The 57,671-nt window shown below is 42.3% G+C and carries 40 protein-coding genes, 1 tRNA gene and 1 pseudogene (2 of these 42 cut by a window edge); 26 read left to right on the forward strand and 16 right to left on the reverse strand.

Annotated features, from left to right (window positions below):
- Window positions 1-106 carry the start of a fatty acid cis/trans isomerase gene (locus MCT08_RS16200; RefSeq protein ID WP_274678875.1) on the reverse strand. It extends 2,249 nt beyond the left edge of the window, so only the first 106 of its 2,355 coding nucleotides appear in the window; the start codon lies at window positions 104-106; its stop codon lies beyond the left edge, outside the window.
- A gap of 219 nt (window positions 107-325) precedes the next feature.
- Between MCT08_RS16200 and MCT08_RS16205 the strand changes: the two genes are divergently transcribed.
- Window positions 326-400: transfer RNA gene (locus MCT08_RS16205), tRNA-Gly, on the forward strand.
- 207 nt (window positions 401-607) lie between these two features.
- Here the strand turns inward: MCT08_RS16205 and MCT08_RS16210 are convergent.
- Window positions 608-820: a helix-turn-helix domain-containing protein gene (locus MCT08_RS16210; RefSeq protein ID WP_274672713.1), complete on the reverse strand. Its 213-nt coding sequence runs from the start codon at window positions 818-820 to the stop codon at window positions 608-610.
- 133 nt (window positions 821-953) lie between these two features.
- Between MCT08_RS16210 and MCT08_RS16215 the strand changes: the two genes are divergently transcribed.
- Together MCT08_RS16215 and MCT08_RS16220 are read left to right on the forward strand one after the other, a co-directional pair.
- Complete coding sequence (locus MCT08_RS16215) at window positions 954-1,166, forward strand: hypothetical protein (RefSeq protein WP_274672712.1); 213 nt, start codon at window positions 954-956, stop codon at window positions 1,164-1,166.
- A gap of 12 nt (window positions 1,167-1,178) precedes the next feature.
- Entirely contained in the window at window positions 1,179-1,397 is a 219-nt protein-coding gene (locus tag MCT08_RS16220) for an Arm DNA-binding domain-containing protein (protein WP_274672711.1), read from the forward strand.
- Window positions 1,398-1,467: 70 nt separating this feature from the next.
- Here MCT08_RS16220 and MCT08_RS16225 read toward each other — a convergent pair whose 3' ends face one another.
- Both MCT08_RS16225 and MCT08_RS16230 read right to left on the reverse strand, forming a co-directional pair.
- A complete protein-coding gene (locus tag MCT08_RS16225) occupies window positions 1,468-8,964 on the reverse strand; it encodes an ankyrin repeat domain-containing protein (protein WP_274678876.1) in 7,497 nt (2,498 codons plus the stop codon).
- Window positions 8,965-9,093: 129 nt separating this feature from the next.
- Complete coding sequence (locus tag MCT08_RS16230) at window positions 9,094-10,455, reverse strand: alpha/beta hydrolase (RefSeq protein ID WP_274672709.1); 1,362 nt, start codon at window positions 10,453-10,455, stop codon at window positions 9,094-9,096.
- Window positions 10,456-10,889: 434 nt separating this feature from the next.
- Between MCT08_RS16230 and MCT08_RS16235 the strand changes: the two genes are divergently transcribed.
- The 5 genes from MCT08_RS16235 (at window position 10,890) to MCT08_RS16255 (ending at window position 23,677) form a co-directional block, all read left to right on the forward strand.
- Entirely contained in the window at window positions 10,890-19,046 is an 8,157-nt protein-coding gene (locus MCT08_RS16235; protein WP_274672708.1) for an ankyrin repeat domain-containing protein, read from the forward strand.
- A gap of 138 nt (window positions 19,047-19,184) precedes the next feature.
- Window positions 19,185-19,853, forward strand: a complete 669-nt coding sequence (locus MCT08_RS16240; protein WP_274672707.1) for a hypothetical protein — start codon at window positions 19,185-19,187, stop codon at window positions 19,851-19,853.
- 42 nt (window positions 19,854-19,895) lie between these two features.
- The gene (locus tag MCT08_RS16245; protein ID WP_274672706.1) at window positions 19,896-21,941 is read left to right on the forward strand and encodes a caspase family protein; all 2,046 of its coding nucleotides are present in this window, start codon (window positions 19,896-19,898) and stop codon (window positions 21,939-21,941) included.
- A gap of 80 nt (window positions 21,942-22,021) precedes the next feature.
- Window positions 22,022-23,290: a CHASE2 domain-containing protein gene (locus MCT08_RS16250; RefSeq protein WP_274672705.1), complete on the forward strand. Its 1,269-nt coding sequence runs from the start codon at window positions 22,022-22,024 to the stop codon at window positions 23,288-23,290.
- A gap of 3 nt (window positions 23,291-23,293) precedes the next feature.
- Window positions 23,294-23,677 carry a hypothetical protein gene (locus MCT08_RS16255; RefSeq protein ID WP_274672704.1) on the forward strand — a complete coding sequence of 128 codons (384 nt, stop codon included), beginning with the start codon at window positions 23,294-23,296 and terminating at the stop codon, window positions 23,675-23,677.
- A gap of 107 nt (window positions 23,678-23,784) precedes the next feature.
- Here the strand turns inward: MCT08_RS16255 and tnpC are convergent.
- Together tnpC and MCT08_RS18715 are read right to left on the reverse strand one after the other, a co-directional pair.
- Window positions 23,785-24,336: pseudogene (gene tnpC, locus MCT08_RS16260) on the reverse strand (IS66 family transposase); the annotation flags it as partial.
- Between the two features lie 7 nt (window positions 24,337-24,343).
- Window positions 24,344-24,457, reverse strand: coding sequence for a helix-turn-helix domain-containing protein (locus MCT08_RS18715; protein ID WP_420895664.1), 114 nt, complete (start codon window positions 24,455-24,457; stop codon window positions 24,344-24,346).
- Window positions 24,458-24,747: 290 nt separating this feature from the next.
- Here MCT08_RS18715 and MCT08_RS16265 point away from each other — a divergent pair, with 290 nt between their 5' ends.
- Complete coding sequence (locus MCT08_RS16265) at window positions 24,748-25,776, forward strand: LacI family DNA-binding transcriptional regulator (protein ID WP_274672703.1); 1,029 nt, start codon at window positions 24,748-24,750, stop codon at window positions 25,774-25,776.
- A gap of 50 nt (window positions 25,777-25,826) precedes the next feature.
- Here the strand turns inward: MCT08_RS16265 and MCT08_RS16270 are convergent, their stop codons facing one another.
- Window positions 25,827-28,151 (reverse strand): glycoside hydrolase family 9 protein, encoded by a 2,325-nt coding sequence (locus MCT08_RS16270; protein WP_274678877.1) that lies wholly within the window; start codon window positions 28,149-28,151, stop codon window positions 25,827-25,829.
- Between the two features lie 539 nt (window positions 28,152-28,690).
- Here MCT08_RS16270 and MCT08_RS16275 point away from each other — a divergent pair.
- From MCT08_RS16275 to MCT08_RS16285, 3 genes are all read left to right on the forward strand, one after another.
- The gene (locus MCT08_RS16275; protein WP_274678878.1) at window positions 28,691-29,302 is read left to right on the forward strand and encodes a family 16 glycosylhydrolase; all 612 of its coding nucleotides are present in this window, start codon (window positions 28,691-28,693) and stop codon (window positions 29,300-29,302) included.
- Window positions 29,303-29,349: 47 nt separating this feature from the next.
- Complete coding sequence (locus tag MCT08_RS16280; protein ID WP_274678879.1) at window positions 29,350-30,591, forward strand: putative glycoside hydrolase; 1,242 nt, start codon at window positions 29,350-29,352, stop codon at window positions 30,589-30,591.
- Window positions 30,592-30,805: 214 nt separating this feature from the next.
- On the forward strand, window positions 30,806-31,972 hold the full coding sequence (locus MCT08_RS16285; RefSeq protein ID WP_274672699.1) for a glycoside hydrolase family 5 protein: 1,167 nt from the start codon (window positions 30,806-30,808) through the stop codon (window positions 31,970-31,972).
- A gap of 280 nt (window positions 31,973-32,252) precedes the next feature.
- On the opposite strand, the gene pncB is transcribed toward MCT08_RS16285, so the two are convergent.
- The gene (gene pncB, locus MCT08_RS16290) at window positions 32,253-33,506 is read right to left on the reverse strand and encodes a nicotinate phosphoribosyltransferase (RefSeq protein WP_274678880.1); all 1,254 of its coding nucleotides are present in this window, start codon (window positions 33,504-33,506) and stop codon (window positions 32,253-32,255) included.
- A 278-nt stretch (window positions 33,507-33,784) separates the two neighbouring features.
- Here pncB and MCT08_RS16295 point away from each other — a divergent pair, with 278 nt between their 5' ends.
- From MCT08_RS16295 to MCT08_RS16305, 3 genes are all read left to right on the forward strand, one after another.
- Window positions 33,785-34,498 (forward strand): NUDIX domain-containing protein, encoded by a 714-nt coding sequence (locus MCT08_RS16295; RefSeq protein WP_274678881.1) that lies wholly within the window; start codon window positions 33,785-33,787, stop codon window positions 34,496-34,498.
- A gap of 19 nt (window positions 34,499-34,517) precedes the next feature.
- Window positions 34,518-35,165, forward strand: coding sequence for an isochorismatase family protein (locus MCT08_RS16300; RefSeq protein WP_053312080.1), 648 nt, complete (start codon window positions 34,518-34,520; stop codon window positions 35,163-35,165).
- Window positions 35,166-35,291: 126 nt separating this feature from the next.
- Entirely contained in the window at window positions 35,292-35,738 is a 447-nt protein-coding gene (locus tag MCT08_RS16305; protein WP_274678882.1) for a substrate binding domain-containing protein, read from the forward strand.
- 49 nt (window positions 35,739-35,787) lie between these two features.
- On the opposite strand, the gene MCT08_RS16310 is transcribed toward MCT08_RS16305, so the two are convergent.
- From MCT08_RS16310 to MCT08_RS16320, 3 genes are all read right to left on the reverse strand, one after another.
- Window positions 35,788-36,624 (reverse strand): beta-1,6-N-acetylglucosaminyltransferase, encoded by an 837-nt coding sequence (locus tag MCT08_RS16310; RefSeq protein WP_168524680.1) that lies wholly within the window; start codon window positions 36,622-36,624, stop codon window positions 35,788-35,790.
- Between the two features lie 242 nt (window positions 36,625-36,866).
- Complete coding sequence (locus MCT08_RS16315; protein ID WP_274678883.1) at window positions 36,867-38,870, reverse strand: peptidase U32 family protein; 2,004 nt, start codon at window positions 38,868-38,870, stop codon at window positions 36,867-36,869.
- 159 nt (window positions 38,871-39,029) lie between these two features.
- Window positions 39,030-40,298: an O-acetylhomoserine aminocarboxypropyltransferase/cysteine synthase family protein gene (locus tag MCT08_RS16320; protein WP_053312133.1), complete on the reverse strand. Its 1,269-nt coding sequence runs from the start codon at window positions 40,296-40,298 to the stop codon at window positions 39,030-39,032.
- A gap of 24 nt (window positions 40,299-40,322) precedes the next feature.
- Here MCT08_RS16320 and MCT08_RS16325 point away from each other — a divergent pair, with 24 nt between their 5' ends.
- Both MCT08_RS16325 and MCT08_RS16330 read left to right on the forward strand, forming a co-directional pair.
- Window positions 40,323-40,481, forward strand: a complete 159-nt coding sequence (locus MCT08_RS16325) for a hypothetical protein (RefSeq protein ID WP_168524677.1) — start codon at window positions 40,323-40,325, stop codon at window positions 40,479-40,481.
- A 184-nt stretch (window positions 40,482-40,665) separates the two neighbouring features.
- The gene (locus tag MCT08_RS16330; RefSeq protein ID WP_274678884.1) at window positions 40,666-41,592 is read left to right on the forward strand and encodes a GGDEF domain-containing protein; all 927 of its coding nucleotides are present in this window, start codon (window positions 40,666-40,668) and stop codon (window positions 41,590-41,592) included.
- Window positions 41,593-41,791: 199 nt separating this feature from the next.
- Here MCT08_RS16330 and cspE read toward each other — a convergent pair whose 3' ends face one another.
- Window positions 41,792-42,004, reverse strand: a complete 213-nt coding sequence (cspE, locus tag MCT08_RS16335) for a transcription antiterminator/RNA stability regulator CspE (RefSeq protein WP_053312090.1) — start codon at window positions 42,002-42,004, stop codon at window positions 41,792-41,794.
- Window positions 42,005-42,189: 185 nt separating this feature from the next.
- On the reverse strand, window positions 42,190-43,425 hold the full coding sequence (locus MCT08_RS16340; RefSeq protein WP_053312091.1) for a GGDEF domain-containing protein: 1,236 nt from the start codon (window positions 43,423-43,425) through the stop codon (window positions 42,190-42,192).
- A gap of 243 nt (window positions 43,426-43,668) precedes the next feature.
- On the opposite strand from MCT08_RS16340, the gene MCT08_RS16345 reads away from it, so the two are divergent.
- The 9 genes from MCT08_RS16345 (at window position 43,669) to MCT08_RS16385 (ending at window position 52,216) form a co-directional block, all read left to right on the forward strand.
- Window positions 43,669-44,037: a late competence development ComFB family protein gene (locus tag MCT08_RS16345; RefSeq protein ID WP_053312092.1), complete on the forward strand. Its 369-nt coding sequence runs from the start codon at window positions 43,669-43,671 to the stop codon at window positions 44,035-44,037.
- Between the two features lie 10 nt (window positions 44,038-44,047).
- Window positions 44,048-44,329, forward strand: coding sequence for an HlyU family transcriptional regulator (locus MCT08_RS16350; protein WP_053312093.1), 282 nt, complete (start codon window positions 44,048-44,050; stop codon window positions 44,327-44,329).
- Between the two features lie 407 nt (window positions 44,330-44,736).
- Window positions 44,737-46,290, forward strand: a complete 1,554-nt coding sequence (locus MCT08_RS16355; RefSeq protein ID WP_274678886.1) for a Re/Si-specific NAD(P)(+) transhydrogenase subunit alpha — start codon at window positions 44,737-44,739, stop codon at window positions 46,288-46,290.
- Between the two features lie 11 nt (window positions 46,291-46,301).
- Window positions 46,302-47,678 carry a Re/Si-specific NAD(P)(+) transhydrogenase subunit beta gene (gene pntB, locus MCT08_RS16360; RefSeq protein ID WP_053312095.1) on the forward strand — a complete coding sequence of 459 codons (1,377 nt, stop codon included), beginning with the start codon at window positions 46,302-46,304 and terminating at the stop codon, window positions 47,676-47,678.
- 147 nt (window positions 47,679-47,825) lie between these two features.
- On the forward strand, window positions 47,826-49,280 hold the full coding sequence (gene vxrA / locus MCT08_RS16365; protein ID WP_301067939.1) for a sensor histidine kinase VxrA: 1,455 nt from the start codon (window positions 47,826-47,828) through the stop codon (window positions 49,278-49,280).
- Complete coding sequence (gene vxrB, locus MCT08_RS16370; protein ID WP_274678887.1) at window positions 49,255-49,914, forward strand: response regulator transcription factor VxrB; 660 nt, start codon at window positions 49,255-49,257, stop codon at window positions 49,912-49,914. Before vxrA ends, vxrB begins: the two co-directional genes overlap by 26 nt.
- Window positions 49,914-50,795: a DUF2861 family protein gene (locus tag MCT08_RS16375; RefSeq protein WP_274678888.1), complete on the forward strand. Its 882-nt coding sequence runs from the start codon at window positions 49,914-49,916 to the stop codon at window positions 50,793-50,795. Before vxrB ends, MCT08_RS16375 begins: the two co-directional genes overlap by 1 nt.
- A gap of 60 nt (window positions 50,796-50,855) precedes the next feature.
- Window positions 50,856-52,016 carry a conjugal transfer protein TraF gene (locus tag MCT08_RS16380; RefSeq protein ID WP_274678889.1) on the forward strand — a complete coding sequence of 387 codons (1,161 nt, stop codon included), beginning with the start codon at window positions 50,856-50,858 and terminating at the stop codon, window positions 52,014-52,016.
- 44 nt (window positions 52,017-52,060) lie between these two features.
- Complete coding sequence (locus MCT08_RS16385; RefSeq protein WP_168524669.1) at window positions 52,061-52,216, forward strand: YoaH family protein; 156 nt, start codon at window positions 52,061-52,063, stop codon at window positions 52,214-52,216.
- A gap of 692 nt (window positions 52,217-52,908) precedes the next feature.
- Here the strand turns inward: MCT08_RS16385 and MCT08_RS16390 are convergent.
- From MCT08_RS16390 to yciH, 3 genes are all read right to left on the reverse strand, one after another.
- Window positions 52,909-56,064, reverse strand: coding sequence for an efflux RND transporter permease subunit (locus MCT08_RS16390; RefSeq protein WP_168787052.1), 3,156 nt, complete (start codon window positions 56,062-56,064; stop codon window positions 52,909-52,911).
- 9 nt (window positions 56,065-56,073) lie between these two features.
- On the reverse strand, window positions 56,074-57,201 hold the full coding sequence (locus tag MCT08_RS16395; RefSeq protein WP_176246643.1) for an efflux RND transporter periplasmic adaptor subunit: 1,128 nt from the start codon (window positions 57,199-57,201) through the stop codon (window positions 56,074-56,076).
- A gap of 347 nt (window positions 57,202-57,548) precedes the next feature.
- Window positions 57,549-57,671 carry the end of a stress response translation initiation inhibitor YciH gene (gene yciH, locus MCT08_RS16400; RefSeq protein ID WP_053312100.1) on the reverse strand. It continues 189 nt past the right edge of the window, so 123 of the gene's 312 nt are visible here — the last part of the coding sequence; its start codon lies beyond the right edge, outside the window — the gene reads right to left on this strand; its stop codon occupies window positions 57,549-57,551.

Below are 57,671 nucleotides of genomic sequence, written 5' to 3' on the forward strand. Positions count from 1 at the left end.
GAACTTTTGGCTCACCAAATAATTGGTCGTAATTAAGACCAGCGTACATTGCACAGCCTGAAAACAGCGCAACAAGAGTAACAATAAGAAGTCGACGAAATGGCATAGGATTAAATATCTAAAGAATGTGTGGTTATTAAAGCAAATAATCACAGAACATGCCACTGACGGTGTTTAATATAACCGCAGTTCAAAACAAGTTAAGCGCAATTTTTAATCGATCAAATGAAATTTGCCTGTTTAATGTTCACTTAGATGTTTTTCGTTAAAAAAAGGGTTTTCTTTTCAGTTAGATGTGGCATATTAGCTAGGTCTTCACGACATAGCGTACTTCGTATAATGGCTATTACCTCAGCCTTCCAAGCTGATGATGCGGGTTCGATTCCCGCAGTACGCTCCAATCTCTTATCTGATTACCCTAAAATTTAACTGATTGAAATGACACGCTTTATTGCGTGGTTTTTTGTGTCTGAAATTCAAGCTCAAAACGTTTCCTTTTATGCCGGTGGCCAAATGGTGGCCAATTCGGTGTCCACCATTGGTGAAGGGTACTAGGTGACGTTAAATGCGCTTAAGCGTAATAGTCGTCAGCTCATCACTACTTTTTCTAATTACTGTTTTGAGAGACCCTTTCGAATAACTCTGCAACAGTTATATCAAAGTAGCCACATAGTGTATCAATCACTTCCAATTCTACGCGGGTAGCAGTTTCATTGTACAAACGCGTAATAGTGCCTCTATTAATGCCCGTATCGCGTGATACATCAGAAATTTTTAGCTTTCTCTCGCCCATGATTTTTGATAAGTGGCACTTCAACATGGTCTTCTCCTGTATAAAATGACCTGCTGTAGATTAAAAATGCTTGCAAAAGAGAATTCTTATGACACATTTTGTTCTGCAGGAGAGTATTAAGCTCTTTTGAAAGATATTTAGTTCAGTAGGAGATTGTACGGTGGATAATACCTATTTGACAACGTCAGAGCTCTCAAAGCTAATCAAGTATGACGAAAGAGTGATCAGAGAGCAGCTAAAGGACAGTGTACTGTTTGAGGGAGTACATTACATCCGTCCATTCGGTGGTAGAAAAATACTCTTCATTTGGGAAAGAATAGAAGAAGAAATGCTTAGCGGTGTTTCGATGCAATCATTAATCACTGGTTTGTAAGGGGGAGGGAATATGGGGGTTTTGAACGTTCGAAATGGCAAGTTTGTTCTTCAGTTTCGCTATCGAGGTCAGCGTTGTCGAGAACAAACACAACTACATGATAATAAAGCCAATCGAAACCGATTGGAGCGGCTACTAAAAAGGATAGAGGCAGAGATTTTTCTGGATACCTTTGACTATACCTCCTACTTTCCGAAAAGCCCTTGTAGTGTAGTGGCAAAGTTGTCCTAGATTAAAAAGCAACAAAATAGGGTATTGCGCGAGGCACAACACCCGATCCGGTTTGAACTGTCACAGTAGCTTAATTGGTAGTACTTAAAATTAACTCAGTTTGCGAACGAGAAAAATCAAATAAGTGAGGCTTTTGTACGTAGATGAGTTCTTTTCGACTCTCTTTTCTGACTGTTAGGTTGAAACCACGGCTGTCAGTAAAGGCGTTTTTCCCACTGTATATTGCGGTATGCAATTCGGGAACTCGTGTTTGACCATAGTTTAATAGCTCTTTACTGTTTATTTTGCGGTTTCTGGGTGAGCTATCTGCTAGTGACATTCCAATGCCTTCTTCGATTAACGCGTAGGTTAACAGGCCATGTTTGAGCTCTGCGCTCTCCAACGCGACGGCTTCAGCTTCACTCGCTGCAAGAACTTTCATTCCTTTGTTGTAGGCAAGTTGGCCTAAGCCTCTACTGCCCATTGGCCCTGGCTTAAAGCCTTCTCCTTGTACACTTGCTGCAGAGTTACAAGCATCAATGACGAGTATAAAGTTCCCCGCGTCTATGTCTCTCATCCAATGGTCCAACTCAAGGCTACTGATTGCTTTAGACAATAAAGTGTTATCTATCTCTCTACTATTAGAGGTATCTCCTATGTCGTAAGGAAATAGATAGAACTGACCACTATCAGATAGGCCGTGCCCGGCAAAGAACAGAAACAACATGTCGTTTGGTGTAAGCTTGGATATTTGCTGCCAATTGGGGATCTGCTTTTTTAGTTTTGTTTCGACCGCTTTACCTGATAGTAAATCCAGCACAGTTTGTATATGTCGTTTGGTTGGCTGCAACCCATCTTGGCCCGAGATGAGCGGAATAGAGACAACTTCTTCATAGTTTCCTTGGTTTTCTAATCCACTAGAGATTGTATTTGCTATCGCTTTCGCATCTTCTGCCGCATAAGTTAAGTTCCACTGCGGGCTTTGGTATTCGTTTACACCAATAGTGAATACATAAGCTTTTGCTTGTTGATTAGGTGGAGGCCCTTGGCTCTTAAAAGTGGCCTCTGCGGTGAGACTTTTGACCCCGTCACTATTGAACGCGTAGGCACTAAATTTAACCTCGCCTTGGTAGGAATCCGTCGATATTGGTATGTTTGCGAAAGTATGAGTGAAACTTTGATTCGCGTCGACCGCATCAAGTTGTGTCTCATCGATGTAACCAATTTGTTGCCCATTTCTAAATAGTTTAATGCCAGAGAGCCCAGAAGCTTGTTCAAACTCATTGCCGGCTTGTCTTAATGTTCTAACTTGATTCGTGACCTTCAACGAGACATCGATCTGGCTAGGTTGAGATGGGTTGTTCCTGATGTCTGTTATTTCAACCAATGGTTGAACTCGATTTAGCTCAGCGATGGCGCTAATTTCGGGAAACGCTTCTCGCTTCAGGATTCTGGTCAAAAGCCTTGGTTCGAAATACTGATTTAAGAAAAGCTCAATAGGCATGGCTTGTAAAGAGTTGTCACTTGCAACCCATGATGCATAGGGAATACTACCTGGAGAGTTACTGTCATAGCGGCCCTCGCTATCAAACAATATCCAGCGATTATCAGGGTATACCATCATGTTGGCGACCTCTGTGCTGTTGGTAAGATCAACCAACACCGCTCTAAGAGCGTAGTCGACGATCAATGCGAACTCGCCTTCCTCGAGGATGACCACTTGCTTTACTTCATGCTCATACGCGTTTGATCTGACATGGTGTTGATATGTTGCTCCCGTTTGAGTGTTGATTATGGACAGCTCATGGGAGTTGAGCCCTTCAACTACCCATGTATCATCCAATTGAAACTTACTGTTATCTGTGTACCTAGTATAGGAGTCAAAGTGCATAGGTTTTATATAGCGATCATCAGAGATATGATGCTTCTCGATGGAGAAAGGAGAGTCGTTCCCAATATGCTCTGAAATCACTGCAAACGTGTTTATGTCGTACTCTTGTATACTTCGATTAACACGAATCACTTCATCGGTACAAATTCTATCGCAGTGAGTGACGACTTCAGCCTCCTGAGTGCTGATCACCACTAATCGCTGATTATCGCTCGTAAAGGCCATGTCTTCAGGCTGCATGTAACTTGCTTCAAACTGTCCTAGTTTGGTTTGCAAGTTGATATCAAACAGGGTGACAAGTGAGTCAAAACCAAAGGCCGCCACATATCGCCCGTCATTAGATAGTGAAATTGCCGATATACCCGAGTGTGTTGATATGGGCTCGAATAGTTTCCCTGTCGTTAAATCTAAGCTCCGAATTTTGTTATCTTTGACAAACACCATGGTCTGCTTGTTATCGCTTACGGCAGTGAAGGTCGCTAATGGCGTTTGATAGCGCTGTATAGGTTGAGTGTCAGATTGATAGAGTGGCGTGTAGTCCGGGTTCGATAAATTGCTACTCAGAGGAAGACATTCACTACTAGATAAGGTGGCTATTGATTCACCTAAGATGGCGTCCTTGATAAAAAGTGTTTGCGTAGTTTCGTCAAAGCCAAACTGCAGTAGGTTGTTTATCTGGCCCGAGGTACATCCGATCAGACTCCCAGAGCCTGTGTGGTAAAAATGAAATTCTGATTTATCGCGAAGCAGTACCCACTCTCTATCTTCACTGTAGTAGGCATCATACAGCGGGCTATCTTCATACTTGTTGGTTGGGATAAGCACATCAAAATAACGGCTGATACCACTACTGATATCGAGTCTACGCAAGTGATCATCTTCGGACAAAAACAGGTGATTGCCTGTCAGCTGATATCCCGTTCGCTGATAGTTATGCTGACGCGCATCAGAGCGACCGATTAAGAGCGGTTCAGAGTTGATCTGCTTAACATAGAGCTGGTTACTACTATCTTTGATGATTAACTTATCGGAAGTGGTATCTTTGGTAGCGAGTTGGACGTTGTCCAGCTGTTCAGTCACTTGAGTACTCGCAATGTCCCAATATTGAATGTAGTGGTGGGGGACAAGCTGCTCTCCTATCTCTATTCGGTAGCCCACGATGAGTTGATCGGCTTTTTCGTTAAAGTAGACTTTTTCAGCGTGACCACGAGGTGTTTTAAGAGTGGCTAAGTGCTCGCCAGTATGGGCTGACCAAAGTGTTGTATGTGAGGAGGCAAGGGCAATAGTTGTACCATCGTCGGAAAAAGTGATGTCGAATATTGCGTTTTTACGCTTTGGTAGCCTGCGGATAAGTGCTTTATTCTCTGTATTCCAAACTTCTGAGACGCCATTGGATAACCCAATAACCACAAGGTGACCAGTAGGCGATATTGCCGCGCTTATAATATCAACCGAGCTGGTGTCCGGCTGAAATGCAGCCTGAAATTGCCCGGTAGACAAGTCCCATAGCTGTACTTCGTTCAAACGATCCCATGTGATGCCTACGTCGGCACTTTTTGCCAATGCGATACCTTCAAATTGCTGCTGATGCTTGTCATTAACCATCTGCTTTAAGTATTGTTGATTGTCTGCACTCCAAACTCTTAGCTCTCGGCGATCGTGAGATACTGAGTAAAGTTTATCTCCCTTTGTGGCGAGTGCGGTGACTTCTAGCCGAGTGTCATAGTCGTAATATATTGATTGACTATCGCTTAGTGTCGGTAGCGTCCAGATTTTTATAGAGTGATCGTCATATGCGCCGATTAACTGCTGATGATTGGTGTTAATTGTAACAGCCGAAAGTGATGCATCCGTTATTGAACGCTCTTTTTCATCTATGACAATGGCAAGGTTTTCATCTATGTTCCAATGGTAGATACCCTCATTCCAACAACTGGTCATAATCGAATTTTGCGAGGTAAATTGCAGCGAGTGACGGCAATCAGCGTCGATCCAGTTACTTGTTGCTTTGGTGTTAGTGAGAGGTTGATGTGTGGACACCACAGAAAGATCGTCTGAATTAAGTAACACGATTTCGTTGGTGTTGCTGATAGCAGCGATGCGATCGACCTTGTTAAAATCTATAGAGGTTAACCAAGAGTCTGGTGCTAATTGAAAATCGGATACCGATTTGTTGGCGACTAGAGATGAGGAGGATGTATCCCATACTTCAATAGAAACGCCATCGCTAATCATTAGATAATTTCCATTAAGAGACTTAACAAATCGCATATTATCCATGGATTGGAGGCGCAATTTATTGACGATCTCACCAGTTAGTGCATCAAACTTCCAAATGTCGTGGTTTCCAACTGGAACAAGTAGTTGATTATCTTGATTAATCGTAACTGCTCGAATGAAGTTAAGCTCTAGAAACGTCTCCCATACGAGCTCTTGCGTATTAACCGACCAGACGGTTACAGCATCTTGGTTTTCGGCATTGCTGTCTTTGTGAAGCGCAACAAAATACTCCCCGTCGGGTAGAAAAGTTAGTGCGACGACTTCCCCTCTTTCTGTGTTTAATGTATTGCTAAGCGCTCCTTTCGTTGTGTCCCAAATGTGAATAACTTCGCTATCAACATCGTCATTGTCCCCTTGTGCTGATATTGCGATACCGAATTGGTTGGCAGCCAGATACTTAATATTACTGACTTTTCTTTTTGAAAATTGATCGAAAATTTCTATTGAGCTGTCATAGACTGTTTCACTAGAAGGGACATTGAGCGTGACGAGATCTTTATTTTGGAATCCAGTTATAGTGTTAGAGTGACGGGAAAATGCCACCTCTCGTAAACTCATGCTCCATTGGTGAAGAAGCCGCCATTGGTGAGTATCGATAAGGGTCACATTATATTGGGTGGAGAGAATCAATTGCTTTGAACTATCCTCATAGACTGCCGATTGAATTCTGTCACTACCTAATCCGTAATCAGGTCGTTTATCGATAAATGGGTAAAGCTTTTTGACAGTTTTACCACTGTACGCATCAATGATGGTGGCATATTCGTCTCTTTCATAGATGTAGAGGATTTGATCTTCTCGAATGAACTCGGTTAGAAGTAGGTCGGAAATCTGGTCTTGTGATTGCGCCAATTTCCTCAGTGCTCGATTGCTGGTTTCATCCCACAGCTCCATGACATTATTTTGTACTCTAATGGCGAGCTTTCCACTCGGTGACGTTGTAATTGGTGGGGTATTGATATTACTAAGTTGGCTCACATAAAGCGAAATGGAAGGCGCGGGTCGCAGTTGTTTTTCTAGCTCCTGCAATTGAGCCACTAGGGATTGATCGGCGGTGGGGCTTAAATGGCTGAGAGCGGTGTTTCCTTGATTATCAAATTGATAGAGATCGGCACCGGAGTCTAAAAACAGATCGATAATGACCTTGTCTCCACGTTCCATCGCAATCATCAGTGGCGTTTTACCTTCGGTGTTCAAGCTTCGTTGATCAATATTGTTGCTGTTTTTGAGAAGAAGTTTGACTACAGTATCGGGTGCAACTTGCGCCGCATAGTGGAGGGTCGATAAACCAGATTTAGGGTCCACCATGTCTGACGACGCGCCATATGTCAGCATAGGTTTTATCAGTGCAAACTGCTTAGTTTGGATAGCTTTAAAAATTAGCAGCCCGCCATTTGTGTTACTCTCACCTAACCTTACCCCTGCGCTGAACAAAGCAACTACTGCCGCCTCATCTTTTAATTCAAGTAAATGAGTAAGCAAGGTTGAATAGTCTAATGCTTTGTCCTTCGGGATTTGCCCACCTTGATTAATGAGAGCCATCGCAGCTGGAGTGATTTCTGATATTGGCTCGCTTAACCATAACGAAAGTGCGTTGTCTCCAGAAACATTAACCAAACTCGTATCTATGCCTAAATTGATAAGCTGTTGTTGATAATCCGCTAAGTCTTCATTGCTGAGGGAAAAGTGAAGTCCTTGGGTCAGGCGATGGAGTGCTGAATTTGCTTGCTCATCAATTTGATTAATGTCAGCACCTTGCTTGACGAGTTGATGGATGATTTCGATATTTCCCCAGTACGCCGCCTCTGGGATTAGATCAATGGGTGGCGTATATCCGTGTTCTGTGAGTTGAGTGATAAAGTGAGTGTGCTGCCGAACGGCGCTTCGATAAACTTCTTCGATCAGTGCTTCTGGGTAATCATAAGGAAGTAACATGCTGAACGCTTCCTGATTTCCTTTCTGAGCAGAGATGGATAGTGCGGTTTGTTGGTATTCACCCTGAAAGTCAGCATTTACGCCTGAGTCAAGAAGCATTTGAATCGTATCAGTGTCACCAGATTCCGCCGCCGTTAACAAGGCCCCACCTAAATAGGCGTTGAGGTCGTCGAGATATCCATGCCGAGCACAACCCGTTAATAGTCTAAGATCACCGCCATCTCTTGCCAGGTCACATTTCTCTGCATAAGTCATAACTGGCGTTAGCCCGGAGCCGAGTAGATAGGCATATAACTCAGCCATACCATAGTCGATAGCCAAATCTATAGGCTGAGTAGGGTTGTAATCCCCGGTTTTGATGGTTGGTGCACCGGACCTAGCTAACAGCACTGCAAGGGCTTCGCTTTCTCCTCTGATCGCTTGCGATATAAGTGGGTCGTTATACTCGAGGGTGCGAGTGTCTGCCCCTTTATTTAGTAAGTACTCTACTTGCCACAGATCCCCTAAAGCAACGGCTTGATGAAGCGCGGGGGCTGAATAGTTGATTGGGCTGTTGATATCAAAGCCAACTGAAAAGTAGCTGTCTGCGAGCTCCTGATTGTGGTGTTTTAGCATGGGCAACGCTGTGGCGGAGTATAAAGAGGCTCTCTCCGATTCAACAAGACACTCTGTACCCAATAACATCACGAATTCGGAGTTTTGTTGCGTAATTGCTTCAGCAAAAGCATTTTTTATCTCTGTATATCCAGCTGAACAGAACTCAACGATAAGTTGACTGTTTTTTTGATCGACAGCTTTATTAAAAGCGGGCTCAGCTCCGTAGGCGCCCTCCAAAGAGAGGTTATGCTCCAAAAGCTGCCCAATAATCTCCAAGTTTGTGGAGTCTAACGCTGCACTGACGGTTAGTGAAAAGTTGAAATCTGAAGTGTTTGAAAGGTCGATTTGATAGGTAGATAGGATTTCGACGACAAGCTGCACATCATTCATCTTGGTGGCTTCGAGAAGAAGTGCACTAGCATTTTCGGCATCTACAGCCGCATCTACTAGTAAGCGAGCTATCTCTGATTGACCATCTCTTAAAGGCTGTTGGGCGATGTGCTCAAAGCGAAACTGCGCCAGTTCGGTTGCGCCTTGTTTTACAACAAACTGGACTGCGTCGAAATCACTTTGCTCGACTGCCCAACTAAGGAGGAACTCGCCAAAACCGAAAGGCTTATTTACGTCAGCACCATTATCAATGAGAAATCGAGCAAATTGTTGGTTTGATACTTCCAGTGCTTGTTTAACAAACAAGCTGCCTTTTTCGGCCATAAATTGATCGTTAGAACACGACTCTACGATACTTTTAGCGGTAGCTATCTGATTGCTGCTTATCAGCTCGGTTAAAGCATATTCGAGCTCATAGGGTTGCGGGCACTCTATCGATTGCTTAGATGCACTAATTTGTTCTGATGCATTTGTATACGCTGAGGTCAGAGTCATCAGAACGGGTAGGATGAGGCTCCTGAAAAAATTATTGCGTGAGTAGCCCATGCCGTTCACTTCCTTTTCGAATAGAGTACAACCAGCGATGTAACGGTTTTGATAGTGTTAGCTTTGTATATTTGTGCTTTAAGGCTCTTCGTCATCAATGATCCTCCAATAGGACCCATCGGCAGTCTCAATTTTATTTAACTGCCTGTCGTTTGGGGTGACGCCTTCTAAGTGCTTCACTAAATCTTCAATGACTGGGAGTTTATTTGCGTAGTAAGAGTGTGATTCTGGTATGCTCCAAGGTGCTGCATTTAGGGTGCTTGTATCAATTACATCGAAGTTTTCTGCTAAACTAACAGGCATGCCCAATCGCTTTGCTTCATTCACTTTTTCTGATGCCATCAAAGCACCATCATTAGCTGAGGTATAAATAGCCCAGTTTACCGCTAGCTTGCTGATTCGTGGTGCGAGCTGATGGGTAAACCATTCATTGTCTACATCGGGAGCAGCAAGAACCACGCTGCCGAACTTAATGTCTGAATGTTTTTGTTGTAGCGACAGCTCGTTCATAGCATTGAGTAGCACTTGATTTCCCATGCTGTGGGCTACGATGTGGATATTAGCGGTTGAAAAACGGCTGCGTAGGTCGAGCAAAAATTTCGCAAGATAGGTGGCACTCCAAATCGCATCTTCTCGATCTGAAGCGTAGTCGAGCAGGGAGGCATTGGATGGCCATGAAAAAAGTAAGGGCACACCTGAGTAGTCGAAATCATAGGCCATTTGAGCTGTGCGCTTAATCGCGGACGAGAAAGCAACATTATAACCGTGGATATAGACAATTACGCTGTTCTCCCAAATGCCATTACCGGCTTCAATTGGCAGCTTTGACCAAAACTCACTGGCTGGAAGCTCTGTCACCGATTGAATTAGGACATGTTTGTCTGCCTGCTTAAGCCATTTGATAGACAGTAGTGGCTGCTCTACATTCCCTTTCTGATGTGTTTTGGGAATGGAGATATCTGCTTGACCAAAATGTATTGGTGTCTTTGTATCTCTCTTTCCACCATAAAACTTGTCTTTTTCCTCAGGAGAGCGGGTTGTAGCGTAATACACCGTTTGAACGTGGAACTCTTTATCAGTGGCAGCGCGTGATGTTGAAACTGGAGGTGCTAGTGCAATGTTTTCGGCAAGCTCTGAGAGGGTTTCATAGAGTTCATCGGGTTGTGTTCTCATTGCTAAAATAAAAGCGGTTCGTTGAATTTCTGCAATTTGATCAAACGACAGGCCTAGATCGTGAACAAAATGCGAGTTGGGCGCAATCGGAATTGGGCTTGTAATAACATGCCTTGTTGCTTGTAAGCTGATTTCGAGCTCAGGTGTTAAAGCTGCGCAAGATGTGGCAATTATGCTAATGGGCTCGGCTTGAGAAGGTGCATTAATGGTGTAATGCCCATGAGTATTAGGGTCACTGGTTAGCCAAACAATAGTACTGATATCCAACTTTTCTGCTTGTATAGCTATCACAGCTAGCGGGTTTTGATTTGTGATAAAAGGTTGAGTCTTAGCCCCATAAAATAATGAATAGGTAAAATTGAAATTGGAGCAATTCGGGCTTGTTGAGGCAATTGCTGGCAAAGAAAGTTTGAGTAGCGTTGCTATAATTATGGCAATCAGTGTCGGGCTCTTTAATTGTATACCTTTTAATTGCATACCTTCTTCCTTGGTTAGCGAGCAGAGCACATTAGGCAGGGGGAAAATACTGCCAAAATTATTAATATGATTAGTTTACATGATATTAAGCCTCTGTAATGTATATGTGATAAATTTATTGCATGAGCTCTCCTAGCAGCCTGTCAAAAACTTTACGTCCTTATAAAGCAGATTGTAATAAAACGAGAGTGCGGTCATTTTCCATACATACAAAAGGGAGTTAAATGGTGCTAATTGTTCGAGCTTTATTGATAGCCTTGCTCACTACGGATGGGCTATTTTACACGTCGCTCGTTTACGGTGAGCAAGATAGTCACTCTCAGGTTCAAGAGTTAGACATCGTGACTACTCGACTCAACCAAGCTATTAGCAGTCATGACCTAACCGCGCTAGAGACTTTACTTACTGTAGAAGAAGTCGATGTTAACAGGTGCCTTTTATCGGAAACGGAATGTTTACATCCCCTCCTTATCGCTTTGGAGCAAAGCAATTTACCAGCGTTTAAGTTGCTGTTAGAAAATGGTGCAGATGCAAACGGAGCAACAGCAGAACCAAACGACAACGCATCTCCCTTAATGATGGCCACATATGTTAATAATCGCGAGGCAGCGACTTTGCTGATAAAACATGGTGCAGATGTTAATCATGTCGCTACAGACATGTCGCCATTGGCAGCAGCGGCCTTTCTTGGGCGACCTTGGTTTGTCGCCACCCTATTGAGAAATGGCGCTGACGTTAGCCAGACTTCTAGAGGAGAAACAATTGAAGATCTGGCAAGAAAAGCTGGTCATCACTATTTGGCTCAGCAGTTATCCCAACCAGAATCTTGGCTCCAAGAGCTTGAAAAACAACTTGTTAGTGGCGTAAAAAACCACCAGTTGTGGGAAGTGCAATCTGCTTTGGCGCTTGGTGCCGATCCTTCAATGATGGTCGATGGTCTAGCTTTGATCAGTATGGTACTGGACTCGGGTCGGATAGATATTGCAGACGCATTAAAAGAGGCCGGTGTTAATTTGGAGTCTGTAGATACTGACAATAACACACCACTTATGCGCACTATCAATAGTGAAAATACGGTAGGTACTCAATGGTTAATCGAGAACGGCGCGAATCTCAATCCAGAATCAGAGTATCCACTTCTCGTACTTGCTATGTATGGGGAGCAAGATTCAGTCATTCAACTGTTATTGCAACACGGTGTAGATACAGTAGATAGAGGAACAAGTGGCATACTCCCTTTAGAAATGGCTCTTGCTACACTCAATCACGACTTGTCATTGCAATTAATTGCCTACAGTAAAGATACCGACTTTAGTTCTGACAGGGTGATAGCGCTGGCGAATGCTTTAGGCAGTGATATCGAACATGTGTTGGAACTGTTAAGGCAAGTTAGGGATAGGCTATCAGTTAATACTGACCAGTTGCTGTTAGCCGCGAAACAGGGCGATGAAAATGCTTGGCGGTCCGCATTGGCGCATGGCGTAATTATTGATGCGAGAGATGATGAAAATTTTACCGCGCTGCACCGTGCCGCTTATCAAGGTGATCATGAGCTTGTCTCGGCACTGCTAAAATACTCTCCAACGCTAACCCTCGAAGTTGAGGGCTACACGGCATTAATGCTGAGCGTGCTGTCTGCAGACTCAAAGACCATTTATTACCTTTTGAATGCGGGTGCCGACCGTCATTTAGTTGGGGGAATGGGTAAAAGTGCGTTTCAGCTTGCCAAGGATAACAACACTCGCGTAGCCGAAATACTTTTTGCTGATACTTCTCGTTATGAAGAGTTAGCTCAAAACCAAGCCTTTCTTCATTCTGTTATCAATAATGAGCAGGCGAGCTTTCAACAGTACCTTCAACAAGATATCGATATTAATTGGCATCAAGGGGATGGGTTTACCGCTCTTGCTTTTGCGGCACGTGATGGCCGTACAGATATCGCGAAAGCATTGATTTCTAATGGGGCTAACCTTGAATCTCCCATTGGGCGAGGCTGGTCACCATTATTGCTCGCCGCAAAAAACAACAATACCTCGGTATTGGTAGCACTGATTGCAGAAGAGGTCGATGTGCACGACAAGTCACCCGAAGGAAAAACTGCACTAGATTATGCTAAGGAAAACAGAGCAACATTTGCACACAAGCTATTAATCACAGAGCCCGAAGATAGGCAGTCGCTGCTTGATGGATATGCTTTAGCACAAGCCTTGATTAACAATGACGCCCCCACGGCTTATCAGCTCATTAAACAGGGGGCGAACCTTAATCTCTCAGATGATTTAAATTGGCAGCCTATTCACTTCGCAGTAAGAGAGCGTCAAAACAATCTGTTAGGCCTGATACTCAGACATGACGTTGAATTAGACCAATTGGCATCGACGACCGAGGGTATGTTTACTCCGCTTATGGTCGCGGTGTTCAACGATAACCTGCTAGCGGCATACAAACTATTAGAAGCAGGGGCTTCCACTGAGATAGAAAATGAGCGAGGGGAGACAGCGCTAGCGTTAGCGAAAAGGCTGAATATCGTCGATCTCGTTGAGCTTCTAAGAGCACAGGAGCAAGACAGAGCCGCGACTTTTGACAGGTTAAGGCTACATCGACATTACTTCTCCGTTATTGGTCAAATACTTGATAGTAACGATCCCGATATTCAAACTAACTTGATTGGGCAAGTTGAAGATTTGATGGTTCAAGAGAGCTTAGTGCATGTAGAGAATGTATACGGTTGGACCTTGTTGCAGTTAGCTGCACGAGATGGAAACGATCCATTAGTTAAACTCGCCCTTGAACATGGGGCGGATGCCGACAAAGTGGTCAATACGACGGACTCCCCTCCCAAAAGTGCGCTTGAACTGGCAATTTGGAACGATGAGCTTGAAATAACCCATCGATTATTGAAAGCAACACAAAAGCCAATACTCCGTGAGCGAGCACTGGAAATAGCTAGGGAAAAGCAGTTCGACGACATTATCTTGCTGCTGAATAATCCCGAAAATTATCAGAGGCTTCAAGTAAATCGTCGAGTCTTTGAAATTGTATGGAAGCTAAGATCCTCAAAACGTCGTCTACAGCCCTTAGTCGAGGAGCTAGACGGTTTGTTATCGACAGGCCTCGTTAACCGCTCAAATATTGACTCACACGGTATGTTGGCCGGCTTTTATCTGCTGCTGTCGAAGTATAACTATGAGGATACCTTAGTAAAACTTCTACCGGAGCAGCCGGTAACATTGGAGATAAAAGATGCAGATACTGGTCACTACTTTAATCCTTTAATGATGGCTGTATCAAATGGGCACTTATCCGAAGTGAGAGCGTTGCTAAACATTGGATATCAGGCTAATGCTAGTACGGCCTCGGGCCATAGTGCACTTGGGCTCGCAATTGAGGAGGCGAAGTACGATATGGTTTCGCTCCTGCAGTCCCAGCCTAGTGAGCGTGCATCTTTGATTAATACTCTTGAACTGTTCAAGGCGATAGAGAAAGGCCGTGGTGAGAGGGTTCAGTCTCTACTGACTGAGGGGGGGCTGTTACCTGATCTGTTGAGTGCAAAAGGTTGGAGCGCAATCCACTATTTTGCAGCCAACGGTGATCTTCGAAACGTTCAGCGTATGTACGCATTGGGTGCAGAAATTGGCGCTAAGAGCCGCGGTGGTGAGACACCATTGATGTTGGCGGCCAACGCCTCCCATCATAGGGTCATGGAGTGGTTGCTTTATCAAGGCGCGAGCGCAACATATGCAAATGAGCAAGGCGAGACAGCTCAAGACTACGCGGTGGCGAATGACGATCTTTACGCCTATTTACTATTGAGCCAAACCACCAATGAGAGTGGTACGCCTCTAAGCGAAAACGCATTTAGGCTAATATCGTCGGTTAAATCTCAAGATTATCTTAGCGCGCAGAAGCAGTTGGAGCTATTGTCTTCCACCAATAATCAATTACTTATGCAGTTAAGTCACTGGCCGTACCCAACGCGCAGTCCACTTCATTATGCCGCATTAGTGGGTGATTCATTAATGATCGAGCTGCTTGTTAAACACGGGTTTAGCCCAAATCTTCGAGACTCTCAGGGCGTCACAGCATTGATGTTAGCAGCGCAAGTATCTTTAGAGGTGGTGGATGTATTACAGAAACATGGTGCAATATCAAAACTTGGCGACAATCAAGGTCTAACTGCGGTCGATTTTTTATGGGATTCCTCGCTTTCAAGTGAGGACAAAGAGCTTATCGACGATAAGCTGTGGCTACCCATTACCTTGAAAGAAACGTCCCTCAACGCAGCCATTAGAAATCTAATAGAGCGCGGATATGAATTGGAGGGTTTTGAAGCCGATAGCGCTAGCTTAGATATAGTTGAACTGTCTAAGGTATCTATCGAATATGCTCACTTAACCGCATTTCAGTGGCTACATAGTCATGGCAATGAACCTTTGTTGCCTGAACAAACGTTAGAGTTGATAGTTTATGCAGTTAAAATTTTGCAAAACCCTGAAGAGTTTGTTGAGCTTCTGCTGGAGCAACAGCCTTTAGCTCTATCAGCGGATATGGGAGAAAAACTGCAGTCGAGTTTGGCCCAAGTGTGTCTGCGTAACCCTATGTTTTGTCTACAGACCCTTCCTAGTGAGATGTTGACAGCTATAGCAACGCAACTTGAAGGAGAATTAGATGAAGCTAACGTGCCTAACTTAGCTACTTGCGAAACGCTGAGTACTCGAGTCCCTTCTGCAATTGAAAAAGTAACAACTGAAAATGCAAGTCGCCTTGGTCTAGAGGTCACATCGAGGTGTCAGAAAACGTATCCAACTTCGGTGCTAAATGAGGTAAATCTGGTGGTTGGTATTGGTCATCAAAGTTCAATATCTGCACTGGATGTTCAGGAGGTGTCCAATGGTTGGGTGGCAAGTGGAGATGTCTCTGGAAAAGTTATTGTTTGGGAAAAGCAGACACAAAAGCTGGTTAATGAATGGATCTGGAGTGGTGGTAGAGTCAACTACCTCAAGTTTCACAATACCCAACCTTGGCTTATTGTCGCCAGCAATAAAGAGGTTCTTGTGTGGGACTTACTCACTCAGCAAGTGCGTTGGCAAGTAGAAATCATTAACCAAAGTGTTCTACTAAGCAACAACCGTATATGGGTTGCTGATGGCTCAGATATCGTTGAGTTGTCTGCAGATTCTGGCCAAGTGCATAATCGTTGGAAAAGTGGTGGCAATATTCGTCAACTGTTGACGGTAGATAATCAACTCCTTTCGATACATAACCATTTGATCGCTCTTTGGTCTCGTGATGGTGAACTGCTACAGACTTATCTGAGCGAGCAACCACTTGTGAAAGTGGTGAGTTCTTCTGATGGTTCAACTCAGATTATGCTTACCGATTCAACGATTGGGGAAGGATTTCAACTTCATCGCTTGGTTATCGATCCAAATCTGTCAATGGTAGCGATCAAAGCCGTCGAGTCCTTAAATGATGAAGTATCTAATCTGTCCTTTGCCACGAGCAAAGGTGGTGACATGGTGGTTAATTGCAGGGGCGAGCTCAAATGGATCGCGATTGAGGAAAACCCATTAATTGCTCCATCTGACTGCAGTTCAGTCACAGGGCATGTAGATACGGGGCCTTTGGTGGCGTTAGAGTCAGAACACGGGCAGCAGGAGTTTTGGGTTGCAAATCAAAAGCGTATTCAGTTGATTCATGATATTGACAGTGAACCCCATGCAACTTTTGTTGGTAACTCTCAGCGCAAGATTAAGCTGTGCTCCTTAAAGGAGAATACTCTTTACATCGATTCTCCACTGGGCAGGCGTGGAATCGATTTACGCGATCGGGGGTTGCCCGCTGTATTGCCTGAACTTAAGAAAGGTGAGAGTTGGCTATGTGCAAATTCGCAGACGCAGCAGTTTTCTCAAAGTGAGAATGGCGAAATACAGCGTTATGAAAGAAGCGGTCAATCCCTTGTCACTCGCTATTATGGATTGAGCTCCTTGTCGACAAAGCACGTGTTTGACAGTGAGAATCACAATAAAGTTGTGGTAATAGGAACTAAGATTGGAGAGGGTTATGATGGGGTAGATAACCACATCGCAGTTTTTGATCGCCAAAACCACTATCTAATCGATGCGTTTACCGCCTTTCCAGAAAGCTCAAATCGAGCATCTCGTTTCCTATCAATGGGAACCTTACTCGGTGTTCAAAAAAGTATGCTGAGTCCCAATGGTCGTTGGCTGGCACTATTTAATGAACAGGAATTGGTTGTTTACGATTTGGAAGAAAACATCATTACGTCTCGCACCACTATCGAAGGGAGTGATATCCAAGTAGACAATGAATATGTGTATGTACTAAATAGCGATTTGTACCTCCTCCCGTTAAATACTTTGTGGCACCAACCGCAAAAAATCGCCCTTACGCTGACCTCTACAATCGGAGATGAAGTCGCTTACGCTCCTTTGAGTTCTCAAAGAGAAAAGTTTGTACTGTTTGACAACCGTCAGATCATAGTGAGTTTGGATAACCAGTTGTATCGATTTGATGTTGATACGGGCAAAGGTGTGCGTTTAAAAGGGCACCACGAAGATGACATTTGGGAGTTGGCTGCAACATCTAGCAGCAAGTTAGTGACACTCAGCGCTGATGCGACGTTTGGTGTTTGGGATATCTATCAGGGTATGCAAGCACGCATAGTGGGTTTTGCGGACGGTAGTTGGGCTGCTGTTAATGATACGGGTTTGTTTGATGCCTCTGTAGGAGGAATGGAGAAACTCTATTTCCGCGTAGGCAGCACCCTGTTAGATATAGAGCAACTAAAAGATCGTTACTTCGAGCCTTACTTGTTGCAAAAAGTCCTAGGGATTCATCAGGAGCGAATACGAGATGCGGGGCAGTTAAAACATGTTGCCTTATACCCCAAAGCGCAGATTGAAGAGGTTGAAGTAGGCGTGTTCGAAGTCACTTTGGTTGATCAAGGAGGTGGAATCGGCGAGTTAACAGTTTACTTGAATAACAAGTATGTCAGTTTAAATGAGGGGAACAGCCGTAACGAACGGCTAAGCAACGGGCAAAAGTGGACCATAGATTTAGCAGATCACGCTTATCTTAAACCGGGGGACAATCAGTTATCGGTCGTAGCAACCAACAAAGAAGGTTATCTCTCTAGTCGAGGAATCAATGTACAGTTTGTTTCTAACAACAAAAAACCGCAAGCACAGCCGAGACTGTTTATAGTCTCTATCGGGGTTTCTGACTATCAGGGAACGCAGTTGGACCTGCGATTTTCTGCCAAAGATGCTAAGGATATGGAACAAGCGCTAGTTCGTGGCGCGCAAACTTTATTTGGCACGCCACATACAAAGAGTTGGCTACTGACAACGGATGCTACTTCAGAAGAATTACTGCCGACTAAACGCAATGTTCAACGCATTTTCGAGCAGTTGAGCCGTGAGTCAACAAGCAGTGACATATTAGTGCTTTATCTATCGGGGCACGGTATCACTATGCAAGCGAACGAGTCTGAATACTATTTTCTGACGCAAGACGCTTACAGTACAGACATCAATACTTATAAAGACCCTGCACTATTGTATACCACTACATTGTCCAGCAGCGAGATTATTCAGCTCGCTAACCAGACCTCGATACTAAAGCAAGTTCTAATTCTAGACACTTGTGCTTCGGGGCAGGTCGTGGAGAACCTCGCACAAACACGCGATTTAAGCTCCGATGCGCTAAGAGCCTTAGAGAAGGTACAAAATAGAACAGGAATGCATGTGATAACGGGCAGTACAGCCGATGCCGTCAGCTACGAGGCCAGCCAGTTCGGTCAGGGAATATTAACCTATAGTTTGCTAGAAGGCATGAAAGGGGCAGCTTTAGAACAAGGCAGTTTTGTCGATGTAGTTACTCTGTTTAGCCGAGCTCGTGATCGCGTACCTGAGCTTGCTAAGAACATTGGTGGTATCCAGCAACCTGTTGTATTTAGTAAGGCAGACAGCTTTTACATTGGCCAGCTTGATGAAGACGCTCGACGGGACATTAACTTGTTGCAACCTAAACCTGTCTTTATGCGTACGACTTTGATGAATAAAGAAACACTCCGTGATGATCTATTGTTTGGGCGGCAACTGGAGGCTCATTTGAGAGAGGAGTCCTTAAGAGGGCGGGGCTCCGAATTAGTGTTTGTTGAATCATACCAATATGCCAGTGGGATAAAAGTCAGTGGTTTATATAACCTTACAGCTGAGGGAATTAGACTTGAGATCGCGGTCTTTAAAGAGGAAGTAAACATCGGGCGAATTGAGCTAGATATTAGTGACAATGAACTAAACAACTGGCCAAATACATTGACTAGATTGATACTCACTGAGATCGAGGGGAGGTAGCTTAGTGTCCTAGTTATTGAGATAAATCATATTTTAACAATTTATACTGGTATTTCTCATGTAAATAAAAGTTGAGTATCTATACTGTTGGCTAGTTATATACGTAAATTCATTTGAGTAGAATTCAAGGAAGTTAGAATGAAAAAAACAACGTTAATGTTAGTACTATCCACAGCAGTGGCTATGAATGCCAATGCGGGCCAAGAGAACATAGATAGAGCAGCCAAAGGGACAACCGAGTCGCCAATTTCTATTCTTGTTATGGCTAATGCCCTCGCAACGCAAGGCATTGAACAAAAGGATCCCTTATTGCTAGTGACGTCGGCAAAGTTACTTAAATTAAATGCCATAGAAACTAAGGCTAGGCAAAAAATGACAGAGGGCGGATCCAAGTCTTCGAAAGAAGGAAGGGAGCGCTATACACCAGATCGATTGCTTGAATATGCGCAGGAATGGTCTGGTGACAATGAAGCATATAAGAGTTTAATCGCTCAAGTAGAGAGCCTGCAAACTCGTGGACGAGTAGGTGGCGCGGCTCAGCATGTTGATGCTATCGATGCAGGAGCTATAGATAATTATGAGTTGATGTTTTATGGCAGAGAGTGGGCAGAAGTTGCAGTTATCGGTGATGGGGATACAGACTTGGATCTTTATGTTCGAGACGAAAATGGAAATGTGGTGTGTGAAGATACCGATTCTACGGACACTATGTACTGTGCATGGAAACCAAAATTTGATGGTAACTTTACGATCTCCATTAAAAACTACGGTGAAGTCTATAATGAGTATCTAATTATGACTAACTAAAACAAGCCCCTTTAGTATCTCTGTAATTTCAAGGAAGAATAGATGCGCAAAGTATTATTGTTGATTAGCTTATTGATCTCACCAATTACGTGGGCGATCGAATATTATGCACTTGTTGTCGGAGTGTCAGATTACCCAAATTTAGATGATGGCCTGTCATTACAAGGACCAAAATTTGATGCTGTACGGGTGAAAAACATGCTTTTACAACAGGGCTTTAGTGAAGAAAATATACATCTATTGGCCGATGGAGTGATGGGGGCTCAGCTTCCTAATAAGGAAGCAATAGTTAATGGTATCTACGACATAGAACAACAGGTAGAGCCCGGAGATTTTGTCTATTTACATTTTTCAGGTCATGGTAGCCAGCAGCCAATAAAAGGCAAAGGAGACGGCAGCGATGCTGTCGATGGATTAGATGAGATTTTTCTGCCTAGAGATGTACAGCAATGGTCTCGTTCACGTGGAGAAGTGCCGAATAGCTTGACTGATGATGAAGTTAAAATTCTCACTACTAGATTGCGCAATAAAGGGGCCAACGTTTGGTCTATTTTCGATTCATGCCATTCAGGAACTATGACTCGAAGTATTACTGGTCAGCAAGTTCGAACAAGAAATATTGACTTGGGCATACTTGCTAACTCGGAGGTGTCGGAAGTATCACTTGTTGACTCCTCTAGCGCAGAGCCTTTGAAACCGGTTGAACTGATTGAAGGTGCTGGAACATTGATCAGCTTTGGAGCGGCACAGAGCAATGAAGAAGCGCCTGAGATGGAGTTACCTAGTGGTGACACTACTGAACCACAGGGGTTATTCACATACACAATGACTTCCATGATTAGCCAAAATCCTAACATTAGTTACAGGCAGCTAGCTCAAGGGATTTTAACTGCATACAATAGTATACCTTGGTATCGAACTACCCCATTATTTGAAGGTCAAGCACTAGATGAGCCAATCTTCCATAGAGACGGGGAGGTAGATGTTCGTTACCCAATTAGCAAAAAGAAGAATAGATATCTTATCCAAGCTGGTCAATTGAATGGATTTGAAGCAGGAGCGGTAGTAGCCGCATATGATAATGTTTCTTCAGAAACCGCTGTAGCAGTGCTTGAGATCACCGCAAGTCAACTTGCAACTAGTGAGGCTGTGGTTCGTAGTGGTGAGATGAGCGGCAAAAAGGGTTTTGTTAAATTACAGAGTCCAGCCTACCCACCAGCTCTTAAAGTCAAGTGGCAAAGTGTTCCAGGTTCAAAGTGGCAGGAGGCTGTCAGAAGCCTATTGGCTGATAATGAATTTCTTGAACGAACCATTGAGTGGGTCGATGTTGGCCAGCCAGCCGATCTTTCATTGTATGTTTCTGATAACGACCTTTACTTCTTTACGCTGAGCAATGCTCAACTTCCTTGTCAGTTATCTGCACCCAAGGCAGAGAATTGTGACGACTCGGGTGAACGTTACTTGAGTTTAGAATTGGCACAGTTAACACGAAAGGAAGCCTTGAATAATAGCCTTACACGCTTGGTTAGAGCTAATAATTTAAAGCGCTTAGCAACCCAAATGGTGGGCAACTCATCTCTTGTATCGGAAGTGTTTGTGAATGATAGCCAGAGCGCTTTAGATAAAGTAATTAAGACTCGAGATGGTGATGAACTTTATATGAGCTTTGCTAATCAGAGTCGAAAGCCAATTGATCTAACCGTGATGTTTATCGATAGTGGTCAAGGAATTACTCAAATTTACCCAGAGCTTGGTCATAGTGGGCGCTTGTTCGCTGGAGAATTTGCTGAATTTGGAGGCGAGGTTAGTAATGAAAATACGACGGGGGAAGAGCAGTTTGTTGTTATCGCGGTTCCTGTGAGTAGAGATTCGCCACAAGTTTCACTAGCACATCTACAGCAAGCTCCTTTAGAGAGCACGGTATTTACAAAGTCTTCTGGCGTTTCTACAAGGGCGGTCGCTGAGCAAGGCTACGAATTAATGTTTGCTCAGGCCTTAGGAGATATGCCTCAACAAAGAGCATTTAAAAAAGCGCAGAAACCAGCAGGAAAAGCGACTATTAGCGTAATTCGCCTAAAAACTGAATGATGAAAAGTTTTCGCTTACAGTGCAAAAGCGTATTTGGGAGCATATATAAAAGGTTCACCTTTTTTACACAGTGGATCGTAATGTGTTTTCTTGGAGCATGGTTAATTTATGGCGACCCTTATGGATTAGGGAGCGCGAGTGAACGTGCTGCTGAGAGAGCAGTTTATCGGCTCCTTTCAGGTTTTTATGACGCATCTAAAAGTGAACAAAGCATTCTGGTTGTGTTGTTTAATGACCAATCAATTGCAAACCTTTACCCTTATTTGTGGGAGTCAAATGATTGGCCTCTTTCATACAGTGATCAAGCGAGTATCTTAACTACGTTAATGTCTTTAGAGCCACGTGGTGTGTTTTATGACGTGATGTGGATGAAACAACGATCACTTGACGGAAGTTACAAGAGGGCTATCCAGCACTTGACAGCAATGGAGCAAGCTACACAAATTCCGCTGTGGTTTGCAAGAGGCACAGTAAACTCAAACATGACTGAGGGGGTTGAGCAGGATCTCAAGTCATTTTCAAGCTTAGCTATAAATGGGTGGGAAGGACAAGGTGATTTGTATCCCTTGCACTCAGATAACACTCCAAATACCGCCACTATGCTGTACAACTTCTACTGCGAGCAACAGGGTTGCCAAGGTATACATGATGTTAATGCACCTTCAATGAGCGTAAGGTGGAATGCTAACAGTGCGCCCATTTTACTCCCTCATAGAAATCAGCAATGTCGTGATAGAGGAAGTGCGTTTCAGTTATTTGTACAAACAATAAAATCGGTCGCAATAAATATTATCCCTTGGTTAGAAGAGGAGAATCAGTTGCAACTGTGCCCTCCACAACGCGTTTTATATGTTGACGAGCTGATGGCAATGGTACGCTCACCAAACGAGTCGGAGCGTGAGCGAGTTAAATCTATAGTGGAAGGATCCATTGTATTAGTAGGAGGACAAATTGAAGGGGTACAGGACTACGTTGTATCTCCTGTCCATGGGTCTCTACCTGGTGTTTTTTTTCATGCAATGGCTCTCGACAACTTGATAACATTCGGGCAAAGCTATACGAGGGAAGATGATACTGTTGACCATGTGAATTTTGCTATTTGGTTACTGTATATGACCTTGTTGATTTCAATTCGTCGTTATGCCTCTAACTACATCTTTCTGATGTGGCTAAATGAAAGGCAATGGCTTTTGAGTGGTTCCTTCATCGTTGGCATACTTAGTTTGGTGTTTGGAGTATTCCACTTTGCACCTTCATCTTGGATTTCAATACTTGCGTTGGGCTGGGTCAGTATTCAAATTATTGAACGAGTTGAAAGTTACCATATAGAGCCGAAGCATGAGGGTTAGATAATGATTCGAAGTAAAGTGAATGCTTTGTCAGCAATTATATTAATCTTATTTAGCGTACTCTCTTCTCGGGCTACTGCTGAGCAGTATGTTGAACAATGGCTTCAACCTGTTGTGCCGATAAAATCACCAAATGGTGATTGGATAATGAAATCGGCAGATGAGCTACCTAACCCACCAATTTCAGTTCTTCAGCAACAGGGAGAGCTGATTCAAATCAAACTCCGAAGGATCGGGCCAGTTTGGGTACCAAAAACTGCCCTTAGATTATTTGATGAAAGCCTATTATTGACCTGTCAAACAACCGCAACAGCAAGAGCTGGCGACTATAAAAATTATGGCATGAGAGGTGAAGAAGGTTCATCGTTTACATGTATTGTAAAGTAACAATCTAGCTGTTTCTCCCTTGGGAAGACCGGCAATTTCTTGAACCAACAACTCACCTGAACTAAGTCAGTTATGTAAACGCCCCATGAACCCACGGGGCGATCTTGCTAATGCTCGAAGTTCCAAGGTAGGAGCGCATCGATATCAGGATCAGATTTCGCTAACTCTTGCATGCACTTGACCATGTAGTCGTAGAGGATGAGTCCATTGGCTTTCGCGGTCTCGACGATACTGTAAATCATCGCGCTCGCTTCAGCCCCGTTAGGGGTAGTTGAGAAGAGCCAATTTATTCTGCCAATGACCAGCGGTTTTATTGCGCGTTCAGCACGATTATTATCTATCGATAAATGACCGTCATCGATATAGCGGATAAGTTTCGGCCATTGGCCGAGCGTGTATTTTATCGCCTTACCCAGCGGACTAGACTCCATCACTTGTTGAGTCGTCATCCACTCGTACAACTCATCCAGTATCGGCTTAGCATGCTGTTTACGTTCTGCTTTTCTTTTTTCAGCAGATTCACCTTTTAAGCGAGATTCTATTCCATAGAGCTTCTGGATTTTGGCCAGCGCTTTATCCGCTTTGCCTGACTTACCTTTACCTTGAAGCTTCTTAGCATCCATGAACTTACGCCGTGCATGCGCCAAGCAGCCAACATTAGGGTTTCTAACCTTCACTTTTAACTTTCCGTTCGAACACTTCACCAACGCTTATCTCTAAGTATCCGCATACAGTGTCAACAACATCTAACTCAATTCGCGTTGCCGTTTCATTTTTCATATGTAGGAGATTGTCCGATATATAATACCCATTCTTAAATCATGCATAAAACAGATCGTGCGCGTGCAGACTTGCGTTGGCAATGCTAGCAACTAGAGAGTGCCATCTTCTCTAGTTGCTATTTGTTACACATGTGGATGTAACTCTGGCAAGACATGTTATTCTGTTATCTCTATTGTTATTTGCAAAAATATAAGAGGTTGATTTTTATCGATCCTTTACCTTCACTAATCTGAAAACATATGTTAGAACGGTTACTCTAGATTGGATCTATAGCATTAAGTCTTCATATGGATAAAACAAATAATACAAATAAAACCAAGGCGCCTACCGCTTACGAAGTTGCGAAGCTTGCTAACGTATCTCCCAGTACGGTTTCTCGATACTTTAATAGATCGTCCTATGTCTCTAATGATAAAGCGGACAAAATAGAAGATGCTATTCGTTTATTGGGGTATCGACCTCAAGTCGATGTTGATAAACTGGTAAAAACCCGTTCGCTGACAATTGGAGTTCTGGTTCAGAACCCGGATAGTCCTTACACCAGTTCTATTCTGATAGATATAGAAAAGGTGCTTGATGAACATGGGTATTCAATATTGATGTCCGTGAATAGTTGGCAGCAGAGGTTGGTTTCTCATTCTCTTGATTATCTTCTCAAAAGCGATGTGGATGCGATCATCATCATTTCTGGGAATGTTGATAAAAATCTTATTGTTAAGTGTGCTGAGAAAATACCCGTGGTTGCGGTAGGCTATGATATTGAGGGAGATAATATTCAGTCGCTTGCAATCGATAACACTCTCGGTGGATATCTTGCTACCCTACACTTAATTCAGCTTGGGCACGTTAATATCGCGCATATAAAAGGCTTGGCAAATCATCACGATGCCACCTCGCGTTTTCTTGGTTATAAAAAAGCACTCTCTGAGGCTGGTGTTGCTTATAAGGAAAAGTTGGTATTGGAGGGAGATTTTGGTATCAAAACTGGCTACGATAAAACCGTTGAGCTTATCCAGTCCGGTGTGTATTTTTCCGCCATATTTGCTGCCAATGATCTTACCGCCTTTGGTGCAATCAAAGCGTTACATCAACATGGATTTAAAGTACCGGAAGATGTCTCTGTGATTGGTTTTGATGACCTGCCGATGGCGCCTTATTTTATTCCATCACTTTCAACATTACGACAGCCGCTCGATGAAATCGGTGCGATCAGTGCTCGATGTATATTAAAGCTGCTGTGTGGAGAAGTCGAAACAGTTCGGCTTCCACCTATTTGCTTAAAAGCAAGAGATTCCACTAAGTCTCTATATCGATAAGTAAAAAGCCGAAAATATTATTTTCGGCTTTAATATGTCATGCTACTCAGTTATTGGACCGTTTCATCTAAGAAACTCGTTGCCCAGAAAAATGGCGCATTCCAGTTGATGGTTATTTCATTGAGTGTCCACGCCCCGATATCATCTTTCCAACAAGTTTGTCCAATACACTTGCCTTTCATTGATGCTGCAACAGGATCACTGAAGTTAATAGAGTTCGGGCCTCCAGACATGACACCAGGAGCGACTACTGGAGATTTACTGTCGGCGGCATGAGCCCAAAAACGGTGATGAGGATTCAGAAGCGGGCGACTACCATAGCCTGAAACATAAGACTGATCTAACGCGTTGCGACCGAGGACATAGTCCATCGCATCAATAATGCCTTCTACGTACTTCGGATTATTGGTGAAATCATATGCAATACCGAAGAAGATACTGCGGTTCATTAAGTTTGAATTTGAACCCCATGGGTACTCTTCGGTGTTGTAAGGAATATGATAACCTTCTTTTGCTATCGACTGGTAATAAGCGTCCGCAGTTTTGATAATATTCGCACGTGCTTTCTCTATTTCGCTAGCGGGTAATTTATTAGGAACGATAGCAAGAGACAAGGTTCCTGCTGCGCTCACACCTTGCCAGTACAGATCGCCAGTTGCATAAATATCTCCTTTAGGAGTCGTTAAATAGTAAGGTGAAGATTGAACCGCTTTTTTGTATTCTTCTTTCCCTGTCGTGACAAACAGTTCCGCAGCTGCCCAGTAAAACTCATCATCTAATTGAGTATCATCATATGGACCGGAGCCGACAAAGTTGTCGTATGCATATACATTTTTGTGTTGATTAGCCGCTTTCCAGGCTTTTTCTGCAGAAATTAGGCACCGCTTAGCATAGCTAGGATCGAGGTCTTGCCAGATCCTTGCACATTGCGCAGCAGTAGCGGCTAAATTAAGCGTAGCGGCTGTTGTCGGGTAGCTTAAGAATCGCTCACGTGGATCTTTGTGAGGAGGCAAAGGCATTCCCGTCCAAGCGTCATCAGCGACTTTATGAAAAACCATGCCATCGGCATTAATCGGCGTGAGTTTCAATTGATCTAATTTCTCGGATTGATCACCCACTGGAACCCAGATTTTACTGTTTTCTGGCACTTGCATTGCCATCATAAAGTCCATCATCCAGCGACTTTCATCAAGAAGATCATTGAAGTTGTTGTTATTTTCCGGGATTTTTACTTTTCCATCTGCAAATGCGTTGGTACGGTTTGTCTGCTTTTCTCTTTCGTAGTAGTTGGCGAGAGTCCATGCCGAGATACCGCCATTAACCACGTACTTGCCATGATCTCCTGCGTCATACCAGCCGCCAGTGACATCTAAATTAAGATCACAGCCTGGCCATTGGTTTCCTTTTGCATCGGTTTTATTAAAACACGTAACAACTTCAGGCAAATGTCCTGCAGGTCGAGCGAGGTCGGCTCGTTGAACGTACTCAGGAACAATATCAATGCCACTTCGTTGTTGATAGAAGAAAGAAAGGGCGTCGTACTTCATTTTTCGATAAATGGCATTATCAATAACAAATGGATGGCTTTGATGTCCGTCGACTTCTAACGTGGCTTTCTTTGCCGGATTTTGCACACTGCTAAAATCGATCAACTGGACATGCTCACCAGAGGCTTTATTCAAGCCGAATGGAATCGTTTCACCCTCAGCAATAACACGTTGGTCATCACCTAATAGCTTCCAACTTATTGGTGATGTCTCTTTAGTGATGACCGTGGCATGTTTAGGCCCATGGATAAAGTAGCCGACTTGATTAACTCTTACCCGAGCTAGGTCGCTCTCCTTAACATATTTTGGGCCGGTTAAAGAAACATCTTTAACACAGACGGTTGTTGGTGATTCGGTTCCCATTTGAAACTGGAATTGAACGTTATCGTCATCACCAGTTGGCTTAAATGAAAATTGAAATGGTTTAAGATCCTGATTGAGAGAAATATCCTGAACAAAATGGTTGGTGTATGGCGCTCCATTATGTTGGACTAGTGCTTTTACGTTTATTGACTGTTTTGCTAGCGCACTAAATTGTAGATGGTAATTTTGGCCTTGTTTTAAAGCCAGTCCCGATTGTCCAAGAATTACATCCCATGGATTCTTACCCTTCTGGGTAAAGGTAATGCAACCCATTTCGTCAGTAGATTGTAGTTCTGCGCCTGCAGCCCACCATCCGTCGGTACTTTGCGAAAAACTGCCATTGGTAATGAGTTCTTCTTTATATTCGCCGGAATTACTGGACGTCGATGGCTCTACAGCACAGCCACTAAGTCCAATAAAACCACAACTAAAAATAGCTACGATACTTAGCTGTTTCTTATTCATTTTAACCTCGTGAATTTAAAAGGATGATATGGATAGATCTCTTTTACAATAGTCATTACCCCCACAAAAAGTGGAAGTTTAAATATAAGCTTTAGAAATAGGGCATTCCGATAAGACGATATATTTCTTAACAATGCAAGTAATACTTTTTAATTTGTGAAGATGATTGTTATTTTATTTTTCATCCTATTTTGTTTTTAAAAATAAAATATTAATTTCAAGAAACGATTTCATGATGTCTATGGAAGTGTGATTGATTCCTTTTTTTTTATTTTTACTAATTAATTAAAACATATTTTTTAAAGGTGGATATGGACAATTTTTAACAAATACATCTAGAGTCTAATCGTAAAAGAAGTGGGGAAACAAAGATATTTTGCTGTTCATACTTTGTTCTCGAAACCTATAAATGTATACGACAGGTACATATAGCCCTAGTTAAGAGGTTAAAAATGAACACAATTCTACGACGCTGTAGCTATGTATTGCTACTCAATACATTATGTGTTTCTTACAGTTTTGCTTTGGATTGGAGCGGAATGAACTGGCTCGTCTCAGATGGATGGAGAAATGGTGGAAGCGAGTTCGATTGTACATGGCAATCACAAAATGTTTGGCGGGAAGATAATCTATTGATTATGCACGCTAAATCAGACTCTTATAGTAAGAGCTGCTCTGAAATTAGAACTTACCAATACGTTCGTCGTGGACGTTATGAAGTAGAAATGCAAGCGGGAGCTGTTCCCGGAACCATTAGTTCATTTTTTACTTATGCGGGAGAATCTGGAACTGACAGTCATTATGAAGTTGATATTGAACTGATGGGAGGAACGAATTTATTACACACGAATGTATGGATAGAAGGTCGTCAATCTCCTGTAGATATCGACTTAGGTCAATATGGGATGTCTATTTGGAGTATGGAAAAATATGCATTCACAATCGATGAATATGGTGTGACATGGGAAGTTTTCAGTCGATATCATAATCAGTGGATTCAAGTGCGAAGAGCCAATAAAACAGTCTCAGATTATATGCAAATATTTATTAATAACTGGATAAGTGCTAATCCCCAGTTTCCACCTAGTTATTACAATGGCAATCCCGTTTATGCAAAATATCGAACAGTTAGATTTTATTCTTATGAGTGATCTGCTGATGTTTTATATATAACAATTAACGAGAGTATAAAGTTATCATGAAAAAAATAAGTAAAAAATTTATTCTTTTGCCATTAATGGCGATGGTTATTTCTGGGTGTTATTCTGATAATAACGATAATAAATCTGATGTTTCGACATTCTTAGGCGTAGGTACAACTGCTGGCATTTCTCCGTGGATCCAGTCTGAGAATGATGGTTGGAAGGTTGCGGAGGTCAGCGTGACCCCTGCTAGTTTGGCAGGTATCAGTGCTGTATTAATCAATAATAACGGTGAGAACGATACCGCAGATATCCAAGTTACAGGTACAGGGAGTCACTTATTCATGCTTAAGTCCGAAGTGGCAACGGATCTAAGCACTTATCAGACTGGGTACCTAGAATTTAAAGTTAGGGCGAAAAGTGATACACCTGAATCTATGGTGGTTTCGATTGATAATGAGTGGCCAAACAGAAGTAGTCTAGTGCTGGTTAATCCGTTAACAGGAAGCGGAGAATGGGAAACGCTTAGCGTTCCAGTGAAATGTTTGAAACCTTTCGATGGAGCTACTGCGGTCGATTTTACACAAGTGGGTACGCCTTTCCATCTGGATGTCAAAGAGTCATTTGACTTCGAAATTACCGATGTCACTTATCGATTAACTACAGATCAAGAAACCGTTGTGGACGCTGATAGCTGTACTTCGACTTCTGATAGTAACAGTGATAGCGATAGTGACAGTAATAATGATGTGGAGCTTGGTGTGAACAATGCTCCGGCTCTTAATAGTGGAGACGTTGCACTATATTATTCGGGTGATATTGGCCAAGCTCAAGATTATTCGTCTGCTTACCCATTAAATAGTTTCGGTTTTGTTGTGCAAGAGGAAAACCAAGTCGTAAACGTCTCATCATCAGAGAATGGTGGTGTATTCCTCGGGGGTGACGATTCTAATATGGATTTCTCTGCTTACAGCGATGAACTTGTTAGTCTCGACTTGAAAATCAAAAGCTACGGAGAAACCAATGGCCTTCAGGTTAGAATGGATGGGGTCACTGAAGATTTCGGCCTGTTCTTTACTGTGGATAGCGCAATCGTACCAAGTGACAATGAATGGTACCGCTGCCAAATTCCGGTTGCATCGATTATTCCTCAAGGTAGCTTAACTCAAGTCAAGAAAGTTATTTATATCTCTGGGCCGTGGGACAGCATGAAGGATCTGGCATTTTCATTTGCCAATGTATCAATTGAAGGTAAAGGCGACAGCTATGATCCTGCATCTCCTTGTACCAAATTATAGTTATTAAGTAATTTCACATAGAGTTAAGGTAGACGAATATTGTCATCTCATTCCTATGTATGAGTGAGGTGACTTTGTTGCGTAAAGAAATTAAAAATAAACCATTATCAGCCAAGCTTCTGTTCGCTTCTAACTATATATAAGTAAAGCTTATTTACTTTTTCCAATTGAAATAATTTTTCATGATTGTTGGGTTTTAAAGGAATAATATTTTATGATTCGTGAAATAAAAATAACGAGTGTGGCTATTTTAAGTCTCTTTGCCGTTATAGGGTGTGGCTCGGATAACAATCATAACGATAAAAGTGAGCAATCTGTTGTCCTAGACAATCGTTATTACACAGATATGTATCATTGGAATAACAGCAAAGGGCTTAACGTTACTGCGCTTGGTCGTGGTATCAATATGGGGAATTATCTCGAGTCGCCCACTTATGAAGGGGAGTGGAACAATAACCTGATTATTCAGGCAAGTGATTTTAGAAATATCAACCAAACTGGATTTTCAAGTGTACGTATCCCTGTTCGCTGGAGTGCACACACGTTGACTAATGATCCTAATATTATCGACGATGCTTTCTTGTCACGTGTTCAGGAAGTGGTTGATCAAGCCATTCAAGAAGACTTGAAAGTAATTATCAATACTCACCATTTTGACGAACTATTTTACGATGATAAAGACTTTGACTATCAGCGCTCACGGTTATTGAAGTTTTGGGATCAAATATCTAAGCGCTTCCCTATTGGCCAATATAATCAAGACCAACTGATTTTTGAGTTTCTTAATGAGCCTCATGAAGACGTTGGCATTAAAGAATGGAATAGTTTAATTTCAGATCTCACCAATATCGTTTGGTATGCGAATTCTGCTACTCAAAACAGTGCGCTTGGCCAACGTAAAGTTATGGTAGGGCCTGCTGATTGGGGGGGAGTATCTAAGCTACCTTATTTGGAACTGCCTAAATCATCTAATCCTGATAATACAATTATCACAGTGCATTTCTACGAACCGTTTCAATTCACTCATCAGGGGGCATCTTGGGTAGATGGGGCTGATACATGGATTGGTACACGTTGGTTGGCGACTGAGTCGCAGCAGAAAGTTTTGATCGATTACTTAGATCTTATAGATAAATGGAATGCTGAGCCTGGTCATGGGTTTGAAATTAATATTGGTGAGTTTGGTGTCTACAGCCAATACTCTGCGCCAGAAGATCAACGCGCTTGGACAGCATTTATTACCAGAGAAGCGGAAAAGAGGGGGTATAGTTGGAATTATTGGGAATACAGCTCTGGGTTTGGTGCTTACGATCCATACGCAGAGCAATGGCGAAGAGCGTTGGTTGAAGGGCTCATACCTAAAAACGCAGATAGCAATTGATCAATCTGCATCTTTATATACCCATACTCATATTCTAAGTAAGATGCTCTGGAAATGCGTAGAAAAGTAAGACAACTGTTGAAAGAAGTATGATGATCTCGCTAAAGAAACACACATTATTACCGTGAGTTGTACGTAGTTGGCCGAAGGATGAAGATGCTAGATATCTACTCCTTCGGAACTAGTGATTACACTCTTTAAGTTGCACAAATACCATACAATCGTAAGGGGCTAAAATGAAGAGGATGTGTTTAAAAAGGTAAAAATTGTGTAGTCAGGCTTAGCTTGCTCTGTCCAACTCAACGTCCAGCCCAAAACATTGTTTTAAGTGGTTAAGAAAGAGCGGATCTTCACACATCGCTTTTTCTGGTTCATCACTGATTTTCGCGACCGCTTTACCATTGCATTGCGCCATTTTAATCACCATCGATAATGGCTTGTATCGCTTATTATTGCTCTGCCAATCGCCCATATCATTAGCTAAGAATGTACCAATTCCAAAACTAATATTCGCTCTTTGGTTGAAGTACTGACAAATCTCTAGCGCTCTGTCGAAGTCGAGGCTATCTGTGAAAATTAATATTTTCGACATTGGATCAATACCCAAAGCTTGATAGTGAGCAATCATCTTATCGCCCCATATCAATGGGCATCCTGAATCGTGACGGACCCCAGAGTAAGCGTTGGCGCGCTGCACGGTAAAGTCGTTTAAAAACGCATCTATGCTAATTGTATCGGTAAGGGCAATGCCCAATTTGCCTTTAAAAGTTTCGTGCCATCTATCTAGTGCGATTGCTTGGGATTGAGCCGTGTCGACTAGTCGCTGGTGGGCCATAAACCATTCGTGCGCAACAGTACCAATTGGGGTCAGTTGAAATTTTTTAGCAAGGTGGTAATTGCTAGTACCAGACATCAGCTCTGGCGCATGTTGACGAAAATAGTCAACCACATCGTGCTGAACCTGAGCACTGAAGCGACGGCGGCTACCCATCTCAGAAAACTGGAAATTAGTAATCTCATGTCGGGCTAACTCAGTTTTTAGTTTGTTGACCTTATTTTGCAAAACATTGTGAAATTGCGCGTAGGGAATACCACTCCACAGCTCACGGTTACGCACTTCCGAGATAATACTCATCACCAAGGTTTCATACAAAATGGTTTCATGCCAAATCCCTTGTATGGAGACTTTTAACTGATTTTGACCATGCTCATCAGCGACGGATACGGTCACTTGTTGTTTTGGAGCAAATCTGAATTTCGCTAAGTGGCTCAGAAAACCTTGGTCGAGATGAGGCGCTTGGCAGTGTAAATAGTCTATTTCATCACGATTAAAATGACAGTCAGCGAGTTTGTTAATCTCTTGCTCTATTTGGTGTTTAAAACCCGCTAGGTTTTCATCTGAACGAACAATGAGTTCATAACGTACTTGAGTTTCAGGATAGAGCCGATAAGCAGCGCACATCATGTTGATCTTATAAACGTCAAGATCAAGCGCGCTTTGAATGATTTTGTGGTTGAAAAGCTTGGCATTCATACGGCCATCCTATCTTTTATCTGGCTCTTACTGGTTGGCACTTTAGTAATTTGCATTTGGTTTGTCAAATTACGTTATTAACCATAATTTAGCACTTTGGGTTGGATTGCGCCTATTACCTTTTAGTCTATGCTATCTAATCGGTTTATCTTATTGGCATACGCTTAAAGGTGGCCGTCTCAAAATAAATAAGGTTAGTCACGGTTAGTTACTTTCCTGTTGACCTGTAATTTGGCAGTGGTAATGTAACCAACAATTAGGGACTTAGGAAACTGACGATGATAGTGACCATTGACATGATATGTCTTCGAATTGGAACACAAGGCTTGGAGGTGTTATTGATTAAGCGCAATAACCCTGATCGGCCGCAACATGGTCTGTGGTCTATTCCCGGTGGATTCGTATTTGAGCAAGACCTTACTGAGCAAGGTGGGCAGCAAGCCGACCAAGATTTTGAAGCAGCACGTAAACGTATATGTCGGCAAAAAATTCACACCTATCCGCACTACATTAGTGAGCCTATGGTTGAGGGGAACCCCAAGCGAGACCCAGATGGTTGGAGTGTGACGATTGCGCACTATGCGCTGCTTAATAATGCCAATGTCGAGCAGATTGAAAACAGTGGACTGTGCCAAGAGCAATTAAGATGGTTTACCCTTGAGCGCGTACTAAAGGATGAAATTGAACTGGCTTTTGACCATGCTGAGCTCATTAAATTGGCATGGAAGAAACTAAGAGCTGCGGTTGAATATACGTCAGTGGCGCTGTTTGCTTTGGAAAAAGAGTTTTTGGTGTCAGATATTATCACTGTCTATGCAAAGTTCGGTGTCGAGGTTAATCGTATGACGGTCAAGCGTCGCTTGATTGATACTGGCGTGATTGTGAGTGCGAAGAAAATGGCGTCGACCAATAAAGGGAAGGGCGGTAAGCCGGCGCAGGTTTATAGCCTTAGTGAAAAAAGTGTGACTTATTTTCAAACCTGTCTGCGCTAAACCCAACAAGGAGTGAATCATGCAAATGCAAACCATAAAGATTGATAAAGCCAAAACAGCTTCGGTTGATGTTGATCCACAGAAAGGTTTTAGTGAGCTATGTCCTAATGAGTTACCTGTTGCGGGGGCATTAGAGATTGTTGATGAGCTGAAACACAACCATAGTAAAGCCAGTGTAAGGTTGGTATCTCGTGATATGCACCCACCAGGTGCGGCATGGGAAGCTCAATCACCCGATAAGATGCTGCAACCGGTAGGATTGCCAGAAGTAGACATTAAGTGGAACCCGCATTGTGTGGTAGGAACGCTTGGAGTTGAGCTGCTACCTGGCTTGCCTGCTGTTCGCGAGTACGACTTTCAACTTAACAAAGGCATTGACCCAGACGCTCATCCATACGGGGCGTTTTATCACGATCAAGCCGATACGTTGTCTACCGGTGGGATTGAATTTCTGCGAGCAAAAGCGATAGATACCGTTATTGTGGGTGGGTTAGCTTTGGATTTTTGTGTCAAGAAATCAGTCGAGCAGCTTCTTGATGCCGGTTTTCGTGTGATCCTAAACCTCGCCTCGACACGAGCCGTTTTTCCAGAAAATGCAATCACGGTTATTGGCGAACTGGCCGACAAAGGTGTGATATTGGTCGAAAATTCGGACGCTATACAATAAGTCTGTTTAACGGTGGTTGTAGGCCATTTTTACTACGTTATTGGATTATCAAGTAGAAAACTACATTTCAAAGTTTCTACCTTGTACAAAGAATCCACAAACCGCTGCAAAGATCAGCTTGAAAGTATGGACCTTATTGCACGAAAGTTACTTTCAGTTGATCTTAGCCTTTATGCTTCACCTCAATATTTAGAGCGGTACGGTAGGCCTCAAACACCGATGGATCTTGAACTGCATGAGTTTATTTTATTTCGGAAATTTGATGGCAAAATAGACCGTCGACTGAATTTTAACAATGAATCAGTGACTGTTTCAGGACGTTTAATTGTTAATGATGTGGGGTTACTGACCGAATCTTGCCTCGATCATCAAGGAATTAGCTGTATCGCTGATCATGATACACAAGAATACGTCGAAAATGGTAAATTGGTGAAGTTACTACCGAACTATCGAACGGAACAAGTTCATGGTTGGCTACTTTATCCTCGGAAGAAAACCTTGTCACGGCAGGCTAAGGCGCTGATCGATTATATTCTAGAGAGGTTTCCAGAAAATAGTGAGCCCAATCTATAACAATACGATGAAGTACCCTCTATAAATTTGGGGGTACTTCAAAGATAATTTACATTGCGCTAGCTAAATGAAGTTCGATTTTATCGATAACTTCTTCATCTTGTAGCAGATCAAATTTTCGAGCGAAGAGATTTGTACTAGAAATAAGTTCAGATGCGTCACCGATATGGAACGTTCTTGGGCGAAGTTTTATATCACCATCAGGAACCCAATCAATCATACGCAAGTCATCTTGAATAACTTCACCATGGCAATCGTTATTCATCATCACTGTTTGGAAGAAACCTTCATCAGCAATAAACGTGTTCTTGTAAAACTCCTTATAAGGTTCAGAAACACGGGTGTTACAGACAAAGTCACAAAATCTGCGAGATACAATCATCCACTGAGTTCCAATGAATGGGGTGATCCCAGTCATGAATCTTCTAGATAGTTTAGGTCGATAAAGTTGTTCACCGAATTCAAAACACATATTGTGAATACGATTCATTGTTTCTGGTCGGTTTTCATTTTGATCGAGCGCCCGTATGAACTCTTTACTCGGGTTTTCTGCTAAAAAATTGTGGATGTAGGCTTGAGTTTTTAACGGAAAATCTTGGCCACTTAGATTGATAAAGTGAGTCCAGTTTTTACTGGTTTCGAGTAGTTTAGCCATGCCACGAAGCTCAATATTGACCAGACTATACCCACCCCACAATGCATTTTCAGGCTCTAGAACTTCAGCGTTAGGGTAGTCTTCTAAATAGGTCGAAATAGTATTCGATATTTCTTTACCTGAACTCTTATCAACATGCACCAAGTAGTGATTTTCAGGGTGGTATATAGCTCTAAATAGACGTTTAAATTGCTCTGGATATCGATGCACTAAAACAAGGTAAGCAATCATGACAGTATTCCTTGAGAAATCGGGAATAGTATTTCCACGCTCCAGTTCTCTCAGTAAGGAAAAGGATATTTTTGAGGTCAAGGCGTGTTCTTGCTCACTCCTTATATTGGGGTAGATAGCCATAATGCAATGGGGTGATGACGATTAAATGAGCAATAAACTAGTTAGACGAATTACCCATGGTATGTGTGTGGCTCGCGGCAAGTTACGAGTCACACACTTTTATCTGAAGCAAAATTGTTCTAAAGACCTTTGTGATATTGCTTGTTGGTTGTTGCGGTCATTGAAGCGACTAGTTGCGCTTTTGCGTTATCATCACCAGTCAAGCTTTGTTTAAACAGCATGATCAATTCAGATTTACTAATGCTGACTTTGGTCTGTGTGGGGATATCTCTCAAATCAATCATCACATCAGTAAAGGTAGCGGGTAAATCATTGAGGATATCGAGGTTCAGGAAGTTCACATCGTTATACAAGCTGTTGTGACTACTTTTTTGTTTGTTGATCACATATGACGTATCTTGAAGGTTGATGATTGACGCGTTCTTTTCGCAACGTTTCATGCAACCTTTATTCATTCGCTGTTTCTTGCAGCCTATGCTTTGAATAAACAGACATTGGCGGCTAGTTAATAGGTTGATGGGGTGATAAATGCTGTAAAAAAGCTTGAACCCATTTGGTTTAACTAAACGTTTCATTTGTAGCGCATTTAATTCATTAGAGATAAAAGCACCAACTCCTTTTAGCTCTTGATCAATACACTGAAGGGCAAATGAATTGGTGATATTCAGTTGTGGGCCAGCTACCCAATGTAACCCTAGTGACTGAGCAAGTTCTGCAACGCCAAGGTTGTTGGTCACAACGAGGCTCGGCATGGTTTGAGTTAGTAGTTCACGCGCGGCTTGATAGTGTTCACCAATCAAAATCGCAGGGAAAAATGGAATCAAGTCTGGATGAGACTTAAATAGAGCGATCATTTCATCCAATTGATAATTCAATGCGTCGGGTAATTGATAGAAAAAGCTAGCGTCTGGGTGACTATCTAGCAAACCTAAATCGGCGGTATCTGCAATTAAAACCGATAATGCAGACGGTTGCTGAGCACTTACATTTGATTCAGCTTTCGGCAGTGGAATATCAATGACTTCACCACTACCTTTCAAACTGCGTGTACGACCAGTTTCAATTGGCATCGCCTGTGTAATATTGTCTACCTTACGGATGAGGTCTGTCGTTTTATCAAAAAGTGACTTTTTCACTTTCATGGTGTCATCAGCAGTACGGCATTGATACACCTTACTGAAGTGAGTAACAGTATGGCCGCGTGGGTTATCGATATACATATCACGATGAATATCACCTTGCAGATAGCCGTTGCTAAAATCACGGTTAAAAACACTGTACAGTTCGGTCATATCATTATGAATATCACCAGTTTGACAAAAGTGATCGATTTGTTTACGCCAGTTATCGACTACCGTATAGACGTAATGAGATTTTTTGATTCGCCCTTCAACTTTCAGAGAATAGACGCCAGCTTTGGCTAGCGCTTCCATATCTGAATACGCCGAATTGTCTTTCAAATTGAGAGGATAGTTTTTTCCAGCCTCGGTAGTTTGATATTGGTCACGGCATGGCTGGCTGCAACGCCCACGGTTGCCGGATGCGCCATTGCGCTCTGAACTGAAATAGCACAGACCAGAAAAACCAATACAATACGAACCATGAACAAATACTTCCATCAACACGTCATGTTTACGCCCAAACTGAGCTAAGTGGGTAATTTCATCAATGTTAAGTTCGCGAGAGAGATTGACACGGCTAGAACCGAGTTTTCCTAAAAGCAATATTTGCCCTTCGTTATGCGTATTCATCTGCGTTGAAGCGTGCATATCCAAGCTAGGAAAATGGTGTTTGAGAATGTATGCCAGACCAAGATCTTGAATGATCACCCCATCAATACTGGTATCAACCAACTGTTTAAGCAGACGTATGACAGCAGGAATCTCACTTTCTAAGACAACGATGTTTAAAGTCAAAAATATTTTGCAATGATGTTGATGAGCAAGCTTGAGCACGCCTTCAAGCAAATCCAACGTGATATTGGCCGCGCGATTTCGGGCGTTAAACCGTTCTAATCCACAGTAGATAGCATCTGCACCAGCTGCAATGGCCGCTTTAATGGATTCTAAGTCGCCACCTGGGGCCAATAACTCAAATTGTTCTTTTTGAAAAGCCAAGCTCATTTACTCTACATATTGCTATTTGGATTGTGGATTATATAGATCATGGTCACATTTATCGAGCCAGTTGCGATGTTTAATCTAAACGCAGAGCGGAACAGGGGATGCGATAGCAATAAAAAAGCCAGCGTATCGGCTGGCTCGTTATTACTGGGAATAAGGCTATGCGTTAAGTGCTTGCTCTAAATCGGCAAGAATGTCATCAATATGCTCAATCCCCACTGAAAGTCGAATCATCTCTGGTGACACACCAGCTTGTTTTTGTTCTTGCTCATTAAGTTGTCTGTGTGTGGTTGACGCGGGATGGCAGGCGAGAGATTTAGCATCGCCAATATTGACCAGGCGTTTAAATATCTGCAATGCATCATAAAAACGCACGCCAGCATCATAGCCCGCTTTTAAACCAAACGAGAGGATGGCCGAAGGCTTACCTTTCATATACTTTTGCGCAAGAGCATAGTGTTCTGACTGTGGAAGAGCGGCGTAGTTAACCCAGCTAACTTTGTCATGTTGCTCAAGAAATTGGGCTACTTTCAGTGCATTTTCTGTGTGTCGTTCCATGCGAAGTGATAGGGTTTCTAACCCTTGCATCAACATAAAAGCATTCATTGGTGACAAGGTTGCGCCAGTATTTCGTAAAGGAACAGTACGTGCGCGTCCTATAAAGGCAGCGTCGCCAAAAGCCTCAGTATACACCACACCGTGGTAAGAAGGTTCGGGTTGGTTAAACACAGGAAAACGATCTTTATGCTGCGCCCAAGGAAATTTACCTGAATCGATAATCATGCCACCGAGCGTAGTACCATGCCCACCGACGTACTTGGTTAAAGAGTGCACCACGATGTCTGCACCAAATGAAATCGGCTTGCATAAGGCTGGAGTTGCTACGGTGTTATCAACAATCACTGGCACTCCTTGCGCGTGAGCAAGTTCTGCAACACGCTCTAAATCAATGATATTACCCGCAGGGTTACCGATGCTTTCGCAATAAACGGCTTTAGTATTTTCATCAATCAGTGCAGCTAAACTCTCTGGTTGATCGTCTTTGGCGAAACGCACTTCTATGCCTTGGTTTGGTAGCATGTGAGCAAATAGGGTATACGTGCCACCATATAATTGTGGAGTCGATACAATATTATCGCCAGCTTGTGCCAACGTTAAAATGGCATAATTTATCGCTGCGCTACCCGCACTGACGGCTAGGCCTGCAATACCACCTTCTAAGGCCGCCATACGTTTTTCCAACACATCGTTGGTTGGGTTCATGATCCGCGTGTAAATATTACCTGGGACGGCAAGGTTAAATAAATCAGCGCCATGCTGTGCATTATCAAACTCATAGGCAACAGTTTGGTAGATTGGCGTTGCAACTGATTTAGTGGTTGGATCGGTTTCATAACCAAAATGTATCGAGAGTGTTTCGTCTTTCATGTATCGTCCTTGAGCCATTGAATAGTGAATGTTTTATCACCAGAAGTCGTTATTCCTTTGCTACTTGAAGCTGCTGCGGTGCTGGCTACGTTGCTCACCTCAATCACACGCTTTATCAGTGATAATGATGGTGAGCTTACTTGTCGTACAGCTACAGCGCAACTTCAAGTTGTTGTCATATAACAAAAGAAACGGCAGTTATTGTCAAGCAAAGTGAAATCTCAGTACTGTATTTATTCAGTAATAGAGGAAAAGCGGCTTGTAAAATATTTAAACCTGTTTAGGAGATTTTAAATCAACATTAGGCTAACTGATAAAACCATCCCTATAATAGATACATAGCAAAATCCAATTAGGGACTGTATATATGCCGCTAATTTCTTCGATAGATGGAGCAAACCTGTTACATTTCTTTTCAGGAGAGAATGAGCTATTGCAGCTAACCATTGATGTTTTGCCGGTTCCCATCTTTTACAAAGATACTCACGGCGTCTATTTAGGGTGTAATCGCGCCTTTGAAGAATTTATTAAAATCGAAAGGCAGCAGTTGGTGGGGCGCAATGTTTATGAGCTTTTTGATAAAGATTTGGCTGATGTTTACCAAAAAGCGGATATCGAATTGTTCAACCACCCTGGTATACAAGTTTATGAGAAAAAGATTCGCACTTTTGAAGGTAACGATATTTTTGTTAAATTTCACAAGACCAGCTTTAATGATGGACAAGGGAATGTTGCCGGGCTTATTGGGGTGATATTTGACATTACCGAGCAAAAAGCACTCGAAGAAAAGCTGCTTAATAAAGCAGCTTATGATGAATTAACGGGTCTTTATAACCGTTGCCAAGGTTACGCTGTAGCGGAAAAACTGCTCTCCCAAATCGAAGAAGATCAGCAAGTTGCGATAATTATGATCGACGTTGACCATTTCAAACGAATAAACGACACCTTCGGTCATTTAAGCGGTGACGAGGCACTACGTCATATAGCAAGCACATTTCAAACGCACAAACACGATTCAGATATCATCATACGCTGGGGCGGGGAAGAGTTTCTCATACTGGTTAAGTTGTCCGATGCAAGTCATTGCGTCGATAATATGGCAGCAATCGCTGAGCACTACCGTAGTGTTATAGAAAACCACCCTTTGCCAATGTACAGCGGTAAAGTAACGATCACCATCAGTGGTGGGGTCAGTTGTTATACCGGCCAAACATTGTTGGAAATGATTAATGAAGCTGATAATTTGCTGTACAAAGCGAAATCGCTAGGTAAAAACCAAATGTGTGTTCGTTGACCGCATAGGTGTGTTGAGCTATTGCCGATGGTTTTATACGGGGAGTAGGGTAATCGTCGATACTATAGAAAAATCGTTATACGCGTCAACATATCACGGTTAAGGAGTAATAATAGCGGTTGGAAGTTTAAGGCACATACTTAAAACTAAAAAGGATCTAAGTGCAGATGCTTAGATCCCTTATCTTTATATTAGAAACTTAAACGGGACTGACGTTTTCCGCTTGTGGTCCTTTTTGACCAACGGTAACTGTAAAGCTTACACGTTGACCGTCAGTTAGGTTGCGGTGACCTTCACCAACAATAGCGGAAAAATGTACGAATACATCCTTGCCTCCATCCTCCGGTGTAATGAAACCAAATCCTTTATCTTGATTGAACCACTTTACCGTTCCGTTTACTTTATCACTCATAATCTTACTCTTGCTTTAGTTTGAAGGTTGCTAACCAATTGCAACGTAAATAAATTAGCGAAAGTGTCATAGACAAGCTAATGAAGTTTCTGTGAATGTGATGCTCGCATGGTTGTATATCACATTTTATGTGTTTGCTTGGTAAATGGAATGTTGGAGATATTGTTTATTGAAAAGTGACACTGTTACATTTCAGTTCGATTACGACCATTTTTTTTCGCTTTATAGAGCACTTTGTCTGCCATTTTGATAACTTCTTCTGGCTTGTTCGCTGACTGATTATCAGCCACACCAATACTGATGGTAATCGAGACTATATTTGATGAGGTTTTCTTCGCCCGTCTTTTTAAACCGGTTTTATCATCTTTCGGTCTGGCATCCGTATCGCGTATCGACATTTGATATTGTTCGATGTCATGACGTAACGCTTCTAAGTATTCGTAGGCTTGTTGGCTATCTTTGCCTTTAAAGATGACCGTGAATTCTTCACCACCGTAACGGTATACACGAGCTTTACCCTGTACAAGCAATAGACGACTGGCAACCAATTTTAAAACATCATCACCAGTATCATGCCCATAACGGTCGTTAAACTGTTTGAAGTGATCAACATCAAGCATCGCAATTGCGTATTTACGTCCCAAATATTTCAAATCAAGATCCAAAGCATGCCGACCTGGAATATTGGTTAAGCGATCAATGAACGCCATCTGATGTCCGGCTGAAATAAGGTATAAAATCAATAAGATACCGGCCAGCGAAAATAAAGTGCTTGATATATAGTTGATGTCAAAAAAGATGAAGGTAACCGCGCAAAGCAGAATACTGGCGTATATACTTACATCCAGAATACGGTTTCGTGTCAGCACCAAAATTGCTGAAATTCCAATTAAAGCGGCAAGATATAAAACCAATAGGATTGGTAACTTCGATACTTGTGGTATCGCAACAAGAAAGGCATCGCTGAAATTTTTAAATCCACCATCACTCACGTAAAGCAAGATGATACTGACCCAAAGGATAAACAGTGCCAATATTACGATATATAGCCCGAATGTTTTACTTAAAACGGTCGCATTACTGCCAAGCGCGTGTGGAATAAAGCATGATATCGGCAGTAAAATACTGAGCAGTGATAGCTCAAGAAACGTGGTTCCTGAAGATAATGGCATCTGTAAACGCCACTGTATGATTGCGTAACCCACTAGCATCGCCATGGAAACCATGGCTAAACGTCCTTGCTTAAATATATGCCCTAATGCTATCGCTACCGCAAATAATATGTATGGTAAGTTTTCGGCAAAACCGCTATTCGCTTGGGTGACAAGGATGACATTTTCCATTCCTAAAGAGACCATCGTCAATAAAACGATTGGGAAACCAAAACGAAACCAATGAGATGACACTAAACTCGATGACATTTAATAATACGATGCTAGCTTATAAGGCAGAATAAGAACTGGTAATAAAGTGAGTAGCATACTTTTATTTAATGAATTGCCAAGCTTTTTGCTAAACTTAGGTGATAAAAGCGAGTGTCTGAGCAAACTTTACACGCTGAAATATACGATCTGTTGGATAAAAGAGTCATCGTAGACTAAGTTATTGGTACTACAACAATTAAGGCAAAACTTAACCAGTAAAAAAATTTAAGGGGCGTAACGATGCAGATAAGTGTCGATGTTCATAACTACATGGAAACGCTAGTAGGGAGAGTGCTTGCGGAAGACTTTTATATTGAACATTTTAGCAATGAGCAATTAGCAGACTTAGCATGCTTGGCCTTAGGTCAATTACGACCAGTTTATATAAGACACGATATTGATTTTTTATCCGCACTGCCTGAAGAAAGGTTAGTCACCCTTAAGGATAATGCCCGTATTGCTGTTGAATCTGCGCAAAGCTTGATCATCAATGACCGACGCCAACATCGTGAAGATGACATTCCCGTTATTGTAGGTCAATTGAGATTTGATGACGATATTGAATTAGAATGGTTCGAGAAGCCACTTATTGAATCGAACAAACGATAGAGGAGTAGATGTGGGTTTTTTATCGCGTTTATTTGGTAGTTCCAAAAAACAAGCCGTTGAAACAGCGGCAGAGCCAATCGAATATAAAGGTTTTTTAATTTATCAAGCGGCCATTGCAGAGTCTGGACAGTATCGTGTAGCTGGTAGAATTGAGAAAGAAATCGGCGGGGAATTGCATAGCCACCGATTTATTCGTTCAGATGTACTTTCTAACCGCAATGATGCTGATGAGCTAATGTTGAAAAAATCACAAATGTTTATTGATCAAATGGGTGACAAAATCTTTTCTTAACGGGTTATACCCTTCCTATTTGAAGTTGCAGCGGTGTTGGCTACGTTCGCTCACCCCAATCACTTGCCACCTACCTGCAACTCCAAGTAGTTTGGGTATAAATCTCCGTTCAACAGTACGCAATTTGATAAAAATCATAATCATTAGAGCCATAAGTCGATATTCTTATGGCTCTTTATATATGAGAAGCATGGCTAATTTACTGTTTTCATAGAAATTTGTAACAGGTGGTTTGACCTCTGCTTTGTTGAAGTACCATTGTTTTTTGGTAGCTTAACTACGACAATCAGTGGTTTCTCACAGTTATATGTAATAACACTTTGTTTATTTATTACAAAAAGCTTGCAGTTAAGCGAGCGGTTAGATAAAAACAGAATAATCATTGTGCCAATAGTCAAGGAATAACTATGCAAATTGGTGTACCAAAAGAAACACTTGCGGGTGAAACGCGAGTTGCTGCTTCGCCGAGTTCGGTAGCGCAGTTAATAAAGTTAGGGTTTGATGTCTTCATCGAAACACAAGCTGGTGCTTTAGCCAGTTTCGATGACGCTGCTTTTGAAGCGGCAGGAGCAAGCATTGTATCAGCACAAGATGTTTGGAATTCGGATCTTATTCTCAAAGTAAATGCCCCTATTGTTGATGCTGCAAAAGGCATTGATGAAATTGCATTACTCAAAGAAGGGACCAGTTTGATCAGTTTTATCTGGCCTGCGCAACACCCTGAATTGATGGAGCAATTATCCAGCAAGAAGATCAATGTGCTTGCGATGGACTCAGTGCCACGTATCTCTAGGGCTCAGGCATTAGACGCACTATCATCAATGGCAAACATTGCTGGTTACCGAGCAGTGGTAGAGGCTGCACATGAGTTTGGCCGTTTCTTTACAGGTCAAATTACGGCAGCTGGTAAGGTACCACCTGCAAAAGTATTGGTAGCGGGTGCCGGTGTTGCTGGTTTAGCTGCTATTGGGGCTGCTGGTAGTCTTGGCGCTATTGTCCGTTCATTCGATGTTCGTCCAGAAGTGAAAGAGCAAGTGCAGTCAATGGGTGCTGAATTTTTGGAAGTCGATTTCCAAGAAACTTCTGGTTCAGGTGATGGCTACGCGAAAGAAATGTCTGACGAGTTCAATAAGAAAGCGGCAGAACTTTACGCAGCACAAGCTAAAGACGTTGACATCATCATTACTACCGCATTAATCCCTGGTCGCCCAGCTCCTAAGTTAATCACCAAAGAAATGGTTGATAGCATGAAAGCAGGTAGTGTTATTGTTGACCTTGCGGCAGCCAATGGTGGTAACTGCGAATACACCGTTGCAGATCAAGTGATTACTACGGCAAATGGTGTGAAAGTTGTTGGTTATACCGATATGGTCGGTCGCTTACCAACCCAGTCTTCTCAGCTCTATTCAACTAACTTGGTCAACTTGCTCAAGCTACTATGCAAAGAAAAAGATGGCACCATTAACATTGATTTTGACGATGTTGTACTCCGTGGTGTTACGGTGGTGAAAGAGGGTGAAATCACTTGGCCAGCGCCACCTATTCAAGTTTCTGCACAACCTCAAGCAAAACCAGCTGCTACAGTTAAACCAGAACCGAAAAAAGAAGAACCAACATCACCACTTAAGAAAGTCGTAGCGCTTGCGGCTGGGGTTGGGGCGTTTGCGTGGATAGCTTCAGTGGCGCCTGCTGCGTTTCTAAGCCATTTTACTGTTTTCGTTTTAGCCTGTGTTGTTGGTTATTACGTGGTATGGAACGTAACTCACTCTCTGCATACGCCATTAATGTCAGTAACCAATGCCATTTCAGGCATTATTGTGGTCGGTGCATTGTTACAGATAGGTCAGGGCAGTGGCGTTGTTACTTTCTTGTCATTTATCGCTGTTCTAATTGCAAGCATTAACATTTTTGGTGGCTTTACAGTAACCAAACGTATGCTTGAAATGTTCCGTAAAGACTAAGGGAGTAATATATGTCTGCAGGATTAGTACAAGCCGCATATATTATTGCTGCTATATTTTTCATCATGAGTTTAGCTGGTTTATCCAAGCAGGAATCAGCAAGAGCTGGTAACTACTATGGTATTACTGGTATGGCGATCGCGCTGATTGCGACTATCTTCAGCCCTGGAGCGGAAGGTTTCGCTTGGGTGATACTTGCTATGGTTATTGGTGGCGGTATTGGTATTCATTTCGCTAAGAAAGTAGAAATGACCGAAATGCCTGAGCTAGTAGCCATATTACATAGCTTTGTCGGTATGGCCGCAGTACTGGTTGGTTACAACAGCTACATCGATGCGCCAGTAGTGCTTGATCACGCTGAGCATGTTATCCACTTGGTTGAAGTCTTCCTCGGGGTATTTATCGGTGCAGTAACCTTTACAGGTTCAATTGTTGCGTTTGGTAAACTTCGTGGAATCATTTCATCATCTTCACTTAATTTACCTCATAAACATAAGTTGAATTTAGCTGCCATCGTTATTTCGGCGTTGCTAATGGTCTACTTTGTTAAGCAAGACGGCAGTATGTTTGCACTATTGCTGATGACCTTGATTGCTTTTGCCTTTGGTTACCATTTAGTTGCATCGATTGGTGGTGCAGATATGCCAGTTGTGGTTTCTATGTTGAACTCATACTCTGGTTGGGCAGCAGCAGCAGCAGGCTTTATGCTAGCGAATGATCTATTGATCGTAACAGGTGCGTTGGTTGGCTCGTCTGGTGCCATTCTTTCTTACATTATGTGTAAAGCAATGAACCGCTCATTTATTAGCGTTATTGCCGGTGGTTTTGGCCAAGATGTCGTGGTAAGTGCTGACGTGGAATACGGCGAACACCGTGAAGCGAGTGCGGAAGACGTTGCTGAAATGCTCAAAAACTCTAAGTCAGTTATTATCACTCCAGGGTATGGCATGGCGGTTGCTCAAGCACAATATCCAGTTCATGAAATTACTGAAAAACTTCGCGCTCAAGGTATTAAAGTTCGTTTTGGTATTCACCCAGTCGCGGGTCGTTTACCTGGCCACATGAACGTGTTACTCGCTGAAGCAAAAGTGCCTTATGATATCGTTCTTGAAATGGATGAAATTAATGATGACTTTGCCGAAACCGACACGGTACTGGTGATCGGTGCAAACGATACAGTTAACCCAGCAGCGTTAGAAGATCCAAACAGTCCTATCGCAGGTATGCCAGTATTAGAAGTATGGAATGCACAAAACGTCATTGTCTTTAAACGTTCAATGAACACTGGTTACGCTGGTGTGCAAAACCCACTATTCTTTAAAGAGAATACGCACATGCTCTTTGGTGATGCTAAAGAGAGCGTAGACGCGATATCTAAAGCGTTGTAATCTTTAACGATGCAAAAGAAGCCAGCATATTGCTGGCTTCTTTTGTTTAACCATTATCATTACTGACATTGATATAACATATCTAATGTATTGCTAGCAGATAATGATCTACAATTTTACCATTCAACCATTTGATGAATATACAACTTGTTTAAAGCGATCAATCAATTTTTATGGGGTATCTTCGCCCTGTTGCCAATTTATACTTATGCAGATTCGTTGCCTGAACGGATCGACCTGTTTGTATCGCTTTTTGACTACGATTCTGCCAGTGTTAGTTATGACATTCGGATCTTGCAAGCAGAATATCCGACGCGCCTTTTAACACCAGAATCTATGCTGCCCCAAACCGCTGAATACCCATTAAAAGATATTCAACTGTTATATAAATTATCACAAAGTTGTACTGGTAAATTACCTCTTAGCCCATTGATTACTGAACCTTTAGTTTTTACTCGAGCGATTTGCAAAGGCACAAAATTGACGCAAAGGTGGTTTGCCCGCAGTGCTCTAATTCACCCTGGCGGGGGAAGTTATGCAGCACGTTATATTGGTAAACACCTTGATAGTACTGACGATTTGCAGAAATATATGCATATTCAAGAACGACCAAAAGCTAGCCATAACAGTCTACTTGGTCGTTTGCAAAGCATGAATGAAGAGACCATTACTGCACTTATTGCTGGCTCAACCATGTTCGTAGAGAACAAAGATCTCTGGCTGCGAAAAGGTGATGAATATTACATTTTCGATGAAGATATATGGTTAAATAATGCTAGTAAGGCCGGCCTTAGCTATGCCATGTCCTCACAAAGTTCTACCTGCTTTGTGCAAAGAGGGAATATCTGTTGGGATGTAGAAGATCACTCTAACATTTTGCGCATAAGCATGGTGGTGCTTGTTATCGCCAATATTATGCTCGTTTTGGGGTGGTCAGCTTATCGCTGGAATTCAAAACGGCAAGAAATGAAAAGTCGCATGTTAGTGCTACAGATTCTAACTCATGAGCTGCGCACTCCTATTGCTAGTTTGTCACTAACAGTTGAAGGTTTTCGACGAGAATTTGAACAGTTACCCGCTTCTGTTTATGATGAATTTAGGCGACTTTGTGAAGATTCAAGACGTTTGAGGCAATTAGCCGAAGCAAGTAAAGATTATTTGCAGTCCGATAACAAACCTCTTGCAACAGACTGGGTTCTTTCTGTAGAAGAGTGGTTACAATATAAAGTTGAAGAAGAGTTCAAAGAAGTGATTGAGCTCGAGATAAACAAAGATATAGCAGCTAAACTGAATGTGTATTGGCTGGGGACTTGTATCGATAATTTGATCCAAAATGCCATAAAATATGGTGTTGCACCGATTAAATTGCAGGTTATAACAAATAAAAGTTCCATTACGATAAAAGTCACTGACCAAGGTCAACTGACCAATAAAGACTGGCGAAGTGTACGTAAACCATTTGTGAGTAAAAGTGGCCTTGGTTTAGGCCTCACGATTGTAGAATCCATGGTTGGTCGGATGGGTGGTAAAATGAAGCTTATTGGACCACCAACCACATTTATATTGGAGATCCCCTGTGAAACAGACATTGCTTCTCGTTGAAGATGATAAAAACCTAGCTGACGGTTTACTGGTTAGCCTTGAGCAAGCTGGGTATGACTGTTTACATGCAGAAACGATTGCAGAAGTTAAGCAGCATTGGGATAGTGCTGATCTGGTTATTTTAGATAGACAGCTACCGGATGGCGACTCTGTTCAATCACTGCCGGAATGGAAAAAGATTAAAGAGGTTCCCGTCATTTTGTTAACCGCCTTGGTTACTGTGAAAGATAAAGTGGCAGGACTCGATGCAGGAGCAAATGATTATCTAACCAAACCTTTTGCTGAAGCCGAGCTGTTTGCTCGTATCCGCGCACAACTTAGATCTCCTGAAGGTGAAGGGCAAGATGATGCTAAGGTCATCACCTCAAATTTAGTTATCGATAAATCAACTCGCGAAGTCTTTTATAAAGATGAATCGATAACCTTAACTCGCACTGAATTTGATTTGTTGTTATTTTTGGCCAGTAATTTAGGGCGTGTATTCACCCGCGACGAATTGCTTGATCACGTTTGGGGGTATAATCATTTCCCTACTACAAGAACCGTGGATACGCATGTATTGCAATTAAGACAAAAGCTTCCCGGCTTAGAAATTGAAACACTACGTGGCGTCGGTTATAAGATGAAAGCGTAATGTTTCAATTACGAACCATTTTACTTGGCGCACTAGCTTTTAGTGTGCCAATAACAGTGCAAAGTGATGAGTGGTTTGATAAAAACACACCACTCACGCAAGCACATCAGCACTTGCTGAACAATGACTTACAAGCCATGTTTGATTCTTTGGTCGAAGTTTGGCAGCTCGAACAAAATCGCAACATCAAGAGCCACCTTAATAATATATTAATCCAATCATTAACTACTGACTGTGGTAAAGGCTTAGACAAGCGACCATTACCTGAATGGCTCAAATCTATCACTATAAATCGCCAAGATATTCAAAGCCCTGGCCGAGATGCCTATCGTGTCGCCGTTGATGTTACCTCAATCAATACTCTTGATAGTATCGAGCTAACAGAGTGGGTAGATAGACCTATTTCCAATGTTAATTCACTCGATTCATATAATAATGGCAAGGATTGGAAAGAGCTTCGCTATGTTAAACGATACGATCTAAACAGCAAACTCAGTATGGGTCTATATCGTCTTGATATAACCGCCAGTGATCAACAGTCTTGGAGTGCATGGGTTATTATTGGTGAGCCTAAAGCAAGACAAGTCGTCCGCTGGGCTTCAAAAGATGAGTGGCAAATTGAAAAAAAAGCGCTACTAAATCCATACTGCCCATTACCTGAGTTGAATGTATCACTCTATGATTATGTCGATGGACAGTATTCTAAGTTGTGGAGCAAAAGTTACGTGTCTGAATATCCAAACTCTTTAGAGGTGACGAATTTGTCCTCCGATAGATATGTATTGGCGGTAACAATGACTAGTCAGCGTTGGCAAGGTCCGATCACGATTGAACAATCTCAAGTTATAAGTAAAACATATGATGTTTCTGTAGATGAATAACTAAAGATAATAGACAATAGGTCGTTATAGACTTAAAGGAATTAATACGTTTATAACACTATGAAAAAATTCATCAAAATACTGCCATTAACAATCGCGCTGACACCTTCTTTAGCAGTAGCGGCAAATTATGCCATTGAAGCCAGAGGCGATGCGATGGGTGGCGTTGGGGTTGTATCTGCTAATTTTCTAACCGCACCTTTTTATAACCCAGCTTTGGTAGCCATTTATCGCCGTAACGATGATTTTGGGATGATACTTCCAAGCATTGGTATTTCCTACAATGATGAAGACAAAATGGTGGATGATTTAGATAGCATCTCTAGCATGCTAGATAATAAAAATTATCAAGATCTTCAGAAAACCTTAGACAATTTAGCAGGTGACAGTTTAAAAGCTGAAATTGGTGGTGTTGTTGCGTTTGCCATTCCGAATCAATTTATAGCAGCCAATCTGTTTGCGAAAGCATACACTGAAACTTTTGCTACTCCTGATATCTATACTGGTGGTAGTACCTCTGTCGAAAACGCTGAATTAAGCGCTGTAAATGCGGTGTCTGTTGGGGTAACTGAAATTGGTTTATCGTTAGCCAAATATCAAACGTTTTTAGGTCAACACATGGCATTTGGTGTAACGCCAAAACTGCAACGAATCTACACTTATGTATATTCAGCAAGTGTGACTGATTATGATATTAAAGATGTAAGAGACAGTAGCCAAGGTGAAACCATGTTCAACCTTGATGCTGGTGCGTTATGGTTTTATGGACCACTTCGCATTGGTTTTTCGGCAACCAACCTTATTAAGCGTGATATCAATACACAGTCGTATACTAAGACACTGACAAGTAAGACTTCCGGACAAACAAGAGACATTAATCTTGGCTACGCATACCAAATGCGGCCATTGTATACCGTTGGTATTGGCCTAGTTGCCGATTATGCAACATTAAGTGTTGATTACGATCTTAATGAAGAAAAACGTTATACAAACTTTGAAGATAACACGCAAATGATCCGTATTGGTGGTGAAATTGACATTTTACGTCAATTAAAACTAAGGGCAGGGTACAACAAGAATTTAGCATACGACAATTTGGATGGCACCATTACCGCAGGTATAGGAATATCACCTTTAAACCTTTTTCAGTTGGATTTGGGTGCAAGTTACACTAATGAAAATGCTATGGGTGCATACATAAATTTCCTTGCTAGTTATTAACGCAGTCTTTATAGTCAGGCTCCTCAACATCAGGAGCCTTTTTTATGTTTGACGATCTCCCTACGTTATCCCACCAAGAACAGCAAGAAGCCGTTGAAAAAATCCAGCAGTTAATGACCCAAGGTATCAGTACCGCAGAAGCGATAAAAATTGTTGCTACTGAAATCAGAGCAGAAAAAGCGGCAGAAAATAAAGAATAACGATAACAGGGCACTTATTTAGTGCCTTTTTTTTGCGCCTATCTCAAATCCACCTCAGAAAAACCCCATCTAAAAAATCAATACAATCTATTTTCAATGTCAATATAACAAATAAAAACAATGAGTTACCGAAGAGCAAAACACCAGCGAGCTATTCTGATAACTAGTGGGTGTAATAAAATTACAGAAGTAAGTTCTTCCGTCATTCTAGTTAATTGCGAGGTAGTGGATAATGCTACATCGAGACACTGTCACTTTAAAAGTAAAACAAGCAATCAACTTCAAGTTATTTGGGTATATACTGAACTCAGTACGCCAGAGAGTAATAAGTTAACCTTAAGTGTTGGGGTTACGTCACTTAAGGTTGATGATGATAATATTGACAACATTCTGCACCGTGCAGATCAGCTTCTATACGAAACGAAAATCAAATAAATAACCAGTAAAGACTTTGAAGTAATTACGGGCGTTAGCGAACCATAACTATAGTGCGCATTATATGTGTTATGTTAAATTAATTAGGTAATACTAACTGTTGCATAATTGCTTACTTCTCTCCTCATTAAACATAAACCATTTACCATAAAATACTTAATAGTCATATAGTTACCATTTTAACTATATGACTATTAATCTGAAAAGATCCAACATCAAAAATCCCAAAGTATGACTTTGGGATTTGAGTTATTTAGTCAGTCTTCATCATCTAATGGTACAAGTTTTGTGTTGCCACCATGATACTTCTCTCGTTGTTTTTGGATTAATGCATAGAAACCAGGGATCAAACATGTTCCCGCAAGAAGCACACATAAGAGTCCACCGATAAGTGATATACCGAGAGAGTTTTGACTGACATGCCCAGCCCCCGAAGCAAAAATCAGAGGGAAAATACCTAAGATAAATGACCACGATGTCATATTCACGGCACGAAAACGTAATTTTCCACCATGAACCGCAGCTTCATCAATTGCAATATCTTTCTCTTCTCGCTCCATTTTTGCGAACTCTACTATTAAGATCGCATTCTTTGCAGCTAATGCTATCAGCAAGACTAGACCGATTTGAGCATACAAATTCAATGGCATTCCCATTAGGTTAAGAGCTAAGAATGAACCTAAGGTTGCAATCGGCACCACTAAAATGATGGCTAACGGAATACTCCAACTTTCATACTGTGCCACCATAAACAAATAGATGAAAATGAGCGCAAGCGCAAAAGCAAAAATGGCTTGGTTGCCCGCGAGAACTTCCTGATAGGCCATACCTGTCCATTCGTATTGGTAACCTTGCGGCAATACTTGAGCGGCAACTCGCTCCATCGCAGCAATAGCATCACCACTGGAATAACCCGGCGCTGGTTGACCTTGAATAATCGCACTGCGGTACATGTTATAGCGCCATGCCACATCCGGTTCAAACACTTGTGTATGACTAACTAGTGTACTTAACGGAATCATTGTTCCATTAGCAGAGCGTACATGGAACTGCTCAAGGTTTTCCATGCTATTACGATGTTCACTATCAGCTTGCATTGTGACACGGAAGTTCTTGCCAAACATGGTAAAGTCGTTAACGTAAATCGACCCTAAGTTACCCTGTAGCGTTTGAAATATTGAGGATAAAGGAATACCTAACTGTTTTGCCTTTTCACGGTCAATATCCACATAATAGTGAGGAACGTTGGCTCGGAATGTACTAAATGTATAAGCAATTTCAGGTTGTTGATTAGCAGCCTGAAGCATTTCACCCATTACCATCGCTAAATCGGTACGGCTACGACCCAATGTATCTTCCAGTACAAATTCAAATCCGGAAGCGGCTCCCATGCCAGGCACAGCAGGAGGCCCCATTGCAAATACAACCGCGTGTGGTATTTCCAAAGCGGCACGGCCATTAATCCGCGACGAAATTGCAGCGGCTGAATGATCGCCAGCTAAGCTGTTGCGCATATCCCAACTGTGTAATTTAACAAACAGAGATGCCCCGTTTGATGCAGCCGCGCCAGTCATGAATGAATAGCCATTGGCAACGGTAACACCATCAACCCCCTGCTCTTCTTCAAGAATTTGCATCAGTTGTGAAGTCACTTCTTCTGTTCGAGATAAAGAAGCAGAGTCAGGTAATTGAACATTGACTAATAATATTCCCTTATCTTCCTGTGGAACGAAAGCAGTTGAAGTATTTTTAGCAAAGAACGTGACAGCAGCAAGTGCAAGTAGGAAGAAAGTAATCAGCAGTAAAGATTTTTTAACCAAGAAACCTGCAATTTGACCGTAGCCTTGTGTTACTTTGTCTAAGCCCCGGTTAAAAGCCTTAAACCAACTTGCCGTATTTTCACCGCCTTGTTTCAGAACCAGTGAACACAGCGCAGGAGACAGAGTTAGTGCATTAATCGATGAAATAACAACTGAAATACAGATAGTTAATGCGAACTGTCGATACATGATACCTGTGATACCGGGTAGCATGGCGACAGGAAGAAATACCGCAAGTAATACAAGCGTTGAAGTGATAATTGGGCCTGTTACCTCCTTCATTGCGATAAGCGTTGCCTTACGCGGAGACATCGTTGGATCTTTAGCCATTGTTGTATCTACGTTTTCAATCACCAAAATAGCGTCATCAACAACAATACCAATGGCTAAAATAAGACCAAACAAAGTCACAGTATTAATCGTGAAGCCGGTAGTTTGCATAATGGCAAATGTACCAATCAATGAGACTGGAATGGCAAAAACGGGAATCAGGGTTGCGCGTGCGCTACCCAAAAATAAGTAAGTGACGGCAATAACCAGTAATATCGCTTCGATCAGCGTTTTAACCACACCTTTGATAGATTCAGCAACAAACACGGTTGTGTCATAACTGGTTTCAAAGGCCATGCCATCTGGAAAATTATGGCTAAGTTGTTGTAACAACGCCATAACGGCTTTACCGCTTTCCAACGCGTTGGCGTCTGATTGTAATGATAATGCAACGATCGATGCTTCTTGGCCTCGGAATGTACCGTTACCATCATAGAATTTTTTGCCTAATTCAACCCGTGCGACGTCCTTCAAGTAAACCGTAGAGCCATCAGGATTCGAACGCAAAATAACATTTTCAAACTCACCGACACTTTCCAAACGCCCTTTTGTTACCAGATTAAACTGCACCTCTTGAGCACTACTATATGGAGCAGCGCCAATACGCCCCGCTGCAACTTGCACATTCTGCTCAGTTAAAGCGGATTGAATATCGGACGTTGTTAATTTTAAATTAGCCATTTTTTCTGGGTTAAGCCAAATACGCATTGCATATTCGCCCCCACCAATGACATTAACCTCACTAATACCTTTTACACGTGCGAGTTGATCTTTAACGTTAAGGTTGATGTAGTTAATCAGAAATTGGTCGTCATATTTTCCATCCGGTGAATAGAAATTGAGTACCATTAACAGATCTGGCGAACGTTTTTTCACGGTGACGCCAGCCATTCTCACTTCTTGCGGAAGCTTGGACTCGATCTGAGCAACACGGTTTTGGACGTTAACTTGTGCCATATCAGGGTCAGTACCAACATCGAATGTCACGTTTAGGCTGTACGAGCCATCATTGGCACTTTTCGAGGACATGTAGATCATGTTCTCGACACCGTTTACTGACGTCTCTATGGGGTCAGCAATAGCTTGTTCGACAACTTCGGCACTTGCACCAGTATAAAACGCCGTCACGCTAACAGATGGCGGGCTGATCTTCGGATATTCAGCGACGGGTAAAATAGCCAGGGATATCGCCCCTGCTAAAGTAAGAATAATAGATATGACCAATGCAAACTTAGGTCTTTGAATAAAGAAACGACTTAACATTTCGCCTCCTTATTGATTGGTCGTTGTTGGCGTTTGAGTACGAACTTCAACACCATTGCGGACACGTTGTAGACCTTGGGTGATCACCACATCATTAAGTGATAGGCCTTGATTGATGCTAATACCTTGCTCAACTTGAGGCCCCAAGTCGACATTGCGACGTTCTGCAATATTATCGTCTGACATCACCATAACAAAATCACCCTCTAAGTCTGTTTGGACTGCACGACGTGGGATAACGATAACATTTTTAGCAACGCTTTCACGAAGGTTGATTTTGATGTGTTGGCCGGGAAGAAGTCGCTGCTCGGGGTTGGGAATAACGGCACGCATATCAATAGTGCCAGTATCTAGATTGATTCGATTGCCTAAGTAATTTAGCTGACCTAAATAAGGATATTGCTCGCCATTCTCGAGTTCAAGTAGCACTTCAACACCATTCGCTTGCGTTGCGCCATCACCTTTAATTTTATCCATACCTAAGGCAATACGCTCTCGTTCACTAACACTAAAAGCCGTATTGATAGGATCTAAGCTCACAAGCGTAGCCAAAATGCCCGTTGATGGAGAAACTAAATCACCAGAACTAACTTTACTATCACTAATACGGCCATTAAAAGGGGCCCGTATTTGAGTGTATGAAAGATTAACTTCAGCGAGCTTTAGCTTTGCTTTTGCCGCTTCTAATTCAGCTCGCCCACCATGTAATGCCGCCGTTAATGCATCAAATTCAGATTGCGAAATGCTACCACGCGGAAGGAGTTCATTGCCTCTCACATGGTCAAGCTGTGCTTTTTTAAGTACGGCATTAGCTTGCGCTACGGCCGCTTTTGCACTTGCTAGCTGAGCTTCGAATGACGATGGCTCGATGGTGTACAACAAATCACCCTTTTCGACCAGTTGTCCTTCTTTGAAATGACGGGCCTGCAAGTAACCAGAAACGTGAGCAGTAATATTTGTGTCTTCTATCGCTTCGATACGGCCAATATAAGATTTACTTTGTTGATGTTCGACAAGGATAACCCGTTGTGTTTCAACAAGTGGCAATGGTGTTTGGGTTTGAATGTTTTCCGTTTCACCGCACCCAACTAAGATGAGTGTTGTAGCAATAAGTGCCGCAAGTGGTTTCTTTTGCATTATTTATAATCTTATTAGAACATGATTCGTTAAAAATACAGCAAGCATACCGCTTGATTTGTCAGAAAAATTAAAGAAGATAAAAAGGAAGTGTTTCAAACTGTAACTCGATGAAAATATAAGAAAACATCGTGATAAAAGCACAGTAAATGTTGCTTTGTTGTTTCGCTCTCGATAATTTGTTCACACGAGAGATACATGGAGTTTAAACAGTGAGCGCTAAGAAAATAAGAGGGATCATCATTTAGAAATGACAAGCAAGTTCTAGCTAGTGAGAGGATGAGCTTTAATATTCCCCCAATCACATTGTTTATCATACTCATGGGGGCTATTGTTCTATTTAAGCATCAACCACCAGATAGCTTAACGATTAAACCTTTCTTTTCGAGGTGAACCTTCACCTTATCTCGCACATCACCTTGTATTTCGATGTCGCCATCTTTCACTGAACCGCCACATCCACATACTTT

This window comes from Vibrio aestuarianus, from assembly GCF_028858425.1.
GTDB classification, from domain to species: Bacteria; Pseudomonadota; Gammaproteobacteria; order Enterobacterales; family Vibrionaceae; genus Vibrio; species Vibrio aestuarianus.

Bases quoted from the DNA above. Each gene is read 5' to 3' on its own strand.
- MCT08_RS16210 (WP_274672713.1), bottom strand. From the start codon at position 820: ATGTTGAAGTGCCACTTATCAAAAATCATGGGCGAGAGAAAGCTAAAA.
- MCT08_RS16385 (WP_168524669.1), top strand. From the start codon at position 52,061: ATGTTTGACGATCTCCCTACGTTATCCCACCAAGAACAGCAAGAAGCC.
- MCT08_RS16375 (WP_274678888.1), top strand. From the start codon at position 49,914: ATGTTTCAATTACGAACCATTTTACTTGGCGCACTAGCTTTTAGTGTG.
- MCT08_RS16315 (WP_274678883.1), bottom strand. From the start codon at position 38,870: ATGAGCTTGGCTTTTCAAAAAGAACAATTTGAGTTATTGGCCCCAGGT.
- MCT08_RS16310 (WP_168524680.1), bottom strand. From the start codon at position 36,624: ATGATTGCTTACCTTGTTTTAGTGCATCGATATCCAGAGCAATTTAAA.
- MCT08_RS16240 (WP_274672707.1), top strand. From the start codon at position 19,185: ATGAAAAAAACAACGTTAATGTTAGTACTATCCACAGCAGTGGCTATG.
- MCT08_RS16320 (WP_053312133.1), bottom strand. From the start codon at position 40,298: ATGAAAGACGAAACACTCTCGATACATTTTGGTTATGAAACCGATCCA.
- MCT08_RS16340 (WP_053312091.1), bottom strand. From the start codon at position 43,425: ATGTCATCGAGTTTAGTGTCATCTCATTGGTTTCGTTTTGGTTTCCCA.
- MCT08_RS16295 (WP_274678881.1), top strand. From the start codon at position 33,785: ATGATAGTGACCATTGACATGATATGTCTTCGAATTGGAACACAAGGC.
- pncB (WP_274678880.1), bottom strand. From the start codon at position 33,506: ATGAATGCCAAGCTTTTCAACCACAAAATCATTCAAAGCGCGCTTGAT.
- MCT08_RS18715 (WP_420895664.1), bottom strand. From the start codon at position 24,457: ATGAAAAATGAAACGGCAACGCGAATTGAGTTAGATGTTGTTGACACT.
- MCT08_RS16280 (WP_274678879.1), top strand. From the start codon at position 29,350: ATGAAAAAAATAAGTAAAAAATTTATTCTTTTGCCATTAATGGCGATG.
- MCT08_RS16390 (WP_168787052.1), bottom strand. From the start codon at position 56,064: ATGTTAAGTCGTTTCTTTATTCAAAGACCTAAGTTTGCATTGGTCATA.
- MCT08_RS16285 (WP_274672699.1), top strand. From the start codon at position 30,806: ATGATTCGTGAAATAAAAATAACGAGTGTGGCTATTTTAAGTCTCTTT.
- MCT08_RS16345 (WP_053312092.1), top strand. From the start codon at position 43,669: ATGCAGATAAGTGTCGATGTTCATAACTACATGGAAACGCTAGTAGGG.
- MCT08_RS16355 (WP_274678886.1), top strand. From the start codon at position 44,737: ATGCAAATTGGTGTACCAAAAGAAACACTTGCGGGTGAAACGCGAGTT.
- MCT08_RS16330 (WP_274678884.1), top strand. From the start codon at position 40,666: ATGCCGCTAATTTCTTCGATAGATGGAGCAAACCTGTTACATTTCTTT.
- MCT08_RS16225 (WP_274678876.1), bottom strand. From the start codon at position 8,964: ATGACTCTGACCTCAGCGTATACAAATGCATCAGAACAAATTAGTGCA.
- MCT08_RS16270 (WP_274678877.1), bottom strand. From the start codon at position 28,151: ATGAATAAGAAACAGCTAAGTATCGTAGCTATTTTTAGTTGTGGTTTT.
- cspE (WP_053312090.1), bottom strand. From the start codon at position 42,004: ATGAGTGATAAAGTAAACGGAACGGTAAAGTGGTTCAATCAAGATAAA.
- MCT08_RS16300 (WP_053312080.1), top strand. From the start codon at position 34,518: ATGCAAATGCAAACCATAAAGATTGATAAAGCCAAAACAGCTTCGGTT.
- MCT08_RS16395 (WP_176246643.1), bottom strand. From the start codon at position 57,201: ATGCAAAAGAAACCACTTGCGGCACTTATTGCTACAACACTCATCTTA.
- MCT08_RS16275 (WP_274678878.1), top strand. From the start codon at position 28,691: ATGAACTGGCTCGTCTCAGATGGATGGAGAAATGGTGGAAGCGAGTTC.
- pntB (WP_053312095.1), top strand. From the start codon at position 46,302: ATGTCTGCAGGATTAGTACAAGCCGCATATATTATTGCTGCTATATTT.
- MCT08_RS16220 (WP_274672711.1), top strand. From the start codon at position 1,179: ATGGGGGTTTTGAACGTTCGAAATGGCAAGTTTGTTCTTCAGTTTCGC.
- MCT08_RS16250 (WP_274672705.1), top strand. From the start codon at position 22,022: ATGTGTTTTCTTGGAGCATGGTTAATTTATGGCGACCCTTATGGATTA.
- MCT08_RS16245 (WP_274672706.1), top strand. From the start codon at position 19,896: ATGCGCAAAGTATTATTGTTGATTAGCTTATTGATCTCACCAATTACG.
- MCT08_RS16265 (WP_274672703.1), top strand. From the start codon at position 24,748: ATGGATAAAACAAATAATACAAATAAAACCAAGGCGCCTACCGCTTAC.
- MCT08_RS16380 (WP_274678889.1), top strand. From the start codon at position 50,856: ATGAAAAAATTCATCAAAATACTGCCATTAACAATCGCGCTGACACCT.
- MCT08_RS16305 (WP_274678882.1), top strand. From the start codon at position 35,292: ATGGACCTTATTGCACGAAAGTTACTTTCAGTTGATCTTAGCCTTTAT.
- MCT08_RS16235 (WP_274672708.1), top strand. From the start codon at position 10,890: ATGGTGCTAATTGTTCGAGCTTTATTGATAGCCTTGCTCACTACGGAT.
- MCT08_RS16255 (WP_274672704.1), top strand. From the start codon at position 23,294: ATGATTCGAAGTAAAGTGAATGCTTTGTCAGCAATTATATTAATCTTA.